This window comes from Yersinia sp. 2553 StPb PI (genome assembly GCF_052217105.1).
Classification (GTDB): domain Bacteria; phylum Pseudomonadota; class Gammaproteobacteria; order Enterobacterales; family Enterobacteriaceae; genus Yersinia; species Yersinia enterocolitica_E.
In genome coordinates this window covers 57,672-113,801 of sequence record NZ_JAZGPX010000002.1, presented here as the reverse complement: position 1 = coordinate 113,801, position 56,130 = coordinate 57,672, and the positions used below count along the sequence as shown (strand labels likewise).

Genomic DNA, 56,130 nt, shown 5'->3' with positions numbered 1-56,130 from the left:
TTCGATAGCAGTTCAGGGCTACAATAAAAATAAGGCACAGACGGTGCCTTATTTTTTTGCCTGTTCGGCGCGTTGTCGGCGTAACTCTTTAGGGTCTGCGCTCAGAGGGCGATAAATCTCAACACGATCACCCGTGGAAAGCTTATCTCCCAGCTTTACCGGGCGGCTGTAAACACCCACTTTATTTTTTGTCAGATCAATATCTGATCGTAACTCAAGTAAACCTGATGCTTTGATAGCATCCTCAACAGTACTGCCAGCCTCAAGTGAAACAGTCCGCAAATATTGGCGTTCAGGCAAGGCATAAACCACCTCAACGCGAATCTCAGACACTGTATACCTCTTTAGCACGTTGAGTGAACGCCTGCACCATATTGCCAGCTAATTCCTTGAATATTTTACCAAAAGCCAACTCAATCAGCTTATTGGTAAATTCAAAATCCAGGTGCAGTTCAACTTTACAAGCATCTGCACTTAATGGGGTAAAATGCCATCCGCCCATTAATTTCCGAAATGGCCCATCTACCAATTGCATATTAATGCTCTGGTTATCAGTCAATGTATTGCGTGTAGTAAACGTTTTACTGATACCAGCCTTGGCGACATCAACTGCGGCCGTCATTTCATTTTCAGTAACATCAAGCACCCGGCTGCCGGTGCAACCAGGCAAAAATTCTGGATAAGAGCGAACATCATTAACCAGTTGATACATCTGTTCTACGCTAAACGGAACCAACGCAGAGCGGCTAATCTGTGGCATAACATTTCCTGTGAGACATAAAACGCGCTGATAATACCATTTATCTACCGCCAGACAAAAAATCTGCTAGGCATTCTACGCAACAAATGAGACAAAATGCACAGGCATCCTGCGGGAAAGGATTTCATTCGCCTCCGCATACAGTATAATGATCAATACTATGACAAAGAAAAAAGCATACAAACCCGGTTCCGCAACCATTGCGCAAAATAAACGAGCCCGCCATGAATACTTCATTGAAGAAGAGTTCGAAGCGGGTCTTGCGCTGCAAGGTTGGGAAGTAAAATCTCTGCGTGCTGGCAAAGCCAACATTAGTGATAGCTACGTAACCTTTAGAAATGGCGAAGCCTTCTTGTTTGGCGCCACCATTACGCCGTTGAACGTTGCGTCGACTCATGTTGTCTGCGAGCCAATGCGTACCCGTAAACTGCTGCTAAACAAACGCGAGCTGGATTCGCTGCTCGGTAAAGTTAATCGCGACGGTTTTACCGTAGTTGCCCTTTCCGTATATTGGAAAAATGCTTGGGTTAAAGTTAAAATCGGTGTCGCAAAAGGTAAGAAAGATCACGATAAACGTGATGACATCAAAGATCGTGAATGGCAGGTCGATAAAGCCAGAATAATGAAACACGCTAACCGTTAAGTCTCTGGCTTATCAGCGTATAGTTCTGGTATACTATAGAAGTTCTTTGGGGCTGATTCTGGATTCGACGGGATTCGCGAAACCCAAGGTGCATGCCGAGGTGCGGAGGCCTCGTAAAAAACCGCAAAAAAAATAATTGCAAACGACTCGCAATACGAATCTGCTGCTTTAGCAGCTTAATCAGCCTAAGAAACTGAAGGTTCCCTCTCTCCCTAGCCTCCGCTCTTAGGACGGGGATCAAGAGAGGTCAAACCCAAAAGAGCTCGTGTGGAAACCTTGCCTGGGGTTGAAGCATTAAAACTAATCAGGATAGTTTGTTAGTGGCGTGTCCGTCCGCAGCTAACCGGCGAATGTAATGACTGGACTAAGCATGTAGTGCCGACGGCGTAGTAATTTCGGACGGGGGTTCAAATCCCCCCAGCTCCACCAAATAATGATCCGGGTATTACCAGATAAGTCCGGAGAAGTACGGAAAGCCCGCATCCCACCTAGGTTTGCGGGCTTTTTTGTGTCTGTGGTAGTCCGAGGATATCCGTCTGAAACCGGAGTCTATTGGTATACGAATTGGTATACGGTAAGATGTATACCAATAAACGTATACCAATTACAGGGAAGAACCTTACATGGCGCGGACTACACGCCCCCTCACCCACACCGAAGTACAAAAAGCGAAAGCCATTGATAAAGACCTTACCCTCCATGATGGTGATGGTTTATTTTTGCTAGTCAAAACCACCGGCAAGAAAATTTGGCGTTTCCGCTATCAGCTTCCTAACAGCAGCAAACGCACTATGATCAGCCTCGGCGCTTACCCTGCTCTATCCCTTGCAGATGCCAGAGAGATACGCGCAGAGAAACTAGCGATGTTAGTCCGAGGGACAGATCCCCAAGCAAGGGCTGGTGAAGAGGCTGAAAAGCTCCAGATAGCGGAGGAAAGTATTTTTGTGAATGTCGCCCGCAAATGGTTCGAGTTGAAAGAAAGCCACGTTAGCGCAGCCCATGCGAAAGATATTTGGCGTTCTATTGAAAAAGACATCTTACCCAGCATCGAAAATATTCCCGTCCAAGAACTCAAAGCACGCACCCTGATTCAAGTATTAGAGCCAATCAAAGCGCGTGGGGCATTAGAGACGGTTAGGCGATTGGTGCAACGTATAAACGAGATAATGATTTATGCGGTCAATGTAGGTTTGATTGATGCCAATCCAGCATCAGGTATTGGTAATGCGTTTGAAAAACCTAAAAAGCAGCATATGCCCACCATAAGGCCAGAAGAATTACCCAAGCTAATGCGTACTATAGCCATGAGCAATCTATCGATACCAACTCGTTGCTTACTTGAATGGCAATTATTGACGCTGATACGTCCCGCGGAGGCATCAGCGACGGCATGGTCGGAGATTGATGCAGATAAAAGGGAGTGGTGTATCCCTGCCGAACGCATGAAAGCAAAGCGAGATCATATAGTTCCTCTTTCAGATCAGGCATTATATATTTTAGAAATAATGCATCCGATAAGTGGAAGCCGAAAGCATGTATTTCCAAGTCGTAATGACCCCTGTAAACCAATGAATAGCCAAACTGCAAATGCCGCACTTAAACGAATAGGTTATGGTGGAAAACTAGTCGCACATGGGTTACGTTCAATAGCCAGTACTGCAATGAATGAATCTGGATTCAATGCTGATGTAATTGAAGCGGCGTTAGCTCATACGGATAAAAATGAAGTACGAAAAGCATACAACCGCTCCACCTACCTTGAACAACGAATAGAACTCATGACATGGTGGGGAATGCTTGTAAAGGAAACTCAAATTAGCAATAAACCCTAGCTTAAGGATGTAAAATGAAAACGATGGCTGATTGTGAGAATTCATTAAGAGATATTATTTCAATTTTCAATAATGATGAAAAAAAAAGAAATGAAGCTCAAACCAGACACCATATCATCAATAAAATGATCAAAGACGTTTTTGCTTGGCCGGACGAACATGTTGAAGTTGAAGAGTACGAGCAAAAAACTTTTAGCGATTATGAACTAGGCACCCCTAGGCAAGTAATAATTGAAGCTAAGAGAGAGGGACGAACATTTGAGATTCCTGCAGGTATATCTATTAAAAATATAATTGATATACCATCACTGCTCAAGTCAAATACTGATTTAAGTGAAGCTATTCGTCAAGTGCAACATTATTGCTCATCTAGAGGAACTCCGATTGCTATAGCTACTAATGGACATCAATATGTTTCGTTCATAGCTAGCAATCAAAATGGTAGTTCTCCCTTAGAAGGTAAAGCACTTATTTTCGATAGCCTAGATAATATGCTTGAAAACTTCAATTTAGCGTGGAATATGCTCTCATATTATGGGGTAAAAGAGCAGCGTTTGATGAAGTATTTGTCTTCTGACATTAGCGGTATACCAAACAAATTATCTTCTTATCTTTCTTTATACCCGCGAGTAAGGTACCCGAGCGAGTTACAAACATCTCTTCGTCAAATATCGGAATTGATTATTCAAGATACTCTTGAAAGTAATGATATAGAAGAGCTTTTTTATAAACGTTGCTATTGCGAAAGTGGCGCTCTTTCAAAATATGCTCTGCTAAGTAAAGATATGTTACAAGCTCGCTATGCTGCTTTATTTAGTGAAAGGGAATCGTCACCTAAAATCACCTCAGTAAAACCAGAGAAAAAAGAGCAAAGTTTAGAACCAAGTATTTTTGCAGAAGCCCTTTCAAAAAGACCAATAGTTTTAATTGGTGATGTAGGTGTTGGCAAAACTTCTTTTGTCAAAAACTTAATCTACTCGAGTGCCTTTAAAGAATTCAATGAGGCAATTTATATTTATATTGATCTTGGTTCTAAAGCTACATTAGCAAATAACTTACAAAAATTCATCATCAATGAAATAGAGGTTCAGCTGTTAGAAAAATATAAAACAGATGTCTCTGAAATTAAATTCGTAAGAGGTGTTTACTCAAAAGAAATCCAACGATTCTCTTCAGGTATATGGGGCAGTTTACGCGAATCAAATAGAGAAAAATATGAGGATAAACAATTAGACATGCTCGCTAGTAAAATTGATAACAAAGATGAGCATTTGAAAAATTCAATTACGCATCTTTCTAAACAAACTAAAAGACAAGTCATTATTTGTATTGATAATGCTGACCAGCGTGACTTTGAAACACAACAAATAGCATTTGTAATATCGCAGGAGTTAGCAAAAGATTGGAACTCTCTTGTTTTCATTTCTGTGCGGCCTCAAACATTTTTCAAATCTAAATCTTCAGGGGCATTAACTGCTTACCCTCACAAAGTTTTCACTATTTCACCGCCTAGAATGGATCAGGTTATTGAAAAAAGATTACAATTTGCTCTTGAAATGTCAGAAGGTAAAATCCCGTTAGAAAATGCAGAGTTTGTAAGAATAAATATAAACAATCTTTCCTTGTTTATAAAAGTACTACTCGAATCACTTCGTAGAAATAAATCGTTAGGAGAGTTCATAGAGAATATAACTGGAGGAAATGTAAGGCAGGCTCTGAGTTTTATAACTGGTTTTATTGGGAGTCCTAATGTTGAGGCAGAAAAAATAATCAGTACATATGAGAGAGAGGGTAGATATGCAATACCTGTTCACGAATTTTCAAAACAAGCACTTTTAGGCGATTTCTCTCACTTTGATCCTAATACATCGCTTGCGATGAATATTTTTGATGTATCGATGGCTGATGAATCAGAGCATTTTCTTGTTCCTATAATTTTAGCTCTTTTATCCGAGAGGATTGATATTCATGATCGTGATGGGTTCTGTGAAACACAAAAAATAGTTAATGAAATGCAAATATTAGGTTTCATCCCTTCACAGACAGAAAATGCATTGAGAAAATCCACTAATAAAAAACTCATTGAGACCTCTCAAAGATTTACATTCGAAGAGGACGAGACAGGCTTAATTGGTGAAATGCCAGAAAAATTTAGAGCAACCTCAATTGGACAATATCATCTCAAGCGCTGGATCAGCGACTTTGCTTACTTAGATGCAATGCTGTTTGACACTCCGATATTCAATCCTGAAATTATTAACGGAATGCGATCATCATGTGAGTCTTTTAATATTGAAGATAGATTTCGTCGAGCAACTGCATTTAAAGAATATTTATTGAGTGCTTGGCAAAAACTTGTTAATAAGCCTAGCTATTTCGATATAAGTGAATTGCTCAAAATGGGTGACTCTTCATTTGAAAATGTTAAAAGAGTTATTAATAAATATCAGTAGTAAACATGCTTGCGCGCAATGGTCCCCCGCCTACGCGCTCTGACTTTATCATGCACTTTTCATGCATGACATAGAGAGCCTACAAGCCCTTGTAGCGCGGTGTTTCAGCTGTTTTAATGCTGGGGTGTTGCATGCAAATTCATGCACTATATGCATGCAGTGCTCATTTTGGCAGGCTAGCCAGAAAAAAAGCCCTTAGACGGCAAGGGCGAAGTGACGAGAGCGGGAGAAAACCCCCCGCCTTGAGAGGTTACAGACGGGGTGAGACTATTAATGAATTCGTGCGTTAGAACCGTAACGATTTAATACTTTTCGCTCTGGTAGAATAACTTCGGGTATTATTTCAGGCTCTTTAATCGGAGGGCGGGTAATTATTTTATCCACGCTCTCAATCGATTTAAAGGTACAAGAACATTCTATATTCTGACACTGATAATAGGCTTCTTTGGTCTGCTCAGATAAATAGCGACTGGCGCGAGTATGAGATGCATGTTTACACACAGGACAACGCATCATAATTATTGCTCCCCGGCTGGGTTTAGTTTTTTGCGTTTTTCTTTTATTTCATTGAATAACCGCCCACGCTTTATTGGGCTATTGTTCAGAGTAGAGTCCACATAACCCGGTTGTGGTTGTTGTAGTGTGAGTTCGGCTAATATCGATTCTTTCTCCATATCAAACGAATAAAGCCCCGCTAATGAAAGAAGAGTCGCTGTCAGTGTACCCAGTGCCTTCGCCGGTGATGAGTCAGTGTAGAGTTCGTTCGCAGTTACCATTATTTTCGCTGCCCGGATGAGTTCTGGTGACATGGTTTTCATTGCAGCAGACATTTCCATCCTCGCATATTCCATCAACGCTACTCTATGTGTGTCTTTATAAGGTCTTGCAGAAGCACATAATTGCAGTGACGTGTAATCTTTATCCAACTCCAGCTCTTCAATCAGATGCCCGAATTCCTGCGCCAGCTCCCGCTGTGAAATCCGGCGGATATGTTCGGTTTGCAGCTCATCCGTCATTTCACCGCGCAGGCTGCGAAACAATTTTCTCCAAGTGCCGTCAGCCTGTTGGCTCTGGCTTTCGGCGTCGCGCTGCTTTTGCTGGCTGCGGGCAATGGATGCAATAATTTCTTCGTAGGTTTCTTCATTCTTCAGGTGTTGCGCTTTCGCCGCTTTAAAACTTTCAAGGGCGGGTGTTACTGGGTGTGGGGTTGTTTGGCTCATTTAGTTATAACTCCGTCTCAGTCAAGGTGGAGTCATTTTGCAAGCTCTCACACAACGTCTCAATCAATGCTCGTTGTACCATTTCCCATACAACACTCTCCCCATGGGCAAGCTAAAAAGGCCATAAAAATTATAGTTCTATAAAAACTGTTCACTACTCTTCACTTTAGGAAAAAAGTATTAATAATCAATAAATAAAAGGGTGAACAGTTCACTTAAAACTATTCACCAAGTGTTCACTACTGTTCACTGGGTTAAAAAGAGCTTTTTCTCTGGCTAGCTAAAAAACCATTCAGACAGAATGATAATTAACCAATCACTTATACTGTTTTTGCATTAAAATTAATTTTATATTCCAACTACTCCAATGAAATGAGAGTGAAAAATAAGCGAAATAGTAATAGAGGCAAACAAAGGCAAATAAAGGCAAAAGAAGGCAAATGCGGCGAGTTTCTAGGATGAGTTCGGTTTGGTGAGTTTGCTGAACCACACAACAACGGCTTGTTGCATCAGGTAAAAATATTCTCACAATAGGGGGCTACCCAACTGAATCCCAGCAAACCCGGCGGTATATGGCCGGACAACAACAAGGTAGCTTTACATGCTTGCAATGACACAACAGGCTTTATCCAATACGCCACCACCCATGACAACACACTACCCGCGTGACCGCTTTATGCGTCTGCCGGAAGTGATTAACACCACCGCATTATCCCGCTCAACCATTTATGAGCTGATTAGCCGTGACCACTTCCCCGCACAGATTTCCCTCGGCGGTAAGAACGTCGCATGGCTGGCCTCTGAGATTGAGGGCTGGATGGCAGAGCGTATTGCTAACCGTCAGGGGGTATCAGCATGATCACCCTAAAAATCGGCGAGCAATTCTTCACTCTGAATGATGGAGACGTGCAATACATCGCTGAGGCGTTCCAGATTGCGCAGCAACAACCCGGCCTTGCTTTACCCAAGTACCGCAGCCAGTTAAACGGCGTGGTGCAAGTGATGTCGGGCAATGCGGCAGGCACGCCAGCACAGGCCAATTTCTATTCCCGTGCTCCCGCACAGCCCAAGCCTGATATTCAGACTGATTGTTAAACCAATGACCCTCATCCCGCCAAAAGGGCTTTTCTCTGGCTTGCATTTTTTGCAGGCCTTGCGTTATAGTCGCCGTGCTGTCGCAAAATCGGCAGCCGGGCGTAGGAACCCGTGTTTAACAAAGGCGACACAACACGCGCCAGGCGTGTTTTTTTATGTCGTGGCCTCGGCCTACCAGTTTTTTGCGCAGTGGTTTCTACACCGCTGTCGCTATCAAGCAATGGTGGCTCAGGCGGGGCAGCCTTCGGGCTGGCCGGTTTCCTTTGTTGCCGGTATTCCTACCCCCGTCTGGGCTACCACCCATGAGTGTAGGAACTCCAGTGGTAGCTGTAACCAGCTAACAAAGGAGGCCATGATTATGGCTACGACCCTATCGTCACAATACCCGCAATTTATCTATCTGTTTGCTGCCGTTCGCCGTACTGAATTAACGGCGCGTCCCTGCATGTTGCGTACTACCGCCAGCAGTGAGAAGAATGCCCGCCTGCGTTTAACCCGTGACTACATCCTGTCGTTTGCTGGCCGTCTGCCACTGGGGGAGGTCGCATGAATACCCTTGCCGCCCGTTATGACTGTGATACGCAGTACAGCATCCCTCACGCTGATTTCTTACGCCTCCAGCATGCACACAATGTCGGTGTGACGTTCCTCGATATGCTGGAAACGCAAAGCAGCCTGTTGCACGGCATTACCCCACCGTCGCCTGAATCGTTCGCCTCAATGGTGGCGTTACTGACTGACCAGCTCGGACAGGTGATGAACACCTGCGAATCACAAATCTTATCCCGCATGGAGGCACCTATCGCATGAATACCCTCAATCAATCCTGTTTGCCCGTTGAAGTCCGTACCGCTGTTTATCGCCGTGCGTTGGCCCACGCTTATCTTGATGTCTGTTTGTCTCACGGGGTACGCCTTGGTTACTCGCTGGATGAATTACAAATGACCATTGCGATGGATATTGAGGGCTATTATGTGCGCCGGCACGGGCCAGAAGCCGGCATGGATATGGCCTGTACCATGCTCAGTGACATGGTTCAGCCGGATATTTTGCTGGCTCCGCCGCGCCTGACAGTATTAGGGCAAAAAATGATGGATGAACTGTGCCAAGCGCAGATAACCACAACCCGCAAGACCACCCTGCACTGAGGAGAAACAGAGAATGACAACATTAAACGTTTCAAAAACCTCACGTGCAGCCACCGGCCAGTGGCCGGTATTGCTCCCGGCGCTCGGTATTCATATCACCGCCGGAGGGCGAGCGCAGCCCTGCCCGATGTGTGGTGGTAAAGACCGTTTCCGCTTTGATAACCTGCAAGGGCGTGGCACATGGTTTTGTAACCAGTGCGGCGGCGGCGATGGCCTGAATCTGGTTGAAAAGGCGCTGGCGGTCACTACCAAGGAAGCCGCCTGCAAAGTGGCCGAGGTGTTAGGAGAACCATCGAACCCGCTATTACCGGCACACAATGCCGAACAGGAAACGCAGGAGAAAGCACAAGCCCGGCAGCGGGCCGCAGAACGGGCTAAACAACTGCTGACAGCAGCGAGACTACAGACCGGGAACGCCTATCTGACCGCCAAAGGCTGGCCGGAGTTGGAGACGCTGACATTACACGATAAACCGTTGTGTGTTGGGGGGATTGCATATCAGCCCGGCGACCTCCTATTCCCCCTGACCGACAGTAGCGGTGAGGTGGTTAACGTTCAGTTGATTAACGCCAACGGTGACAAGCGCACGCTGGCCGGAGGGCAGGTGAAAGCGGCCTGTCATTTTTTGGCCGGACAGGATAACACCGTTATCTGGCTGACCGAGGGCTATGCTACCGGGCTAACGGTGCATCACCTGACCGGGGAAAGTGTTTGTGTTGCGCTCAGTGCGAACAATCTGCCTGCGCTGGCGCAACAGTTGCGTACCCACTACCCGGATGCACTGCTATTGCTGGCCGCTGATAATGACGAGAACGGCACCGGCCAGACCCGCGCAACAGAGGCCGCCCAATTGAGCGGCGGTAAGCTGGCGTTGCCGCCGGTGGTGGGTGACTGGAACGACGTTTATCAACAGCAAGGTAAACTGGCTACTCTGACCCAGTTACAGGCATTCAATCAGCCGCAACAGCCCAGCCCGTTTGATACGCTCAGTGACGCCGACCTGAAAGCCATGAGCGCCAGTGAAAAGGCCGAACTATTAGCCGAGCACTATCAGCACTTATTGGCCGTGCCACAGGTGGGTGAAGACCTGTGCCGCTATGAGCAAGGAGCATGGCAGGTGTTGCCGTATCGTGTACTGAGTCGGGAGATTGCCGCTTTGTTCCAGAAAATCCGCGCCCCATTCTCAGCGTCAGGGATTAATAGCGTACTCGATACGCTCAAGCTGATGGTGCCACAAATGGGAACACCCGCCCGGCACTTGATAGGTTTTCGTAACGGGGTATTTGATACCACTACCGGCCAGTTCAGCGCACACCAGAAAACGCACTGGTTGCGTACCGTGAACAGTGTGGATTACACCCCGCCCAAAGCCGGGGAAAATCTGTCCGACCATGCCCCGCACTTTTGGCGCTGGTTAACACGGGCCGCCGGGCAACAGCATGAGAAACAGGAGCGTATTCTCGCGGCGCTTTATATGGTGTTGGCGAACCGCTATGACTGGCAACTGTTCCTTGAAGTGACTGGGCCGGGCGGCAGTGGCAAAAGCGTGATGGCCTCGATCGCCAGCTTGCTGGCCGGTAAAGACAATACCACCTCGGCCACCATCGATACGCTGGAGTCGTCGCGGGAACGTGCCTCTGTGGTGGGATTCTCTCTGATTATTCTGCCAGACCAAGAGCGCTGGAGCGGTGACGGTGCCGGCATTAAAGCCATCACTGGCGGTGATGCCGTTGCCATAGACCCGAAATACCGTGATGCCTATTCCACTCATATCCCAGCGGTGATTCTGGCCGTCAATAACAACCCGATGCAGTTCAGTGACCGCAGCGGCGGCGTATCCCGTCGCCGGGTTATTCTGCCGTTCCCGGAAGTCATCCCGGCTAACGAGCGTGACCCGCAGTTGTTGACGAAAATTACCGGTGAACTGGCAGTGATCGTACGCCACCTGATGCAGCGTTTTACCGTTCCCAATGATGCCCGCGCGTTGCTTGAAGCACAGCAGAACTCGGATGAAGCGCTGGAGATCAAACGCGGTGCTGACCCGCTGGTCGATTTTTGTGGTTATCTGCTGGCGGTTAATACCCCCAATGGCCTGTATATGGGGAATGCCAATATAATCCCGGCTAATCCGCGTAAATACCTGTATCACGCTTACCTATCATTTATGGAGGCGCGCGGCCACCAACGGCCAATGAGCCTGACTGCATTCGGGCGCGCTGTACCACAGACTCTGAGTGAATATGAAATAGCCTTGTTGAAGCGTAAGACCAATCAGGGGATGCAAACCAATCTGATATTAAGTGAAGACTGCGAGGCCGACTGGTTGCCTAAATGTGAAGCACATTGAATAAACAGCATCACGATCGTTTCTACCGATCAATATGGCGTTATTGATCTGCCTAACCCATTGGACGCTATCAGTTACGACACTTATAGTTGCGTTGTACAAACCTCATACATCCAACACCGGGGAGCAATGTATCAGTGTGTACTCGGGCCTGCTTGCAGGCCTTTCTTTTATCCCCAATTCGTCTCGCCCATCTTGGCACCTCAACAATAATCACACCGGCCTAGGCCGGTGTTTTTGTATTCAATGGCGACTGTTCACAGCAAGTGACTAGTTAGGCTAAACTCGTCACTTACTCATCACCACTTAATCTATTGTATTTAAATGATTAAATTCAAAAGTGAACAGTGTGAACAGTTTTTCTATAAATCTTTTTTTCGCAAACAGGCATGTAAAAGACCAATATCAAATCGCATTTCTTATTTGCTCGGAAATGACTCACAAAACCCATGACTTCAAGTAATTGGTATACGTTTAGGTATACGAAACAAAGTTGAATTTAATTTTTATTAATAAAAACAATATATTGATTAATATATTCAGCGTCCCCCAGCCCACTTTTGATAGGACAGTGACCGGACAGTATCATATAAACCAGTGACTTATGATAAATGACCGGATGAAGCACTGACCTAGTTTGGACCAAAAGGATACGTAAAAAATACGCGGCTCCTTTGAAGATTAAAAAGCCTCTGCTAACCCAGAGGTTTTTTTTCGCCTATAGATCGCCGTCATGGGGTGTCGGGGGTCGGAGGTTCAAATCCTCTCATGCCGACTAAATATCCCAAAGAAAACCAATCCGTTAGGGTTGGTTTTTTGTTTGTGGGATTTGGCAATGGTAAATTAATGGTAAGAGAATGGTAAAACTCCGTCTATATTTGGTCGCTATGGCTCAATATGTCTATTCAGTGTTGAGCCCCATTCACTACTTACCACCTTCATCTCACAACCGGTAATTCAGCCCACCCGGGATAGCATCTCACGTTTCATCTGCCATGCTTTCTGTATGCCTTGTCCGGCAAACCACACCTTTCCTTTGTCTGACCTATTAATATCGTCTAGCGCAGCCATCAGCACTGCACTGTTAATTTCTGGCTGATTATCATCAAATAATCCTAATTGAGCGATGCCCTGGCTGTAGAAATTACCTAGCATTACCCCGCTATTTTGATAACGATAGCATTTCCTATATTGCTGATAATATGGAATCAGGCTGGTTCTGCTGTAAACCGATAACCGGTAGTATCACTACTGAAAAAACTAAATTTTATGCCATTAAAAATGGTTGAGCTTGGTTCATTATCTTTTGTGCTGCTCTTATTCATTGCCATCAGTTTCATCATTATTATTCCTGGCTCACCCGTTTTCATCGTATTTTCTCCCAGCGTGGCGGAGAAAGCCGAAACAACCACAGCGCCAATATCTATACCAGACTTAGCAGTCCCATCGCCGCTTGTTATCAGGGTTATCTCTGATAATTTTTGACTGGGTTTGTCGATCGTTCCCACAATAACCAAATGATCATTAAAGGCATAATTGAACGTATTCTTAACTCCATTTTTTTTAAAATTAATTTTTAGTCTAAGCGAACTATTAGATGTTTCTAAGTTGGCATTCATTCTTTTTTCAAAAATGTCCGGGCTAATACCCAACGTCTTTATGCTTTCATTATTATCAGGATTGCGAGGTTCCTCTATAAGCACTTGAGGCGCGATTGATTTCGTCTTTTCTTCATGCTTATCAATTGTTTTTTCTGGTATAGTCGTTGTGACGGATGAGCGAGAGTTGGCTGATGTCAATATTGTCTCTTCCGGTATCGGGATTACCACAATAATCAAAAAAGTAAAAGCAACAACTGCACCAACAATAACCCCACTTGTTTTACTCATCAAGTCTCGATGCCCTTTATGAATGAAATATTTAGCTAAAAATTTAGCAACAATCACCCAGATTACTAGTGTTGCTATTAGTATTAATAGTTCTTTCATTTAGACTCCATTCGCTATTATTTGGCTTTAATCTGTTTACCACTCTGAATATTTAAGGTGGGTTTAATATTGAATTAACTCAGAATTAAAGTCTGTTTTGCTGTGATATACCATTCCATAACAGCAGAGATCTACCATAGATCTCCGTCCCAGTCATTGAATTATCGTTATTTGAGCTTGTGCTGATATTGCCTATCCGGTTCCTGCAGACAAACGACTTGCTGTCATTGAAAGCTTTGCCGGTGTGTCGTGGAACATCCCGCAGCCATAAGTTGTATGATCCGGTATAGTCTAAGTCCCGCCAGAATGTTAGCTTTCTACAGAAAGTACCGATACTTCGATCCACTAGATAAATATTTCAAATGAAAAGCCACCGGCTTATAAGGCCAGTGGCTTAAACTCGTAGGTGGTTAAAATCTCTGATGAGTATCCTTCTTTGGATACTTAATCGAATACGCCATTTATTACTGATGCAACAATCGCTGTACTTAATGTAATAAGTACTAAGTCATTGCCAACTATACGCCACTCATATCCTGGGTAAGCAGGTAGCTGCCCCAGTAAAGATGCAGGAACTGCTTTCTTAGCGATGCCTGGTGGAAGCGGCTTACCCCGTGCCAGATTTTTAGCGATACCGGGAGGTAATGACTGATAACCAGTCAATCCGTAATTAACAGCTAATGGGCGCACACGGTCATAGGTTAGATTTACTGAAACTAAATTATCACTACCATTTTTGGCTTTACTCCCCTTATTAGCGGGTCCATTGCCCCCACTATTACCGTGGTTTCCGCCACTGTTTCCGTGTCCACCGCCATTCCCATTACCGGGATTAGCTATGGAAGGGGCTGAAGATAACGATAGAGAAGCAATCAGCGCTAATGCGATCACAGACAAACGGTGCTTAAACATTTTCTATTACCTTTGCTAGTCGCTATATATAAATTAAATCTAGTTAATCCTATCTATATAAGCCATATAGAATGGTCTTATTTCATACAATGAAGCGGTAGCTGTTAAATACTAAACCTAAGAACACCACCATTAGCAATGGTAACTAATCAACATCGCGCCATATTTTTATCCCCCACCTTTTGGTGAGACAATTATTCAGGCATGAGGAATATCCTCATAATTTCCATATTGAACTTTATTTGCTATAGGAGTTAACTGAACGTACATATTGAGATAGAGGACCCTGTTATGCTCATTTATGGTGTTTTTGGTCGCCGCTTGGGTGTTAAAAGTGTTGCCAATGAATGGCAGCTATTCCGAGTAGATTGCAATGAGGGGAAATCATCTCGAATATATGACGTCATTATTCCTTCATTTTTGACTGAGGAGGAAATAGCTGCGTGGTTAGCTGATATCTACCATGAAGCCGCGAGTGAAAAACACCCCGATGTAAAAAGGATAAAATGAGTCGCTACAAGGGATGTTGGACAGAAATAATTGCCGCAGCGGAACAAATACCACCAGCCAAGCTAGCCTTAACTTTTGCGGTCATTTATACCTCGGCCTCGATTTTTTTTAATGCTTTACCAATTACCTCAACAGTCGCTGGGCGTTTATCCCCGCATCACTTTCCTACATGAGGATACGTTTAGGAATGCGACACGGATCTTAACTCAATTTTCATCAAAAAATACAATATATTCAAACGCCCAAAAACATAATAACGAACTCTCTTTATTAGTTAAAAAGCCTCAAAAGCGAGGCCTGAAAAGTGATTGCTAATACTGTTAGTTTATTAAAATTTAATGAATCAAATATAGATATCTATATTGCCATCTTGTGCTTTTATCTGGTCTACGTTCTCAATAGCACTACTTTTCCCATCATGCTTTTGCTGCGCTTGTTGTGCCTGACGACGTAACAACTCAGCCAGTTGCTGCTGTAACATCGTTAATTGAGCTTGAATACTTTTTCGCTGATCTTCTGACATATCAATGCCATCTTTGAGTTTTTGCGTAACCTCAGCGATTTTTGCTATTACATTCTTTATCTGAGATGCCAAATCATTTCCTGCACTTGCAGTATTCTTGCTGCCATTTCCCGTCGTTGCTGCTATTGGTAAACTCGCATTTATACCCATCGGACATATCCTTATCACTCGCTAAGTCAGTATAATGATTATCGGCAAAGGGCGACTTTATGTTAATAATTTCAGCAATCCAAATATGACCCCAATCTATAGCCACGCTGCTCAATGGCTTGCTTTAATGCCGGCGACGTCAGCACGTCCAACTCGGTCAAGCGTGGATAACAATAGCCGCTGGTCATGAGGATGTTATCAACAAACGCCGGATGGCACATAATCTCAAGTGAGTTAATTGCTTTTTGACTGGCATTTTCCAACAACCGCAAAAATGTCTGCTCAGATAAAGCCTCACCATAAAAACCGGCATCGAACCACTCACTGCTTCGCGGGTTATTAAGCACAATCTCATGCCGCTGTACTTCATTGCGATCAATACGCAGTGGAAGAGATTTCTCGTGGGCAAAAGCAACAACCAGCGGATAAATTTGCGGCAACATATGTATATGATGATGGCTGTCGATGTGAGTGGGTGCACGGCCGAAGACAGCAACAAACTTATCAAACTGAGCCGCCAACTCCCGAGCTATCTCGCCAGGATTCAGCTCACCCGCTTCGGCGCGTTGCCACAACCATTTGCCCAGAGCACCGCTGGCATCAACTAATGATGGCATTGACGTTAACGGCCGCCCGTAAGTGAGAACAAAATGCATCCCCACAGCCAACGTTGGATTTTGCTTACTCAGTTCCGCTGCATGATAGATATCCGCACAATTCATCATCGCTGTAGTCGATGAGACAACACCATGCCGGAATGCTTCAATGATTCCGTAATTTTGACCTTTGCATAGACCAAAATCATCAGCATTAACAATAAGTAACTTTTCCATTGAGGGTACCTTGTCAGGCCATTCCAGTAGCAGCTATCTGGCCGGAAGCTAATCGGATAACCCCTCTCTGACGCAGTTGAATTTTTTGCGATAGTTCCCCGGCGTAAAAGAGGTGAGTTTTTTGAAGTTTTTAATAAATAACGTGGTATCGCTGTAACCTGCTTCAAAAGCAATGTCAGAGACCAGATAATTTGTCATTTCAAGTTGAGTTTTAGCAAAGTTAACTCTGATTTCATTGATAATCTGCATCGGCGTTTTTTGGTAATAACGCCGGGTAGCGCGGGTCAAATACTCTTGGGTTTTGCCAGACAGTTCGATCATATTCACCAGCGCTTTTTCACCAAACATCGACTTATCATGCATTTTGTCGATACTGGTCTTCAGCCACAGTGGAATATCGTCGTTAGTGTCACTTTCTTTATGATGGCTGATGCGGTTAGTAACATAAAAAGTCAGCAGTTCTACCAGTTCAGTAAGCTCATCGTCCCTAAAGTGTGGCGCAGAAATTGCCGATTCAATATAAGAGAGAAAATCACCCTTTAGGCGATAAGCCTGAGAGGCCACAATAGGCCGCGATAATAGATGAGAATAGTGCTCTTCAAAGAAGGTTTTACTTATTCCCACATTCAGAATACGGGTAGCACCAAACTCATAGAAACTTTTATGATGGGACCCCATCGGAATAAAAACAAAATCGCCGCGCTCTAAAAAGACTCGCTTACCGTTTATTTCCTGATAACACATACCGGTTAATATCAACGTATATTCATAATAATCATGCTGATGTAAGCCGGTGGCACTTTCCGTTTTGTTATAAATAAACAGATGGAATTCTTTTCCGTTAAAAAAGTCTTTTTGACGTACTAACCTGACTTCCATCTTATTTACCTTCACCCTCGTTCAAAATAGCCAATGTGTTAGACAAAGTTCACTGTAACTTTCGATGCAATTCGATCAACTCATCAATTAACTCTCTGGCTAACATTGCCGTCATCAAATGATCCTGAGCATGTACCAGCACCAATGTTACTTTGGTTTTCCCCTCACCTTGATCAGCTTCAATCAACCTGGTCTGAACTAAATGTGCTTCATTCAGCGCCAGACGAGATTGCACCATCAGCTCATCCGCTTGGGAAAAGTCACCCGCCTTGGCTTGTTTCAGAGCCTTGTAGGCCAAACTTCTGGCTTGCCCGGCGTTGATAATCAGCCCCATAACCACATCTTCCATCTCATCGGTAGGCTGCACCTCACCCACGATTTTATCTAAATCAAACATGCTATTGTTACTCCGTAAATTAAAGCCATTAATTAAAACCATTCTGCCTGGCGACATCAGCAAACCAGTAGCCACTTTGTTTCAATACTCGCGTCTGGTCGGCAATATTCAACCGAACTAAACCATAGCGGTTTTTGTATGCATTGAGCCAAGACCAGCAATCAATAAAGGTCCACAGATGATACCCTTTACAGTTACTGCCCTCTTGTAATGCTTGATGTAGCCACTTCAAATGTGCACGGATAAATTCGATGCGATACTGGTCATCAACCCTACCTGATGGCGTGATAAACTGCTCTTCGCCCTCAACACCCATGCCATTCTCAGAGATATAACACGCAATATTGTTATAATTCTCTCTTAGATTTTTCAGGATGTCATACAGCCCTTTTTCGTAGATTTCCCAACCACGATGCGGGTTGATTTTGCGCCCTTGCATCGCATAAAAACTGAACAAATCCTCCAGCGTTTTCACCAGCCCTCGAGGGGTTGGGATATCTTTCGCCTGAACCCGTCTTGGCTGATAATAGTTAACCCCTAACAGATCAACGACGCCCGCCGCAATGCACTGGCAATCACCGTTTTCAATTTGTGGCAATAAGTCGTGCTCTCGCAGCAACGTAATCAGTTCATCAGGGTAAACCCCCTTGGTGACGGGATCGAGGAAGCTACGGTTAAGCAATAAATCGGCATGATTAGCTGCAATCAGGTCTGGCGCACTGTCGGAGCGAGGATAGGTCGGGGTGAGGTTCAAAATGATACCAATTTCCCCCCCCTGCTTTAGCTCTCGGTAGTTTTGCACCGCGTTGGCATGGGCCAATACGCTGTGATAAGCAACAGTCACCGCACGTTTAAAGTCAACCACACCAGGGTAATGCAGGTCGTTCAGGTAGCCGGCTTCAACAGGCACAATCGGCTCATTAAAAGTAAACCAATGCTTTACCCGATCACCAAACAACATAAAGCAGCTTTTAGCATAGCGGCCATAGGCTTCCACAACCGCACGATTTTCCCAACCGCCTTTCTCTTGCATGCATAACGGCATATCAAAATGATAGAGATTGATGAAAGGGGTAATGCCATTCGCCAGTAGGCTATCGATCACCGCGTTATAAAACGTGACAGCTTTGGGGTTAAGCTCACCGTCACCCTTTGGTATCAGCCGCGACCATGAAATCGATGTCCTGAACGTGTTATGGCCCAGTTGCTTTAATAGCAAAATATCTTGCTGATAGTTATCGTAAAAGGTGGAGGTGTTTTCAGGACCAATCTGACCATGAAAACGTTCCGGTGCAATTTCGTACCAATAATCGAAGATGTTCTTGCTCTTGCCATCCCGCAGTGACGCCCCTTCGGATTGGGCTGCGGAGGTGGCACTGCCCCACCAAAAATCATCGGGAAATTGATATTTCATACCGGCCTCCAGCCTTATACGATAAACAGATTTAACGCTTAGAATTTCAAGCTATCAGCAATCTCTTCTTCACTTTCAACCTGACGATCTATCTCGCTCTGCGCCTTATTGGCAATTATTACGAATGGCAAATACATCAATGTCGCGATACCTAAGTTGAATAAACTTAATAACATCGCGGCAATGCTGCCGTTGGTATTGAAGAAGGCACCTAAGCCGACCGGCATGGTCCACGGCGCAATATTGGTGATTGGCGGAATAAGGCCGGTGTAATACGCCACTGAAGTGATAATTGCTAATACCGGTTGAACCAAGATGAACGGAATAAAGAACAGCGGGTTCATTATGACCGGCAAACCAAATAGGATAGGTTCATTAATCTGGAAAATACTAGCCGGTGCACCCAATTTTGCTACCTGACGATAGTCTTCACGGCGAGAAGCAATAAAGATGGCAATAACCAGTCCAAGTGTTGCGCCAGTGCCTCCCAAGAAGATATAGGAGTCAACAAACGGCTTAGCCCACATATGGAATTCTTTACCGGCAGCCAGCGCCGCAGCAACAGAACCATACTGGGTATAGGTTGCGACGTTCTCCAATGCAAATGGCATCATAATGCCACTTTCCAGTGCAGATAAGGCCATCGCACCGTGTATCCCGAAGAACCACAACAGTGAGGAGCACATGACATACACCCATCCCACAACACTGCCCATTTTCGACAACGGTGCTGAAATGGTGTCCATAATGATCTGGTGGAAGTTGGTGCCATGCAATCCAAGGGCATAAGCAATCACGCCCATGATGGAAAGAATGATAAACCCGGGAATTAATGCAGAGAAAGAACGGGAAACTGATGTCGGCACACTGTCTGGCAGGCGGATAACCCAGTTACGTCGCACGATAAAGGTAAAGAGCTCTGCAACCACCAAACCGATGATGATACCGGAGATAATATTCGCCCCTCCCAACCAATTAGCCCCGACGGCATAGGCCTCGCCAACACTGTATGGCGTCACGGTCATAAAGGCAGCAATTGCCAGCAGGGCCGCAGCCAGAGGATCGACCCTTTTCTCTTCAGCCAACGCCATACTGATAAAAAATGGTGTCATTAACGACATGATACCGAGAGTACCGTTATAAACGTTGCCGCCTATCGCTTTAAAACCATTGAGCATGGTAATGGTATCGGCATCTAACCGTACGCCCATTGAGAAAAAGAACGACCCTTCGCCAAAACTTAAGAAAACGTTGTTGATCAGTACAAACATGGCACCCGTCAGGGTTAACGGCATCAGCCGAATAAACCCATTCTTGATAGCATTAATATGTTGCTGTCTGCCTATTTTAATAGCAAAAGGCAAGATGACCCTTTCCAGAGAATTAATAAATGCGCTCACAGTGCACCCCTTATTGTTTTGCTTTTTTTATTGCGGCTACGGCAGCTTTTAATACCCCCAGACCGTCGACTTTGCCGTATAGGAGCGCGTCGATCACTTCAACGGGTTTATTGGGGAACATTTTTGCAACTTCAGGCAACATGTAAGCGATTTGTGGTCCTAACAAGATGACATCCGCTTGGGCACCATGTTCTGCGGCCAGGGCCTCGGGGTAAGCATTGATAATCACTGGCACCTCATACTTCTCTGCTTGTACTTTCATTTTGGAAACCAGTAGCGAGGTAGACATACCGGCTGAGCAAAATAGATAAATTTTTTTCTTTTCCATACCCAACACCTTTTGATGTTCAAAAGACACACGTTAACTGTATGCCAGTGCAATGGTGAATTCCCTTTATCTGTACTTTATCGTGCCCCTTGCCCAGCCCCATTGTTTCTGGTTGTCGGCAGTATATGGCGTTGATAGTTAAGACAGTAATTCAACTAGTCATATAATCGTCTCTAATTGACTTTTCACATTGATGCTCTTCACATTTCTAAGCAAATGCAATGTGATGTTTATCGCAAAATTATGATTCTTTTTCTAGGCGAATTAAGTTTAATGTAGTTATATATCATTAAGTTAATGATTATTCACTCATCAATTATGGATTTCTCGTACTCGCAATAGCCATGAGTGGCTGGCAGCATCATTAATTAGGACACCTTATCGGTTTGCAGAATTGTCTGAACTTAGCCTTTGCCACTTTTTCGTCTGCTCAGCTTGTGAGCTTTTTTTGTGAAACGAAATCAGAATGCACTCCTCAGCATGGCACTGGCTACAGTAATGTAGTCGCTGATTTTACTGGTGTTATTCGCTGACTTGCCCTTAATACTCTAAAGTTAACAGTTGTTGGCATTTTAAAGGAGCAACTGATGACAATATTGGGAAATAGAACACTGGGCTATAGCTTGAGTGGCCTGTTATTTAGCGTATTTGTTTCGATGACCGCCCTTGCCGCTCCGGCGGTGACCGTAACGGAATTACAGGATGGATTGGATCATCCATGGTCACTGGCATTTCTGCCTGATAATGGGGGAATATTAATCACTGAGCGTTCTGGGCAATTACGTTTATGGCAAGCAGGGAAGCCACTATCAGAACCTTTAAAGGGGGTACCAGAAGTCTATGCCAAGGGGCAAGGTGGTCTGCTAGAAGTGGCATTATCACCGACATTCTCTCAAGATCGCCGTATATACCTAAGTTTTGCTGAAGTGGGAAAAGAGGGTAAAGCGGGCACCGCCGTGGGTTATGGCCATCTTAATCCTCAGGGGACAGCCATTGAAAACTTCAAGGTATTCTTCCGCCAGCAACCCAAATTATCTACCGGCAACCATTTTGGTGGCAAATTAGCCTTTGATAAACAAGGCCATATCTTTATTACTCTGGGCGAAAACAATCAGCGCCCTACGGCTCAAGACTTAAGCCTACATCAAGGTAAAATCGTACGTCTGACACTTGATGGTAAGGTAGTAAAAGATAATCCATTTGCCAATAAGTCTCCGGCAAAGCCAGAGATCTGGTCCTATGGCCATCGCAATCCACAGGGTCTGGCGCTTAACCCATGGACTGAAGTAATGTGGGCTAATGAGCATGGTCCTAAAGGCGGCGATGAAATCAATATCCCGCAGGCCGGGAAAAACTACGGCTGGCCATTAGCCACTCATGGTGTTAACTACTCAGGTTTAGCCATTCCAGAGGCGAAAGGTACCCATGTCGAGGGTACCGAGCAACCGGCATATTACTGGGAGAAATCACCCGGTATCAGCGGCATGGCTTTCTATGACGCAGCCCGCTTCCCCACCTGGCAACATTCACTATTTATCGGGGCATTGGCACAGAAAGAGTTGATTCGCTTGCAGTTGGATGGTGACAAAGTGATCGCAGAGGAGCGTTTACTGGGTGATCGCGGTGAGCGTATCCGCGATGTCCGGGTCGGGCCAGATGGTTATGTCTATCTGCTAACTGATGAGAGTGACGGCAAACTACTGAAGCTAGGGCTGGCGGCGGACTCATCACCCAAAGCAAAATAAGGGTTTTGCCCCTAAAAAAGCCGGAGAACATCTCCGGCTTCTCACGTTATCACCGGTTAGCGGTCCGAAGAGGCCTGCCATAAATTAAGCTGACCCTCGGCCACATGCTGATCAATCTCACGTAACTCTTCAGCGCTGAAACTCAGGTTAGTCAGGGCTGCACAGTTTTCCTCCAACTGCTCTGGGCGGCTGGCACCGATCAATACCGAGGTCACACGATTATCTTTCAATAACCAGCTCAATGCCATTTGTGCCAATGATTGCCCACGTTGTTGAGCTAATGCATTCAGTGCCTTGATACTGCGCAGATTGGCGGCTGATAACATATTTTCCTTCAACGAGCCGCCCGCTTCTTTTTTCATTCGAGAATCATCGGGAATGCCATTGAGGTATTTCCCCGTCAACAGCCCTTGAGCCAATGGGGTAAAAGCAATACAACCCACTCCCTGTTGCTCCAGCGTATCTAACAAATGAGTCTGCTCAACCCAACGATTCAAAATATTGTAGGAAGGTTGATGAATAAGCAGCGGAACCTTCCATTGCTGCAATAGCTCGACCATTGTGGCGGTACGCTCAGAAGAATATGAAGAAATCCCCACATAGAGTGCCTTGCCACTTTGTACCGCCTGAGCCAGTGCCGAGGCGGTTTCTTCCATTGGCGTATTTTCATCTACACGGTGCGAATAGAAGATATCAACATAGTCCAGCCCCATGCGCTGTAAGCTTTGATCCAGGCTGGCAAGCAGATATTTGCGCGAGCTGCCCGCACCATACGGGCCAGGCCACATGTTATAACCTGCTTTGGTCGAGATTATCAGCTCATCACGGTAAGGCTTAAAATCGTCGTGCAGCAATTTACCAAAATTTTGCTCGGCAGAGCCAGGAGGTGGGCCATAGTTGTTGGCCAAATCAAAATGAGTAATCCCTAGGTCAAAGGCTTTGCGCAATAATGTACGTTGCGATTCTAATGTATTGTTAAAACTGAAGTTATGCCACAGCCCAAGCGATAACGCCGGAAGCTGTAAGCCACTTTTTCCACAAAAACGATATTGCATTTGGTTATATCGGGAAGGGTCTGCTTGGTAGGGCATGATGGCTCCTGTCTCTGCTTATCGGATTTCTGAAACGGCATTTCTATTTTAACGCTATCCTTTGTCCCTGCAAGTGATACCCCCCACGCAATCGGTATAAAGTGCTATCGTTGGCAGCAATAGCAATATAGTTTCACTAGGGAACAATACAGAAGATGAACTATATTAACTTCCGGTTATCTTCTTCACCGATCTTCATTTTATTTATATTAGTTCCGCGGATTAAACTCGAATAAAACATAATACTTAAGGCCGATAACTCGCCATATTCGAACGATCACGTAGTTTATTTATACTACAATTATTCTTATTCTGACGAATTACCATTGAGGGGTTTGTTATGACTGCAATCGATGTAATGTGGGTTGGATTTGGTGGCGGTATCGGATCACTTTTACGTTGGTGGATAGGGCTGAGGGTTGGCAAAATATATCAAGGTAATTTTCCCCTAGGTACTTTTTTGATTAATATTTCTGGTGCCTTTGTTATTGGATATTTGAGTATTCTCTTTAGTGTTGACTGGCGTGATCGCTATGGCGACTTAATCAATGCAGCGGTACTAACCGGTATTCTTGGCGGTTATACCACCTTTAGTAGCATGCAATTGGATGCAGCAAAACTGGCCACTGCTCGTGGTAGAGCAATGGCTGCTGGATATTTAATTATTTCTGTCATCGTCGGTCTGGCAGCAGCGGCATTGGGTGCCTGGTTGGCTTATTAATCAGAGGGAAATGTTATGCTAAATCTTATTATTTTAGTCTTTGTTGGTGGTGCTTTTGGTGCCATGTGTCGCGAGTTTATTATGTTATCCGTGCCGCGACTGGCCGACGGCTTCCCAATGGATATTTTTGTCGCCAACATTATTGCAGCATTTTTATTAGGGCTGACTACCTCTTTATTTAAAAAAGATAAAATTAACCAATATGTGCATTTGATGGTCGCAACCGGGATCATGGGCGGTCTTTCAACCTTTTCCAGTTTTGTCTTTGGTGCGGTCGAAATGATGAGGAACCCTACAGGAATTTTAGTCTCAATCTGTTATTTGGTCGCCAGCCTGATCATAGGCTTCATCGCTGTTGAATTAGGTTTGATGATTGGCCCTAAAGAAAAACCAAAAGACCCACATGTAGCTACCCAATAAAATACTCTCCAACAATAAAACACCCTCAATGCTGAGGGTGTTTTTGTGTACTACTGCAGATTAAGCTCGCCAGATCAATCTAACTTCTGACAGTTACCAAAGAACATCTCCGTAATAAGATCGTTATTAATGGTATCGCCATTCAGAGTCCTAACCAGTAGTTCACTGCCAAGCAACGGCAATGAGAACACCATATCAGGATTTACCCGTTTAACTTTTTTCATATTCTGGCTTTCATTCACTAATGCCAGCGTCTTGGTGGACTCACCCGCAATTTCTTTGGCAGCTAAAATGGTAAAGGTATTATCAGCATCACTGTTACATAAGGCGATAATATATTTTGCTTTAGCCGCACCTGCCAGTTGCAATGTCGCAACCGATGATGGGTCGCCCTCGATAATATCTGCATCGGAAGGAAATTCATGCTGGCTACCGACGGCGCAAACCACAGTAACCTCATCACCCCGGTCACGTAGACCATTATAGACATTCAGTGCCAGGGAGTTGGTACCGACAATAATAAAATGATTTTTACGTTCCACGTGAGAAATCCTACCTTTAACTATACGTTTGATATTATTACTGATCATCGGTCCGGCAATAGAAGAAATTGAAGCAGCAAAGACCGTTATACCGGAAATAATCACCGTAAGAGTAAACATCCGTGCCAGCGTAGAGTGAGGAATAATATCCCCGAATCCCACTGTCGACATACAAACGATCGCAAAATAGAAAGCCGTAGGTAAATCGGTAACGGCCGGAGCAAACTCATCCCCCATATAGAGCGTACCGAGCATGCTATAGACGATCAATGATGCAATACTGACGACCGCAAAGAAGGTACCGCTGCCGAGGCTGTGATAATCAAAATCGCGCCAATAAAAAAGCAAGGCAACAATAATCACAAGAGAATAAGTCGTCAGCGTATTATGATCTTTAAGAATAAAGAGATTGATAGCAACGATAGTAAACAGCAATAACACGGTGAAAAACCATGCAATGCGGGTTCTCATCGAAAGTGCGATTGCCATCAATATCAATACCAGACCGATCATAAATCGAGGAATTTCAAATAATTCAAGAAAACTTAATGCCTCCTTCCATGTACTGAAATTGTTTACAGCATCGGTTGAATGAGATATCGCCCGCAACAGCACTGGGCTTAAGACCAGATATCCATTTATTGCCACCAGAATAGCGAGGCAAAGTGGTATCGAAACTTTAGACTTAATTTCCTGTAATATTTTCATCAATAGAGTGACTAAAATTGTTATAGGTGAATTAAGTATAGATAAAAAATGAGAAAAATCATGGTTAAGTAGAATTATTTTTGATGAAAATCAAATAATAGTTGTATTTAATCGTGGGTTATTTGCCCTCATTTGTAGCTGCCTAATATTCACGGAGTGTAATTAAAATAAAGTAGTAAAATAACATTCATTACCATTCCTAGATAGATTACATCTATAATATATAAAGCCCACTTTACACATTGTAAAGTTATCCATACTGGATGACCAATTATATAATACGTTTAATTAATGGCGTTAATGCCATTAATATATAATAATACAGCAGCACTCAGGAATAGAACATTATCCTGAGTCGCCATAGCTGAGTGATATACATCACCCTTAGTTTAACTTTGTAAATATTCAATGATATTTGACAAATAAATAAGGAAATAAGCATGTCCTTCAAATCACTTCGTAATATTGCATTGACTGGTTTACTGCTTTCCGCTGCCGCAACAACCTTTGCAGCAACATCTACAACCACTAAAGCAACGGGCACGACCCCGAGTGATATGACCTGCAAAGAATTCCTCGATCTGAATCCTAAGTCATTTACTCCGGTTGTGTATTGGGTATTGAATGATGATACTCAATATAAGAAAGGCGATTATGTTGATCTGCAAGAAACTGATACTGTCGTGACACCGAAGGTAGTTGAAGTATGTAAGAAAGCACCTGAAAGTAAACTTTCTGAAATTAAACAGGATATTGTAGGTTTCGCTAAGAAACATATGTAACTTGTAGGTGCGCAACGTTAAACACAGAGTCGCGAAGTAAATAAGGCGCTAATTAACTTTAAATGTTTAATTAGCGCCTTATTTTTGTGATAAATGTAAAGTTAACGACTAACACTCAACTTATCATAACCTCGCACATAATAATTAACAGCCGAAATTATCCAGCATAATATAAACATGCCTATTATCCAGTAACCAATCTCGCCTAAATTCTCACTAATATTATTAATCGGCGTCCAGACTCCTCCGGTTAAATTCATTTTGTCTGCAATCAATCCTAACGCTTCAATCCCACCGATAAAGAAAGCAATAATAACCGACGCTGCCGTAATGGTAATATTATAATACAATTTTCGCACCGGTTTAGAGAAGGCCCAACCATAGGCACCAATCATGACAAAATTATCGAGTGAGTCGATCAATGCCATACCCGCTGCAAATAAAATTGGGAATACCATAATGGACCACAAGTTCATGCCATGAGTAGCACTGGCGGCAGAAATCCCTAACACCCCCACCTCGGTCGCCGTATCAAAACCCAAGCCAAATAAAAACCCCACCGGATACATGTGCCAACTTTTATTGACCATATTAAATACGCGTCTGAAAACTCTGGCCAGCAGCCCCCCATTGTTGACGACTAAAAGATCCAGTTCTTCTTCTTGATAAACATGGCCCGCTTTGACTTGTTTAAATTTTTTATACACTGAAAGCAAGATAGTTAAATTGAGAAAAGCGAATAGTAATAAAAATACCGATGACACCAGCGTACCAATCAACCCACCGGTTTCATGAAACCACGCCATATCATCTTTAAATGCCATAGCCGTCGCGGCAATAGCCAGCGAGGCTAATATCACAATAGTAGAGTGGCCGAGCGAGAAAAAAGTCCCGACAGCAATCGGCGTTTTACCTTGTTGCATAAGCTTGCGAGTAACATTATCGATAGCCGCAATATGATCCGCGTCAACAGCATGGCGCAGGCCAAAACTGTATGCCAGAAAAGCCATCCCCATCAGTACCGCATTATCATTAAATTCGGTAAAAGCCCAAACCCAAGCTAACCCATTAACTACCAGCAAACCGATAAGCAGATAGATGGCGTGGCGTTTGGTTTGCTGATTACCAAACGCCACTCTTTTTTCTGTCACTGTCGTCATGTTCGCACTCCAGATTATTTTCAGCCGTATAGCGATCAAATGTTCAGAGCAAAACGTCCAGAGCGGAATAGTTATTGTCGATGTGCTGGCATCACATCTTTATTCGGAACCAAGAACAGCCATGAAGCTAAAACAAACGGCATGGTCAGTGTTGGAATACCAATCGGTAACAATAAGGTATTCAGCGCCCCCTGAACCAACACGGTAAATATAACCCCCACAATGGTGTAAGCCAGCACACGCCAACTGGGTTTATTAAAGGTCGAGCCCAGAGCTATCGCGGTCAATACCGCACTGAAAGCATAAAGCCCGGCGTTAATATCATGGGGATTAGCATCTAGAAAAGCGGCGGTGAGGATGGCTAATATCGCACCACAAATGGCAAAAATAGCCGCCCACAAAGATTCCACCGCCAATCCGATAACAAATAGAATCCCTCCGACCAGGCTACTGAATAAGAATACCTGAGAAATACCGTTAAACATGCTGACAAAAGTATTGCCGCCACCAAAGATGCTCCCGGATTCCAATATAAATTGATGTGGCAAAGCCGGTGTGGGTAATGCGCTACTGTGCAAACCGCTAAAGGCGTAACTTGCCAGCAGAATCATCCAAGTGGTGAACACGAAGGGTGCCGTTAATGCCGCGACTTTCCAGGTTTTTAAAATATCGGCAATACACACGGTGGCGATTACCGACACGATACTGCCTAGCACAATGCAAGCCCATACCACCGGAGTTGCCATTAAAAATGTCGGGAGAGCCGCGCCAACCAAGCACCCATTATAGCCATACAACCCCGCACGCCATGATTTACGGTCACGCATGGTTAAACCGGTAAGGGTGGCAACCACCGTACCTAACACACAGCCATAGGCAACAGCCGGGTTACCTTCACCATAAGCACCGACAAATATGGCAATAAAAAAGAATAGCCCGGTGAGTGGATTATTCTGGAACATTACCTGAGCACAGCCACGCAGAGTTGTATCAATAAATTCAATAAAAACATTCGAAGCGGCCAGTTGTGTCCAGCCAGATTGGTTATCTGTTTTTGCATTCATTATCTTTACCCTTCTTACTTGAAGCTGCAGCGGTGTTAGCTGCTCTCACGCACCCGAATCACTTACTGATGTAAGCTCATCGGGATTCATTCGTTTGCTGCCTTGCTGCTCTCGTTACTCGCCCATCCTTGGGCCTCGCCTCCATAATGTTGATTACCCAGCCTGAGTATTAGCGCCACAAAAACTGCGCCGGCAGCGTGATACCAAGAATCTCCTCACGAGCTATCTTCCAGAACTGGCGAATCTCCGCCTTCACTCCGCCGCTGTCGATACCCAGTGCTTTAAACACTAAACCACAGTCATTAGGTAAGCGTGTTGCCCCACTGGCGATACCGGCTTTAATGTCAAAATGGGCCGCCACCCGAGCCAGAATGCGGTCATGATGCTCTTTCGGGGTTAATAAAATCACGTTGCCGAAAGCATCAAATGTTTGCATCACACCAACAGCATCAAGACTCTCTGACTTCGGCTCCAGAACATATTTCTCAACAAATAGCTCTTTTCCTGCCAAATCATGGGCCGCCACTTTCGACGAATACACATCAAAGCCGAACCGTTCTTCGGCATGATGGTATTTACGCCCTGACATCAGTATTTCTGAATAAATTGCGCTTGCCGTCGGATGAATATTAATAGTGGTATCAGTAATAAAACGTGAATTACGATGTGGGATCAGCGGGTCCGGCATAAACTCCAGATAGCCTCCCTCTTCCACGGTGAAATTCTGTATCTGCGAGGCATAGTTCGCATTCATCATATGAACTTTGGTGGCCGACTGTGTGGTAACATGCGCGCAAGCTCCAGCCTCCACATGTATATCAGTTGCCAGCCGGTCCCCTTGTAAAATACACCCCGAGGTCGAAATCATGGTGACGCAAGGTAATTCAGGCATTTCTTCATCCCAGTACAGTGCTTTTTGTACCATCGACGGCACCCGTCTTTCCATTTCGGCCAAAATACTGCGATGCTCACGTTTGGCAAATCTCAGTTTGAGATAACCACTTTTCCCTACGGCCCCGCTACGCATCTGCACCGGTTCATCCTGATATCTCGCTAATTCCGGCGCGTTAACACCTAATGCGTGAGCGCGAACCCGTGAAGGTGTCTCCACGATATTCTGGCTCTGCGATGTCATGCATTTGCTCCTTCAGGCTGTACGTGAGTAAACAGAAAATCACGCATAATCATATCCACCAGCTCTTCAATCCCCTGACCGGTTTTACAGTTAGTCAAAATATAAGGGCGCGTACCACGCACCACTTTGGTATCACTTTCCATCACATCCAAACTAGCGCCGACATAGGGGGCAAGATCAATCTTATTGATGACCAGAATGTCTGCCTGAACCAGTCCAGGGCCATTTTTGCGCGGAATTTTTTCCCCTTCAGCCACATCGATAACATAGATATAGAAGTCAGCCAGTGCCGGGCTGAAAGTCAGTGTCAGGTTGTCACCACCACTTTCAATCATAATCAGGTCACTGTCCGGGAAACGCTCTTCCATCTCTTCTACTGCGGCAATATTCATGCTTGGGTCTTCACGCACCGCGGTATGCGGGCAGGCACCAGTTTCAACCCCAAGGATTTTCTCTTCATCCAAAATGCCTTTCAGGGTACGTTTCACCTGCTTGGCATCTTCTGTTGTCACAATGTCATTAGTAATAATCAGTGGCTTAATCCCCCGTTTAATCAGAATCGGGGTGATCACTTCGATGATGGCGGTTTTACCTGAACCTACCGGGCCACCAATACCAATGCGGGTAATCTTTTTGCGTTTATCGGTTGAATGGCTATTCACGGGGTAATCCTCTTAATTTTGATCTGGCTTTAGCTCTGCACTCGGTTAATACAAAACCAAGCACTCAGAATACAATTTATTAATCAGTTAGTTACTAAATAATCTGACGTGTGCTTTCACATGCACCGCCGCCAATACATCCACAATCGGCACATAAGAAGACATCTGGTCAATATCACCTATCTCGGCAATATCACAGAACGTCTCAATGTCATGGTTCAACTCAAACAAGATGCGCTGGGTGTCGAAATGGGTCACGCGCATCAAACGCATAGCCGCACTTAATATCGTCATCGCTACACCGTATTGATGCATAACCACCACTTCCCGCTGCCTTATCCCTTGTGCAGCCATAACTACCGCCTGAGTCACCGGATAGGTGCCTGCGGTATTGCCACTTTTTATCTGCCCCAGCCACCAACTGATCAGCGGGTGCTCCACCACATGGATAGACATCTCCGCCAATTTTTTCCCCATTCGGGTTGCCATCAAGCGGCTTTCTTCATTTAACTTACGATTATTTACTGCCCAGTCAGCACGGATGATGCCATCACTATCATCCGCCATTACGGCCCGATGGGCCGCGACAACCCCCATACCATCACAGCTCGCTGCCTGCTTTAACGCCGTCAGGACAAAGCCTTTTAATGTGGGCACGTCATGAACCACGCCGGTTTGAATGGCTGATTCCACACCATTGGAAAACGTAAAGGCCCCGACCGGCAGTACGGAATCACCAAATTGCATGATACGAATCAGATCTGATGCATTCATTGCGGTGCCTCCCTGCCTCAATCAGTGTTTATGGTCGCTATCATGATCACCATGACTGTGATCGTGGTCGTGGCTATGGCTATGACCTTCACCATGAGAGTGAATACTGTGAATATGTAAGCCAGAACCATGGGGTTCATCCAGAGGGCTGGCAACATGAACATGGGTATCAGTGTCTTCAGCGCCACCAAACAACAGCCGTGCTTCAGAGTTGGTCAGCAATGGCAGAATCTCTGCCCCTTTAACAAAACGGAAAGGTAAGTGCTGGAAGCCATGTGTTCGCATGACCGAGTCCATCATGGTGGTAGCAACCGTTAGAGGTACGTACACCTCATTATTTTTAGTCACCGCTTTCCAATGCTGATTACCCAATGCGTGGCCCAGTTCGAAGCAGGTTTTAATCAACTCATCCGCTGAACGGTTTTTCAGTTCACTCAAATCAATCACCATCACATCGCGCAAATGGATCTGCACCACTACTGCTACGTTGCTTTCTTCATCCCATGTCAGCACATCACCATCAGCAAGTACCACGTTCCTGTCGAGAGAAATACCGAGATCCAACCCCTGCATGGTGGATTTACGGCAGCGGCTTTTTTGCGCTTCCCGTTGATCCAAAACCAACAGATCAACAGTGGCATTTTTAAGTTTCGCCTGCCAAACCGGATCCTTTTTCACATTGCCAAGAATGTGCTCTATCAAAATCATGTTGTTGACTCCTTGCCTGTGTCAGATTGCCCACAGTAATGAAATCCTTTTCTGTATCATTCATCCAAACGCGCCCCCTCCTTGGCACTAAATAATACTTACTGTGGGCAAGCTGAATTCTGAAGTAACGGATTAGCGTCCAAACTTCCTATTAACCAAAGAAATAGCGCTGGTTCATTGATGCTGTTTCGATAGGTTCACAGGTGGCATGTACGCCATCCACTTTCACCGCAAAGGTTTCAGGGTCCACTTCAATATTGGGGGTTTGATCATTACGCACCAGATCATGTTTAGAGATGGTACGGCAGTTTTTAACCGCCATAACCTGACGTTCCAGCCCAGCTTTCTCTTTCACGCCATCGTCGAGAGCGGCTTGGGAAACAAAGGTGACGCAAGTGTCTTGCAGGGTTTTGCCCATCGCACCAAACATTGGGCGATAGAATACCGGTTGTGGCGTTGGTAATGATGCGTTCGGGTCACCCATCGCCGCCCAGTTGATCATGCCACCTTTGATAACCATTTTAGGTTTAGCTCCGAAGAAGCGCGGATCCCACAGTACCAGGTCGGCCATTTTACCTACTTCGACTGAGCCGATAACATGGCTAACACCCTGTGCAATTGCGGGGTTAATAGTGATTTTTGCCACATAACGTAGTACACGGAAGTTATCGTTATTCGGTGCATCTTCTGGTAATTTCCCGCGTGATGCTTTCATCGCGTTAGCGGTTTGCATTACACGTAGCCAGTTTTCCCCGACGCGCCCCATGGCTTGCGAGTCACTAGAGAACATGGAGATAACACCCATATCGTGCAGAACGTTTTCTGCTGCGATGGTTTCCGGACGCACACGGCTTTCAGCAAATGAGACGTCAGCTGGCACATTTGGATTGAGGTTATGACATACCATGATCATGTCGAACAACTCAGCCTGACTGTTGACACCGTATGGTAGAGTTGGGTTGGTTGAGCTTGGCAACACGTTAGGTTGGCTGGCGACGCGGATAATATCGGGTGCATGCCCCCCACCCGCACCTTCAGTATGGAAGGTGTGAATAGTGCGGCCTTCGAATGCATCAATGGTATCTTCCACATAGCCACATTCGTTCAAACTGTCGGTATGTACCGAAACCTGAATATCCATCTCATCTGCCATGCGCAATGAGTGGCGCAGGGCATTGGCGGTCGCACCCCAGTCTTCATGGACTTTATAGCCAACCACACCAGCAATGGCTTGTTCCAGCAGTGGACCACGTCCGTAGGAGTTACCTTTACCCAGAATACCCACGTTGACAGGCAGACCTTCGATAGAACGTAACATCTGGCGAATATTCCATGGCCCCGGCGTCACAGTTGTCCCGTTGGTACCATCGGTTGGGCCAATCCCGCCACCAAAGAAGGTTGCCACACCGTTGGACAGTGCATGATAAGCCTGCTGTGGGGAGATTAAATGAATATGACTATCAATACCGGCAGCGGTCAGAATCAAATGCTCACCTGAAATGGCATCAGTACTGACACCGACCACCATTCCTGGTGTCACCCCATCCATCACACCTGGGTTACCACTTTTACCGATACCGGCAATTTTGCCATCGCGAATACCGACGTCAGCCTTAATTACCCCTAAACGAGCATCAACAATTGTGACGTTGGTTATCACTAAATCCAGCACACCATTATCGCGGGTCAGATGGTTATTCGCCCCCATCCCGTCACGCAATGACTTGCCACCACCGTAAACGGACTCTTCACCATATCCACGCAGGTCTTTTTCGATTTCGATAAACAGATTGGTGTCACCCAAACGGATTTTATCGCCAGTCGTTGGGCCAAATAGACCCGCGTATTCTTGCCGAGAAATTTGAGGCATCTGTCGCTCCTTTCTTTTTCCGGTACGTGTAACTATAGAGTTGATTACACATATATAGCTGATTACACGTATGTGAATTTCTATATTATAAAGGTGTCATTTAGACGATTTGAAACCACGCTCAGCCGCACGACGGATAGCCTCTAGCTTATCTGGGCGTTCGCTATTAGGCACCACGCCTTCACCGGTCCAACCATCCACCAGATTGTTAAAGCCATACAGTGTTTGCTTGCCACCGAAAGGGATCAGCGGAACTTCGGTTTCATCACCGGGTTCAAAACGAATTGCGGTGGTTGAGGAGATATTGAGTCTCTTGCCATAAGCCGCAGCACGGTCGAACTCCAGTGCACGGTTAACTTCGAAGAAGTGGAAATGCGACCCCACTTGAATGGGTCGGTCACCGGTATTGCGAACTTTAACTTTGGTTACTGGCTTATTTTCATTAAAGGTGATCGGTGTATCAGCTAAAATACAGCCCCCGAGAGGGGTATTCTGTTCTGCATTATCTTTAGTGCTTTTCTTTGCGCTCATGCTTTAATCCTCTGCAATAATCAGTTCAGGTTTTACTCGCATGCTGCCATCGGTGTTATTTAATAGGATCGTGCACCGTGACCAACCGGCTACCGTCAGTAAAAATTGCCTCAACCTGAACATTCGGAATCAGATCAGCTACCCCGTCCATCACATCATCTTTAGTGAGAACTTTGCTGGCTTCTTTCATGACATCTTCTACCGATTTGCCATCTCTGGCCCCTTCCATTGCAGTCACGGTGATGATAGAAACGGCTTCGGGATAATTGAGTTTCAAGCCACGCGCTTTGCGTTTGAACGCCACATCAGACAGCGTGTAGATCATGAGTTTTTCAACTTCTCTTGGGGTGAGCTGCATAAGCCCTCCTGTATGGTGTTAAGAAAGTGAAAGTGAGAAAAACAACCTACTAGCTCTATAACTGCTAGCCCTCTAATTTGCCTTGTCAGTAAAGGGTTATCCCTTGTTATTACTGATAAAATAGGCTTTTGATGCCAGTTAATTAGTATATTTCAGAATTTAAGCGCATCCTCCTGCATATCTTGTTAGATTCTTCATTTGAGTTCTGATTTTGCGTTTTAACCACCCTCAATATGCTGCCCGACATTTGCGCTGCAACTTAAAATATCGAAAGAACGACTGCCGCCCGTTATACAGCAAGATATTACAATCGTGTATAAAGGTGTTATCCCGCTGGATTGATTTGTATGATGAATTTTTGATGGGTATTTTTTACCGCTTTTAGTTATGCCAATCAATAGGTGAATGGCATCCGCTAATATTTTTTTACTAAAACAGAAAAGGATTACTGCATTTATCCACAGTAAACAACAAACGGATGAATCGATTAAACGTTTGCTTCCCATAGCTAACCAATCCCTTATTCAGCGCTCAGTTTCGGTATGTTCTTTTTGTAGCATAGATAATTATAAATCAATATGTTGCTATAAAAAAAACACCTCTAACCAATATAGACCAAAAACTGGAAAATTCATCATTAATTACCAACTTGATAAAAAACACTGTAGCGATGAGGGTAGGGTAATTAAATGTAATTGAAAATCAATTAGTTAGGTGTAAAATGATGCGGGTTTATATTCATCACAAATAAAGAACACCAGAACTCCCACCAAGAATAGATGTTAAGTCGGCATGCTGAGACAGAAACAAAATCACACAAACCCTAAGGGGTGTTAGCCTGATAAGAATACGTTAAAATACTAATCACTGTGTATAGAATATCCACCTACTTCAAGTTAATATTGAACGCTATCTCAATTTATTTATGTAAAGTTATCTTACCGTGATGTTAATTATCATCTCCACTGTATAACCCCGCGTTTTTATCATTATTTAAACAGAACATGATCCTAATCAATAATTCTATTTTCACTTGGAAATAAAACATCTCATACATTGAGTGACTATCACTCTAGATAATTATTTAATCGATTACATTTTAATTTACCGTTATTAACTCATCCTGTTTTTATCAATGCCAAACCAATTTGAGGCTTAACCACTGGTTTTTGATAAAGAGGGATTTTACTTTCACGCTCTGGTATCCATATACGTGAACACACCTTTTCCAATAAGGATTTATTGTGGCTGAAAACAATGAGCCCCAATGGGCGGTGTGCCGCTTCGTCTAATAAAACGCGCCAAATTTGTGCCTGAACATGTGCATCCAGTTGTGCCGTTACTTCATCGGCAATCAAGTATCGGGTGCGCGGATCCAGTGCCCGCAATAGTGCGATACGCGCCAACTCGCCCCCCGACAATTCATCAGGCCGGCGCTTCAACCAATCAGGATTAACGGCCATCCGCTCAAGCCAATGTGCTGCGGGTCGCCAGGCATCATGCAAGCTCTCCCCCGTAGTCCGGTAAGGATTGAAACTTTGTTCTGGATGCTGTGGCACTAACTGAATAGGACAATAACCTTTTTTTGCCAGTGGCGCGCCACCGAGCAAAATCTGGCCGGAAGTGGCTGACTGCCATTGTGCTAATACCCGGCCAAGGGTCGTTTTACCAAAACCACTGGGAGCCGAAATACCTAAGCGCTCTCCGGCTGTTAGAGAAAATGAGATGCTATCCCACAACAGTTTGCCACCTTGAACCACCGTCAGATTATCGACACTAAACATATTCGCCCACCTCCGACAAGGCTATGTGCTGACTGACAAATTGTTGCTCCGGTAGCGCCGCCCATAGTGACTGTAGCCAGGGGCTACCACCGTTATTCTTCAATTCTTCAGCACTCAGCGTCTCATGTAGCTTACCCTGATGTAACACCGCAATCTTATCGGCAAAACGTGCCGCCAATGCCAGATCATGAGTTACCCATAAAATGCCCCGCCCTTGTTGGCAAAAAGCCCGCAGGTGAGTCAGTAACTGGCAGGCATGCTCATCATCGAGCCACGAGGTCACTTCATCAGCCAAAATATAGCGGGCATTGGTCAGGGTGGCACAACTGGTCAGCACCCGTTTTGCCATGCCGCCAGAGAGTTGGCGAGGGAAGTCATGCACCAACCCTGGCGCAAGATTGTAGGTTTGCAGTTGCATTGCCACATCTTCTAGCCGCAGTTTTACACCACTAAGCTGCGCGGCGCGGGTCATTTGTGAGCCGACTTTAATTAATGGATTTAGCGCACTGACCCCTTGAGGGACGTAACATAACGTTTTTCCGCGCCGTTCAATTTTGTCTTGGGCGCACAACACCTCACCATCAAGGATAATCTCGCCATGACAACGCATATTGTCTGGCAATAAACCCAATGCACTTTGTAACAACAGACTTTTGCCTTCACCGCTACCGCCAACTAACGCCACCAGTTCCCCCGGATTCACCTCCAAAGAAATATTACTCAGCAGAGGATGCCAGGTTTTTCGCCCCAGCCAGCGGTAATGAGCAACATCAATAGCAAATTTTGCAAATTTCAACATCAGGTTATCCTCACCCAGAGTTGTTGCAGCGACCGGGCAAACTGGTCAAATACTAATACCAATCCCACCAAAATCAGGCCAGGGAAAAAAGCCAGCCACCATGCCCCACTGCTCAGGTAACGCAGTGCATCCGCTAATAAGATCCCCAACGACGGCTCATGAGGTGACAGCCCAAACCCAAGAAAACTGAGCGCTGCGCTGTGTAACACCGCATGGGGAAACATCAACAGTGTGCCAACAATCCATTGTGGCAGTAATAACGGTAGCAGATGATGACGCCAACGGTAAAAATTACTGTTACCCAACCGATGAGACAACATCACATAATCAGTCTCGCGAATACGTAAGATTTCTGCGCGTAAAATCAGGGCAAGCTTTGGCCAATGGGTGAGGGCTACCGCCAGAATAACGCCTTGTTTCCCGCCCCCCAAAGTGAAGCAGATCAGCACCAATAACAGCAAGTGGGGCAATGCCAACATACTGTCAATTAATCCGCGAATGATATAATCCAGCGTTTTATTGATAGCACACAAACTGGCAGTGAGCATCGCCAGCAGCCCACTGGCAAAAGCAGCAATCAGGCCAATTTGTAAACTGGTTGTCATGCCCTGAAAACAGCGCAACCACAAGTCGCGCCCCAGACTATCAGTACCAAACCAATAAGCCGGTGATGGCGGCTGGCGGCGCGCCATCAGATCCATCGGAACTTCAATGGGATAAATAACCCAGCCATAAACAATTAAAATGAGTAATAGCGCCAATGAAACGAACAGCCGAAACAACGCCCGGTTTGGGTTATAAGTCATAATTGCCGCGCAGCTCCCCTATTTAAGCGGTGTAACAGTGCGTTGGCAACGCTGTTACCGCAAAAGACCAATATGGCGCAAAACATGACGATCCCCATCAGTAACGGAATATCGCCGTGAAGCCCGGCATCAATAGTGGCTTGCCCTAAGCCGGGATAGGCAAAAACTTTCTCCGCTAATAGCGAGCCACCCAGTAATTCCCCCACAGAGGCAAATTGCAGACAAAGCGCTGGCGTAATGGCATGGCGTAAAATATGGAAGTGAACCAATGACCAGCCCTTATCTCCCTGAGCACGTGCATAGCGGATAAACTCGCTATTCATCACCTCAGCAACCCTGGCGCGGGTATGCAACGCAATATTGCCAACCCCCAATAATCCCAAGGCCAGCATCGGCAGAATGAGATGACGCAGTTTGTCGCTCCAACTGGCTGTTTCAGCATTGCTTCCAGGTGCCCATGCACAGCAAATCGGCGCCCAATTCAGCTTCACCGCAAATAATGACAGCAACAATAAACCAATCCAGAAAGTGGGTAGCGAAGCTAATAAATATGACAGGGTTGAGATCAAACGATCAGGCCAGCGATTAAGATAACGCCCCGCAGTCAGCCCCAGCAGTAGCCCAACAATGCCGGAGAATAGCCATGCCGAAAGCAGTAACGCAAACGAGGTGGCAAAACGTTCACCAATGACCTGTGAGACCGGCGCGTTATACAGCATGGAGTAACCCAAATCACCTTGCAAAACCTGAGTAAACCAATGCAGAAAACGCTGCCACAAAGGCAGATCCAACCCCCACCGCGCCGCAATCAGCGGATATTGTTCCGGTGGAACATGCAGCAGCTCACTGCCAATATAGGCGCGTATTGGGTCTACCGGGGAAAAACTCAGCAGCGTAAAAGTGCCTACTGCGGTGATTAGCAGCAGGCAAATTAAACGCAGAGTAAATAGCGAGACCCCCTTCATTACTGACAGGTCCATTTCCAGCTATCCAGGCTATTAAGCAGTGACCAGGAACCATGGATTTCCGGTGCCCCCTTACCTAAATCAACGCAATCATTAGCCAGGTAAGTATGCTGAATATTCAATAACCACGCCCACGCCGCATCACCGCGAATACCGGCACCGGTCGTTCCATCCCAATCAACCTGTTGCCAAAATGGCACTGCTTGTTCCCAGGTTGGCGCATCCAGTGCCTGTTGCAGATGTTTATCAACTACCGGATTCTGGTAGTAGCCTGGATTATAATATTCAACACCGGCAGCTTTACTGCTGTAGTGATGGTACAGCTCCATGGGATCAAGGCTACCCCAGCCAAACAACGTGGGGTTAGCATGCATATTACGTTCAACGGTTTCCCAGCTACCGGATTTCAAATCAACATCAACACCAATAGGTTTCAGCATCGAACGCAGCGCCTGGGCTAAATCGCGGCGCGTAGTATCACCGCTGGTATACCAAAGCGTGATTTTGGCCGGCACCCCACTTTTTTCTCGAATACCCTCACTGTTCAGCGCCCAACCGGCCTGTTCTAATATCTGTTTGGCTTTTTCGCTATCACCATCTTTAATGGCCGAATCTGGGTTATTCCATGGCAGCCCCTGTACACCTGTATAGGCAGGAATAGCATGACCCTCCATAATTTGGTCGGCCAGGAGTTGGCGGTTAATGGCATAGTTAATGGCACGGCGGATAGCAACATTAGCCGTTACATCATTACCAATCGGATAACCCTGAGCATCTTTCTTACCCGCCGGAGTGGTCGGGAACACGATGCCACGGTTTTCTACACTTGGCCGCACCCATAACTTCATGTTATTGACCGGACCTGCCGCCATCGATGGTGGAATGCGGACGACCCCTAACTGCCCACTTTGCGCCGCGGCAAAGGCACTGTCTTCATCAAGAAAAACAAAAATCAGTTTATCGAAATCATTCTTATTACCGGCATAATGAGGATTGGCTTCCACGATCATTTGCTGACCAGGTTGGAAGCTCACCAAACGGTACGGGCCAGCACCAATAGGGTTTTGTGCATAGGTTTTGGCATTATATTTATCAGCAGAAACGATCCCCAGCGATCCCAACACATTTACAAAAGTACTTTGTGGCGCTTTCAATTGGATTCGAATATTGAGGGGATCGATTTCTTCGGCGCGGAGGAAATTACCCATATCGACTTTACCGCCACTGGCAGCAGCATTGTTATAGGTAAACACCACATCTTTGGCCGTCAGAGGAGATCCATCAGAGAATTTGAGGCCCGGCTTGAGCGTCAGAGTCCAGGTTTTACCGTCGTTGCTGGTTTTATACTGGCTCAGCAGAAAATTATTCCAGCTAAGATCTTCATTTTGTTTTAGCAACGGGCTATGCAATAGCAGATAACTGCCATGACTCCAGCCTAGCATTGGGTCAAAGCCTTCGGTGGGTTCATCACCGATAGCCAGTTGCAGTGTATGTGTTGCGGCACTAACGGGAACAGAAAAAACACTGAGTAGGGCGGCTGTGAGTAAGGTAGTTCGGAGCCATAGACGTTTAGACATGAATCATCCTTTGATAAATTAGCCAGTGAATATAGGGCATTGCCTGTCAGGCAAAGATTCAACAAATAATTAAGCGTAGCACTAAACATTAATATGGGTAATAGATGTCTTTTTTAGTATTAAAGACCAATTTCACAACTTTAGTTAGAACTTAACAGCATTCAACTAACAAAAATCAGGTTTAGATGAGGTAAATCAAAAAAAAACAAGACAGATCTAAAATTGATTATAAATAAAATTGATCTACATCTATAAAAACGACAAAGATAGTAAATGAAATAGTCGATATATTCCTTATAATATCGCCTTGCAACAAGATTCGCCGATTAGTACCCACAAACCAAGAGATATAGCCTATTAATTCATGGCCGCGTTATTTTCAATCAAGAAGATTAATTATCGAGCCATTGGTGCAATTTTTATTTTTCCGTCAAGCATCGGAACACTGCGAGGATATTAAGATAAGTTCCAATCGGGAATTATTACCCATTGAGGGAAATCTATCATAATAATGAGAGAAAGAGAGTGATTGAGTAGACATTCTTTCGCACCAGAATAATTTTTCTGACACAGATTATCCCTCACAGCCCTTTACACGCCCACCCACCTTGAAGGTAAAATACTTGAATATCTGGGTATACATATCGATGGACATATCACAGACCTTGTCACGATCAACATCGGGTGTAGCTGGATTTTCGGACACCTGTAAATCATTTCATGCACGAAGCCGCTCTGTCGCCAGTTCGGATTAATATACTGGTAATAAATAATGCTCCCAATCCCAATTAGAATAATACCCGCAGAATAGCACCCATATTATTACATTTATTTCTGTTACGTAATGCCGTTGCGATATCTGACAAAACCACACCGATACCTGGATATCATAACCTCCATCTAATTCACCGCTAAATCCTTTATGCGATAAATATTAAAGTAATGAAACTATACTACTTACACGTATATTAAAATTCACAATATGCAGTAGCTATTCTAGCGAACACACAAATTTACAGTGAATACTTAACCATTAGGCTGGTAGGTCATCTCGTAAAAATAAGCGCTAAACGGCAACTCATACAAAACTTGAGTACTCTCCAAAAGCGAAGGGAGGATTTTTGGCTCGCAGCGTGAATAGTCTTCTGTAGGATATTGGCGCTGACAGTATCCCCGAGGGCTATCGATAAAATCCATCTTAGGAATGCGTTTAAGCACTAAAACTTTCCCTTCACTGTTCCCCATTTGAGGTTCAATAAAAAAGAAGCTGAGCTGAGATATGAGCGCCGTAATGCTAATAGCCACTACGACTATCCACAGATAAATAGAACGCATACAGAATTCCTGCAATGAGTAAACACGATTACTCTATCAGCTAACCTATAATGAACGCCAAGAATAATAGCAGTGGTTGTCCATCGCAGGAGAAAAAGCACTTTTATATTCAAATATTGCAGCCACAGCTCACTGGATCCCTGGGTTTATCTATGTCCGTGATTTTCGTGTGCAGCGGTAACCCCTCATCACGCCAGCCGGTGACACCTCCTATCATCTCTTTAACCGCATAGCCAAGTTTGCTCAAATTAACGGCGGCGCGGTGAACACCGTTGCAGTGGGGACCAGCACAGTAAATCACAAATAATGTCTCTGGCGGATAGAGTGAAAGCAAAGTGGTATCCATTAATCGATGAGGAATATTGATAGCTCCCGGTAGGTGTAGCGTGGCAAACGCCGCCTCACTACGCACATCTACCAACACAAAATCTACATTACCTTGCTGCTGGCTGGTATAGACATCTGAGCAATCAGTTTCAAATGCTAAACGCTGGGAAAAGTACTGTAATGCGCGTTCTGCACAAGCCGCTGGGATCTGACTGACTAAACTGCTCATATGATTTCTCCATTCAATATTATGAAGCATCACTTTATGAAATGGCATTAGCCGATTACAGTGGCAGAAATGACAATAAACCACTGAGATACGCCAATGAATATTTCAACTGCATCAATATCTGCCAACAGACCAACGGAGGAGCCGGGATTAGTGGTGACGCTGGCTTACGACGGATTGTGCCTATTTGAGTTTGGTATTGCGCAGGAAATATTTGGTTTAGCTCGCCCTGAATTTGATTTTCCCTGGTACCGGCACCAAGTGGTCGGTGTAGAACAACACATCACTACGGCCAATGGCAGCCTACATATTCAAGTTGATACCGATTTGTCCCTACTGGAACAGGCTAAAACCATTGTGATACCCGGTTGGCGCAGCCCTGACGCCCTCCCTCCAACAGCACTTACCGAGGCTTTGCAGCAAGCAGTTGCACGTGGTGCACGCATTATATCCATCTGTTCTGGCGTTTTTGTACTGGCGGCTGCGGGGTTATTACAGGGGAAAAGCGCCACAACTCACTGGCGCTATACCGATTATCTGGCACAACACTATCCTGACATTCATGTCGATGCCAATGTCTTGTATGTAGATGAGGGGCAAATTATCACCTCTGCGGGTAGCAGTGCCGGTATTGATGCCTGCTTACATCTGATTACCCGTGATTTTGGGGCTAAAATCGCCAATCAGGTAGCACAGCGGTTAGTCATGGCTCCCCAGCGACGGGGCGGGCAACAGCAATTTATTCCGCTGCCGCTTGCCAAAGAAACGCATCGGGATATGGCAAAAATGATGCAGCAAGTGCGCGGGCAACTGGCCCAAAATTGGAGTGTCAGCCAAATGGCCGCCGAATTGGCGCTCAGTGACAGGACATTTTTACGGCATTTTTCTGCCGCCACGGGCCAATCACCCAAAATATGGTTACAGCACGAGAGAATGCACAAAGCGAAAGAATTACTAGAAAGGGATCAGATGAGTATTGCGAGGATTGCCGAATATTGCGGATTTCAGACCATTGAAGGTTTTAGAAATGCATTTCGCCAAAAAGTAGGGATCACACCTGCGGTGTATCGGCGGCAATTTAAATATAACTAAGGGGGATATTCCAGAGTAATGAATCAATATCGACGATTTTAGAAAACTAAAAACCCCGCCGTGGCGAGGTTTTTAGGTTGTTGGTTAATCTTATTTTAGAGATAAGAATAATATTATTGAGGATATTATTGTCTGCTCCGGCTTAGGCCATCATCGCTATCGCAACTTTCCAACAATACTTTTTACCAACAATACGTTTACCAAAAAAAATCTGACCTGAGCCAGATTTAATTACAGCTAAACGTGATAGATAGCAGTGTAAATTACAGTGCTACTACGTTTACAGCTGAAGGGCCTTTCTGGCCTTGCTCGATGCTGAACTCTACGTTCTGGCCTTCATCAAGAGTTTTGTAATCAGTGCCCTGGATTGCAGAGAAATGTACGAATACATCTTTGCTACCGTCAGCAGGAGAAATAAAACCAAAACCTTTACCAGCGTCAAACCATTTTACTAAACCAGTCATTTTATTAGACATAGAGATATTTCCTTCATTATTTGTGCCAAAACGTGGCAATTGTGGTCTGCTGATCAAGAGTTACTTATGGGGGCACTAAAGAAGGAAATTCGTCGGAGAAGTGATGTCTAAAAAATATCGCTTTAACTAGGAACTGCTTTACTTAAATGGCTTACATAAATAGGTCTGTGCTACAAACCGATGAAGCTATTAACGCATGCTGAGATATTAATAGCAAGGCTTATTTATTTTAAGTATTAAATGAATGATAAAAACAAATCGTGCATAAATTATGATATACCCTAAATAATTCAAGTTGCAGGAAGGCAGCAACGAAATGAACCCACGGAGTTGAAATAACTCAATGACCTGGGTGAGTGATGGCAGCCAACGCACATGCAGTTTGAAGTATGACGGGTATAAAACCAACTGTCATACATCGTCCGGTGGCATCCTGTGCCGGGATAGAAAGACAGATTCTAGCGGGTGAGGTTATGCTCAGACTTCGTTATAATGCCAATGAAAATCGGAAGCCGTCATAAAGGAAAAGCAATGACAATGCGTGAGCTTGAAGTACAGTTTCTTAATGCAATGAGTGAGTTGCAGTCAACTTTTGAGAAGCAGCATCAGACATGGCAGGCAAGCTACAATGCATTGCAACATGAACTGGAGCAGTCAAAAGCACGGGAAACAGCATTGCGTGCTAAAAATGATATGTTGCTTAGAAAGCTTAATACTGCCAACACCTTGCCAGAACAACATTCATTAGTTAGGCAGATTAAAGTGTTAGGTGCACATCTTGATGCTCTGGCGAAAGATGCTGCCGCTTTCAATCATCATCTGAATAATCAGCAACAAAATAGCGATAATTTCAGTGGCGATAACCCTTAAACACTTCGTTGACTTTATCTACTCAGGCGATTTAACAGCCAGATAATTTTACGTTGTCAATTACACCTTTTATGGCGCAAAGAAACATTCAATGACGTGGATAATTATTGCTGTTTTGATCGTAGTTTTTATTGTCGGCTACCGTGTGTTGACATCAGATACCCGCAAAGCGGTGGATACACTGGCCAATTTACTGAAGATAAAACCGATTTACATTGAATCCATGTTGCAAGAGATGGGGCAACGTCAGACACAAATGTTTATCCGCTCCACCAGCAATGGCTATGCCGAGGATGTGAGAAAGGCAGCTTATCTGGTCTTTATTTACCAAACCTTTATCAAAGACTCTTCCGATGAAAATGTGATGCAATGGCGCAATACGCTGATTCGCTCACATATATCCCCAATGCTAACGGCCGAACATACCGAAGCGGCTTTGTTCTATTTCGCAGAACTGGATTTAGATGCCTTTGAATTGGCGCAATTCCGCCGACAATATAATATGCAGTTTAATCAGGAAGCTGACGCCGTATTGCATTGATTCTGGCGCTACGGCGCGGTGACATTTATTGCGCCAAGTCGAGCTAGTTTTACGGGTACATACTGTTTAGATAACGCAATAACATTTCTCTTGAGCTAAAACCGTGGGCAATACCGTAGCGGTCATCAGCTTCACCGGCCAGATAGAGCGGAAACTCCACATACTTATCACTGATACGAATAGTTGCCGTGGGTGTGGCAAACAACAAGCTTTTATCTTTATGCGCTGGGTGAATAACCAATGCTGTCCTGCCCATTCGGGCTTCACGGTTAACATAAACGTAATGCTCCGCTTTACGATAACCGTAAGCCTGATCAACCGTATAATCCCGATCAAAACCGGCATTCTCCAGGACCTTAGCCACTTCATCTGGCCGTAAATACATTTATTTCCCCTCTTTTTGACTACTATTGAGCGACCTTACCGTAATAAATAAGGGAAACCACGTATTTATTGGCTCAAAACGACTATTTCGGAATAGTCTACACGCCATGTTCATCTCATCAGCGTTGTTTCTACTCGACTGGCGCGTTAATAATCCGTTGCTGGCGTGGTAGCGTCGCACGCCAAAACCACCACAAAAAGAGGCTGACTGAGTTACGGATAATAAAATCTTATTCCGCCCCCAGTGAGGGCTTGTTTTCACGCCATTGCGATGGGGTAATGCCCTTAACTCGCATAAACTCGCGATTAAAATTTGATTTAGTCTGGAACCCCGCCTCTAGCATAATATCGATCACTAGCAGCTCCGTACGCATCAATAGCATCGCGGCATGATCGACCCGCAACTGATTAACGTATTGCGAAACATTTTGCCCCGTTTGCTGATTAATGGCCTGCGACACTTTGCGCGGGGCAACACCAACTTTGCGCGCCAACGTTGATAAGTTGAGTTGACTCTCCAGATACAGATTATTTTTCTTTAAGGTCAATAAGATGACAGAGAAAAGCGCCTCCAGCGATTCAGCTAATGGCTTATCATCCATTACCGCCAACTCAGCCGACACCGCAGCAATCGGCTCTTCACGATGTGCGCTGGTCGCTAGGGTGTAGCACATTGCCAACGTAATCAAAAGGTTGCTCAAGCTGGCTATTAACCCAGCCTGATTTCCGGCAAAAAATGCATAGTCAGCACTGATAATGATATCGCCCACCCCCGACCCAATCAGCAAGATAGCCATCAGAAGCCATAACCGGTAGCTAAGCCAAATTCTTTCCACAGAGATCTGTTGCAAACGATCCTCACCAGGGCGCAAGTAAACCAGCACCGCAAGGCCATAAGACAAATAACTGATAATGACCATTGCATCGAGCCACTGCGGCGCGATCCAGACACAAATTGCCGTACCGATAGGGCCTAAAGCATGTATCCCAAGCTGGCGAATACCCGCCCTCCTCTCCCCGGTTGTACTGAGGAGTGCTAAATAAGTCAGCGGGGGGATAGTCATAGCGACGATAGGTTGTAAGCCATTAAACAGGGCAAGATGATAGCCATAGCGCAAGCCAATCAACCCGCTTTGTAATGCACAAACCAGCAATAGCAGCAGTAAGAATCCTCTCTGCTTACCGGATTTAATCAAATGATAAAACAAACCAATACATAAAATTGATAACAGAAAAGAGACGGGGATCAGTGGCATAACCCTTGCCTTAACAAGTGGATATCGTGAATAACGGTTTTGTAGTGTAGACAGCCAGATAAGCGAAAACAAGCAGGTTCAGGGACTGGATCATGATCGAGGTCGCGGCTAAATGCTCTTCCCTCTAAGGTGACAAATAACTCAATCAGTCAGGATATTAAATCATGAAAAATGCTGTGCTGTGCTTCTGTTTTTTGCTGTTTTTCCCGATGGTCAGTTATGGCTGGCAAACAGCGGTTACTCACATTTCATTCAATGACACTCAACGCCAGCGCCAACTTGATAGCTTAATTTATTATCCAACGGCGAAACAGGGAACAACGTCCCTACTGGGTGATAGTGCCGTCTTCAACGGTATCTCGGTTTTACCTGATGCCCCCCTTGCCACAGGCCAATTTCCATTGATTGTCCTCAGCCACGGCAGTGGTGGCAACAATACCAGTATGGCGTGGTTGGCAGATAAGTTGGTGCAGCAAGGTATGGTGGTAGTCGCAGCCAATCACCCAGGCAGTACCACTGGTAATTCTATTCCGGCCAAATCGGCACAGCTATGGTTACAAACTGAAGATATCTCTTTTATTATTAGCGCATTACTGTCTGATTCGCGCTGGAAGTCGGTACTGGATAATCAGCCTATTGGAGTAATTGGCCATTCGAAAGGGGGTTATAGTGCTATTGCGGCATTGGGTGCAACGCTTTCATTTCCACGTTTCATTGCCAGCTGCCAACAGCAGCCCGAACAAGCCAACTGCCAGTTTTATACCCGTGCGGACGTAAAATTAAAGGCACTTCCAGTGCGGAAATTTGAAGGGAATTATGCCGATAAACGTTTACGTTTTGCGGTCGCTTTGGACCCCGGCATGGTGCCCTTTTATCAAAACAGTAGCCTGTTTCATTTAACAGCCCCACTGCTTCTGATTAATGCTCACTATTTTATCTCACCGAATATGGCACTAAATCTGGGCGGGAGCGAGTGGATAAAGCAGCTTAATCCGCCGGGTATAACCACAAGAACCTTAGCCCACAGCGGACATTTCGATTTTCTGCCAACCTGTAAACCGGCAGCCCGCGCAGTTCTGGCAGAGGAAGGCGAAGACTTTATCTGTGCGACGTCAGTGACGGAAAGAGAAAAGTTACATCAACAAACGGTTCAACAGATCGTTGCGTTCCTTCATCAACAACATATTTTGCGCTGATATTGCAACACTATTAGGGTGACGCACATGCCATCCAGACTCTGCGAGACTAAATAAAGGTGTCGGTAAGAAACAGCACACAGGCAAGTGATACACCACATAGGGTCATCACACTGAAAATCAGCTCGAACAGATAACGATTGATCATGATGGTTAGCCTATAAAAAAAGACACCCGGCGTTAACCGGGTGTCTGGAATTGGCTAGACTGTGCGGTACTTAGTAGCCCGCATTCCGGCATAATTATGCTGCTGGCGCTGTTGCTGATTTTTTAACAGCTTTATGGTGTTTTTTAGCGGCTTGGGCTTTCTGAGCTGGCTGAGCTGGCGCTTTTTTCACGTGTTTTTTAGCGGCCTGTGCTTTTTGAGCAGGTGCTTTTTTCACATGTTTTTTAGCAGACTGTGCTTTTTGTTCTGTGGTTTGTTTGGTTGCTTTATGTTTTTTATGGTGAGTTGCTTTAGCTGGTGCTGCATTTTCTGCGGCAGGCGCAGCAGTAGTGCTGGTTGCAGCTGGTGCTGCTGTAGCGGCCGCAGTAGTTTCAGCAGCGAAAGCAACAGAAGACAGACCCATGGTTGCAGCAACGATCAGCGCTAATACTTTTTTCATTTTAAAATCCTCAGAGTTTGTTTCGCTAAGCCCCCGGTGGGGCCGTTGAAAGAATCATAGAGGAATCAATTTTTCCTTTCCGTGAGTCATTGGTTTCGCTAAGTAACCAAATGTACAAAGTAATAGTGATTATTATTTACGCCATACATTATGAATCACGCTATTTAAAAGCAGCCCTGTTCGGGAGGCATGGTGGTTAATTCTCCCCTCACCTTCGGATTAGTCCTGAAGCGCATGTCACAGCGACGTGATGGACTATGCTTAATGTTCATCAGGCAAAACGGAGAGTCAAATGTTCAAGAAATCAGAAAAAATTGAAAGAGATCTCAATCAGGACGTGACCCTTCTGGCAGATACTCTTGACGATGTATTGCGTTCATCAGGTGAGAAAACCAAAGAGGAACTGACCAAAGTGCGCCACAATGCCGAAGGTGTATTACGTGATGCGCGAGCGCGTTTCAACGGTTCGACCAGCCTAAAACAGCATGCCCGAGATGTTGCAGGTAACGCAGATGACTACATCCGCGACAAACCATGGCAAGGTGTCGGTATTGGTGCTGCGGTCGGTATCGTTCTGGGTGTGCTGTTAGCACGCCGTTAAAAATAATCTGATAGCTGATAAATCGCCGGTATTTTATCCCCCTCATTGCTGTGTCTACTTATAGGGATGACGATATCTGGCAGTTTGGTTAATCGGTGGCCCCAGTGATAATAGATGCACTGCGGGCCAATTCATTTACTCGGTAAATGGTGGTTATTAAGCAGACATAGAAGTAATAACTTTGGCCAATAGGGTCACCAGCCGATCAGTTTCTGCCACAGAAGTGAGATTAGTAAATCCCATCAACAATCCATTTCTACCGGTTACCTGGCTCGTTTCCGCCAACGCCCAATCTGATAGCGCCTGAACCGCTAACCCTTGCTGCCGCGCCCGTATTGCTACGGCATAATCAGCAAAACCCTTATCCAATCGCGCCAGTAATTGTATCCCTCCAGCTTGCTGTTCAACCTCAACAACGCCTGCCAACTGACGCCTCAGACTTGTCGATAGCATCTCACGCCGTTCGGCATATAAATGACGCATACGTTTCAGATGGCGATAAAAATGCCCCTGATTGATAAACTCCGCCACACTGGCCTGTATCAGTGGTGGGCTGGTACAAATGCGTAACTGGCATCGCTGATTAAATAGTGCCATCCGTTCTGCTGGAACGACCAGATAAGCCAGCCTCAGTGCCGGAAACATCACTTTGCTGAAGGTACCGGCATAGAGCACCCGCCCCTGCCGGTCCAACGTTTTCAACGGTGGCAGTGGCCGCCCTTGATACCTGAACTCACTGTCATAGTCATCTTCAATAATCCATGCATGCTGCTGATCGGCCCAATCCAACAGGGCAATACGTCGTGCCAGACTGAGCGCCACCCCTAACGGGCTTTGATGGGCTGGGGTGACGATGGCAAAACGTGCCTGGGGGCAGTCGTTAATTGCCGCACCGACATCCATTCCGTCCTGATCAACTGCGACCGGATGCGGAATAAGCCCAGCTTCGCGAATCAGTTGCCGTGTCACAGGATAGCCGGGGTCCTCCAACCAGCCACGATCGCCCGGTTGCAGTAAGGTACTGATCACCAGATCCAGCAATGACTGATAGCCTGAGCAAATAAAAACTTGTTCAGGCTGGCAACTCACCCCGCGTGATAACTGTAAATAATGTGCTATTGCTTCGCGCAATAACGCAAGCCCGGTAGCGGGGGGATGTCCAAGGGATGATGCGGTGAGATTATGTAACTGTTTGGCCATGATTCGCCCCCATTGCGCTCGGGGGAAAGCGTCCAGCGCCGGTAATCCTAGCTCGAAGGGCCGCGCCACCGGACTAACCGTTGAGACTTTATTCACCACAACAGGCTGCGCACTCTGAGTTAATGGCAGCAAAGGGGTATCACGTAACTGAGCGGAAACGTAAGTCCCACTCTGCCCACGACTTTGCAAATACCCCTCGGCAATTAATTGACCATAGGCATTTTCCACCGTACCTCGTGCTACCCCCACTTCACTGGCTAGCACCCGAATCGAGGGTAACCGCGAGTCAGGCAGCAATGCTCCTTGCACGATGGCATCTTTAATACGCTGATAAAGCTGACGGTAGACCGGCTCGTTTTGTTGGCTATCCAGGCTCAGAAGATGTGAAAAAGACCTCATCATGACCCACTAAAATAAGTAATTTATGGCTCTATAGTATAGGTCATCACAGCGCTAGAGTAGCGCCATACTCTACGGTACCTCACAGGAACATATCATGGTTGAACAACGTCTTTATTTTTCCGAACTTTCACCTACAACCTATAAAGCACTGGTTAATGCGTCTCTCTCGTTAGATAAGAGTTCATTACCTAAGGCATTGATAGAAATGATTTTTATGCGGGTATCACAAATCAACGGCTGCGCATTCTGCTTGAATATGCACGGTAAATTCTTGCGTGAGAACGGTTTTGATAATGCCAAAATGGATGTGATAGCTGGCTGGCGACTCAGTAATGCATTTACTGAAGCAGAAAGAGCAGCATTAGACTGGGCAGAAGCGGTGACTTACATCACCACCAGTGGCACACCTGATAATATCTTCGACGCCTTAAAAGTACATTTTACCGATGCTGAAATTTCCGATTTAACTTTTGCTATCAGTATCATGAATGCCTTTAACCGCTTAGCCGTCAGCCTGCGCCAGTAAATCATCTTGCCCGCAACAACTCCGCAATAGAAATATTTTTATCCTCCTTATTATTACTAAATCTACCGCCAGCCCCGTGCTGGCGGCCCTGTCGCTGAACAATGCATAAATTCTCAATAAATAACTACATGTAGTGTGGTTGAATTAAATAAACACTAGATATAGTATTTGTTTTATCACCTACGGAAATGAAACCGCAGTTGATTATCAGAGGCAGGTCGTCGCGGCACCTTAACAACCTGACTAATCCGCCTTTCCTCATTACAAAAGGTAAATGCGAATCATGAGTATTATTATTTACAGTAAACCTGATTGTGTCCAGTGCAATGCCACTTACCGAGCATTCGACAAACAAGGAATATCCTATCAAACAATTGATTTAACAGCAGATTTGCAAGCATTAAATCATGTGAAATCTCTTGGTTATCAGCAGGTGCCAGTGATTATTGCCGGCAATGAACATTGGTCCGGCTTCCGCCCTGACAAAATTAACGCACTGGTTCAGGCCGTCAGTGCCTGATGGGGGGACAAGATGAATCCGCTGGTCTATTTTTCCAGCTCTTCGGAGAACACTCACCGTTTTGTCGAAAAGTTAGCACTCCCGGCAATACGCATCCCCATTGCCGGTGCGCGAGGGAAACTACAACTTGAGCAACCCTATATTTTATTAGTACCCAGCTATGGCGGCGGCAGCACGATAGGAGCAGTACCGATACAGGTTATTCGATTTCTAAATGATCCACACAACCGTTCATTGATCCGCGGCGTTATTGCGGCGGGTAACACTAATTTTGGCGACGCCTATTGCCTGGCAGGGAAAATCATCTCCCAAAAATGTCAGGTTCCTTATCTGTATCGCTTTGAACTACTGGGTACAGCAGAAGATGTGGCTAACGTGCGCAAGGGAGTAACTGAATTTTGGCAACGACAGAACTGAATATCACTGATCCATCCAGTAGCGAGCTTGACTATCACTCACTGAATGCGATGCTAAACCTCTATGATGCTGATGGACGTATCCAGTTTGATAAAGACCGGTTGGCGGCACGTCAATATTTCTTGCAACACGTCAATCAAAACACCGTGTTCTTCCACAATTTGCAAGAAAAACTCGATTATCTGGTCGAAGAAGGATATTACGAGAAAGAGGTGCTGGCTCAGTACGATTTCAGCTTTATCAAAAGCTTATTCCAGCAGGCCTATAGCAAAAAATTTCGTTTTCCCACTTTCCTTGGCGCCTTTAAATATTACACCAGCTATACCCTGAAAACCTTTGATGGCAAACGTTATCTGGAACGCTACGAAGACCGTGTTTGCATGGTGGCGCTGACACTGGCAGCAGGTGACCCGACACTGGCGCAAGAACTGGTAGAAGAGATAATCTCTGGTCGATTCCAACCGGCCACCCCGACATTCCTCAATTGTGGTAAAAAACAGCGTGGTGAGCTTGTCTCCTGCTTCTTGTTACGCATTGAAGATAATATGGAATCAATTGGCCGCTCCATTAACTCAGCGCTGCAATTGTCCAAGCGTGGCGGCGGGGTCGCTTTCCTGCTAAGTAATATTCGTGAAGTCGGTGCGCCAATCAAACGGATTGAAAACCAATCCTCCGGCGTCATCCCTATCATGAAAATGCTGGAAGATGCCTTTTCTTATGCTAACCAGTTGGGCGCACGGCAAGGTGCGGGGGCAGTATATCTCCATGCCCATCATCCCGATATTTTACGTTTTCTGGATACCAAACGCGAAAACGCCGATGAAAAAGTTCGTATAAAAACCCTCTCATTAGGTGTGGTTATCCCGGATATTACCTTTGAGTTGGCGAAGAATAACGAAGAAATGTACCTGTTCTCTCCTTACGATGTAGAACAGGTTTACGGTTTACCGATGTCAGAAATCAGCATCAGCGAAAAATACCGCGAGATGGTCAATGACAAGCGCATCCATAAAAGCAAAATCAAGGCACGCGAGTTCTTCCAGATTCTAGCCGAGATCCAGTTTGAATCCGGCTATCCCTACATGATGTTTGAGGACACAGTTAATCGCGCCAATCCGATTAAAGGTCGAATCAATATGAGTAACCTGTGCTCAGAAATTTTGCAGGTTAATTCACCAACCGAATACAATGACGATCTTAGCTATCGCCATATCGGTAAAGATATCTCTTGTAACCTTGGTTCGATGAATATCGCGCATACCATGGATTCACCAGACTTTGGCAAATCGATTGAAACCGCTATTCGTGGGCTGACTGCCGTCTCCGATATGAGCAATATCCGCTCAGTACCTTCTATCGAGAAAGGTAATCAAGAATCCCATGCCATTGGCTTGGGGCAGATGAATCTGCACGGTTATCTGGCCCGCGAGCGTATTTTCTACGGCTCTGAAGAGGCGCTCGATTTTACTAATATCTACTTTTATAGCGTGGTATATCACGCCATCCGCGCCTCGAACCAACTGGCAATAGAACGAGGCCACCACTTTAAAGGCTTTGATGAGTCAGATTATGCCTCGGGTACTTATTTCACAAAATATATCGAGCAGAGCTGGCTGCCTAAAACCGCCAAAGTACAGGCACTATTTGCTCAGGCAGCTATTGTACTGCCCGACCAGCAAGATTGGGCCGCGTTACGCCAATCAGTGATGGAACACGGTATTTATAACCAGAACTTGCAGGCGGTGCCGCCTACCGGTTCTATTTCCTATATCAATCACTCGACATCGAGCATTCACCCGATTGTCTCACCGATTGAGATTCGTAAAGAAGGCAAGATTGGCCGAGTCTATTATCCCGCACCTTATATGACTAACGATAACCTTGAATATTATCAGGATGCTTATCAGATAGGGCCGGAGAAAATTATCGATACCTACGCTGAGGCAACACAGCATGTCGATCAAGGGCTATCACTGACCCTGTTCTTCCGTGATACCGCCAGTACCCGCCATATTAATAAAGCGCAAATTTATGCCTGGAAGAAAGGGATTAAGACCATTTATTACATCCGGCTGCGTCAGATGGCGCTTGAAGGCACTGAAGTCGAAGGTTGTGTTTCTTGCTCGCTGTAATTCGCGGCACTGAATGAATAAAAATGGTTGATAAGGAAAATGATATGAACGCAGTAAAACCGATAACACACGTCAGTGCCATTAACTGGAATAAGATTGAAGACGATAAAGACCTAGAAGTATGGAACCGCCTGACAGCTAATTTCTGGTTGCCGGAAAAAGTCCCACTATCAAATGACATTCCCTCTTGGGCAACGCTGACACCTAATGAACAACAGCTTACGATTCGGGTTTTTACCGGCCTGACACTGCTGGATACTATTCAGAATACATTGGGTGCGCCGGCACTGATTAAAGATGCCATTACCCCTCATGAGGAAGCGGTATTCTCAAATATCAGCTTTATGGAGGCGGTCCATGCTCGCTCTTATAGCTCTATTTTTTCTACTCTTTGCATGACATCTGATGTGGACGATGCCTATCGCTGGAGTGAAGAGAATGACCCACTACAAAATAAAGCCAATATTATCTTACAGCACTATCATAATGATGACCCACTGAAGAAAAAGATAGCCAGTGTATTTCTGGAATCATTTTTATTCTATTCCGGTTTCTATTTACCGATGTATTGGTCCAGCCGGGCAAAATTAACCAACACTGCCGATCTTATTCGATTAATCATCCGTGACGAGGCAGTACATGGTTATTATATCGGCTACAAATTTCAGAAAGGGTTGGAGAAAGTCGACAATAGTCGCCGCCAGGAAATAAAGAACTTTGCCTTCGATCTGCTGCAAGACTTATATGACAATGAGGTGCGTTACACCGAGGATCTGTATGATAAGGTTGGCTGGACCGAAGATGTCAAAAAGTTCCTTCATTATAATGCTAATAAAGCATTAATGAATTTAGGTTATGAAGCCTTATTCCCTACCAGTCAGGCAGCAGTCAGTCCGGCCATTCTGGCGGCATTATCACCAAATGCAGACGAGAATCACGATTTCTTCTCCGGTTCTGGCTCCTCTTATGTGATTGGTAAGGCAGTCA

Annotated in this window: 61 protein-coding genes, 1 other RNA gene and 1 pseudogene (1 of these 63 cut by a window edge); 25 read left to right on the top strand and 38 right to left on the bottom strand. The window is 45.2% G+C overall.

From position 1 onward, the window contains the following. Positions 1-48: 48 nt before the first annotated feature. Both V2A84_RS01630 and V2A84_RS01625 read right to left on the bottom strand, forming a co-directional pair. Positions 49-333: an RnfH family protein gene (locus tag V2A84_RS01630; RefSeq protein WP_083163106.1), complete on the bottom strand. Its 285-nt coding sequence runs from the start codon at positions 331-333 to the stop codon at positions 49-51. Continuing rightward, the gene (locus V2A84_RS01625; RefSeq protein ID WP_005188672.1) at positions 326-760 is read right to left on the bottom strand and encodes a type II toxin-antitoxin system RatA family toxin; all 435 of its coding nucleotides are present in this window, start codon (positions 758-760) and stop codon (positions 326-328) included. The genes V2A84_RS01630 and V2A84_RS01625 overlap by 8 nt, the downstream gene beginning before the upstream one ends. A gap of 160 nt (positions 761-920) precedes the next feature. On the opposite strand from V2A84_RS01625, the gene smpB reads away from it, so the two are divergent. The 4 genes from smpB to V2A84_RS01605 all read left to right on the top strand — a co-directional run bounded on the left by smpB (position 921) and on the right by V2A84_RS01605 (position 5,688). Beyond that, positions 921-1,403, top strand: coding sequence for an SsrA-binding protein SmpB (smpB, locus tag V2A84_RS01620; protein WP_049608454.1), 483 nt, complete (start codon positions 921-923; stop codon positions 1,401-1,403). 48 nt (positions 1,404-1,451) lie between these two features. Beyond that, positions 1,452-1,832: a transfer-messenger RNA gene (gene ssrA / locus V2A84_RS01615) on the top strand. 194 nt (positions 1,833-2,026) lie between these two features. Next, positions 2,027-3,235, top strand: coding sequence for an integrase domain-containing protein (locus V2A84_RS01610; RefSeq protein ID WP_442848521.1), 1,209 nt, complete (start codon positions 2,027-2,029; stop codon positions 3,233-3,235). A gap of 14 nt (positions 3,236-3,249) precedes the next feature. Further along, positions 3,250-5,688: a hypothetical protein gene (locus V2A84_RS01605; RefSeq protein ID WP_442848520.1), complete on the top strand. Its 2,439-nt coding sequence runs from the start codon at positions 3,250-3,252 to the stop codon at positions 5,686-5,688. A 270-nt stretch (positions 5,689-5,958) separates the two neighbouring features. On the opposite strand, the gene V2A84_RS01600 is transcribed toward V2A84_RS01605, so the two are convergent. Both V2A84_RS01600 and V2A84_RS01595 read right to left on the bottom strand, forming a co-directional pair. Then, a complete protein-coding gene (locus V2A84_RS01600; protein ID WP_042817718.1) occupies positions 5,959-6,204 on the bottom strand; it encodes an ogr/Delta-like zinc finger family protein in 246 nt (81 codons plus the stop codon). Positions 6,205-6,206: 2 nt separating this feature from the next. Beyond that, a complete protein-coding gene (locus tag V2A84_RS01595) occupies positions 6,207-6,908 on the bottom strand; it encodes an aldehyde dehydrogenase (protein WP_442848519.1) in 702 nt (233 codons plus the stop codon). Positions 6,909-7,509: 601 nt separating this feature from the next. On the opposite strand from V2A84_RS01595, the gene V2A84_RS01590 reads away from it, so the two are divergent. The 6 genes from V2A84_RS01590 to V2A84_RS01565 are packed head-to-tail and all read left to right on the top strand — an operon-like array spanning position 7,510 to position 11,498. Beyond that, a complete protein-coding gene (locus V2A84_RS01590; RefSeq protein ID WP_087768826.1) occupies positions 7,510-7,767 on the top strand; it encodes a helix-turn-helix transcriptional regulator in 258 nt (85 codons plus the stop codon). Further along, positions 7,764-8,003, top strand: coding sequence for a hypothetical protein (locus tag V2A84_RS01585; protein ID WP_206286059.1), 240 nt, complete (start codon positions 7,764-7,766; stop codon positions 8,001-8,003). The genes V2A84_RS01590 and V2A84_RS01585 overlap by 4 nt, the downstream gene beginning before the upstream one ends. A gap of 4 nt (positions 8,004-8,007) precedes the next feature. Beyond that, a complete protein-coding gene (locus V2A84_RS01580) occupies positions 8,008-8,553 on the top strand; it encodes a host cell division inhibitor Icd-like protein (RefSeq protein ID WP_046694369.1) in 546 nt (181 codons plus the stop codon). Next, complete coding sequence (locus V2A84_RS01575) at positions 8,550-8,813, top strand: hypothetical protein (RefSeq protein ID WP_005172893.1); 264 nt, start codon at positions 8,550-8,552, stop codon at positions 8,811-8,813. The genes V2A84_RS01580 and V2A84_RS01575 overlap by 4 nt, the downstream gene beginning before the upstream one ends. Then, on the top strand, positions 8,810-9,151 hold the full coding sequence (locus V2A84_RS01570; protein ID WP_046051905.1) for a DUF5375 family protein: 342 nt from the start codon (positions 8,810-8,812) through the stop codon (positions 9,149-9,151). Before V2A84_RS01575 ends, V2A84_RS01570 begins: the two co-directional genes overlap by 4 nt. 13 nt (positions 9,152-9,164) lie before the next feature. Next, on the top strand, positions 9,165-11,498 hold the full coding sequence (locus tag V2A84_RS01565) for a primase-helicase zinc-binding domain-containing protein (protein ID WP_442848518.1): 2,334 nt from the start codon (positions 9,165-9,167) through the stop codon (positions 11,496-11,498). 957 nt (positions 11,499-12,455) lie between these two features. On the opposite strand, the pseudogene V2A84_RS01560 reads toward V2A84_RS01565, so the two are convergent. From V2A84_RS01560 to V2A84_RS01550, 3 genes and pseudogenes are all read right to left on the bottom strand, one after another. Next, positions 12,456-12,689: pseudogene (locus tag V2A84_RS01560) on the bottom strand (DUF4113 domain-containing protein); the annotation flags it as partial. 17 nt (positions 12,690-12,706) lie between these two features. Then, a complete protein-coding gene (locus V2A84_RS01555; protein ID WP_372569496.1) occupies positions 12,707-13,486 on the bottom strand; it encodes a hypothetical protein in 780 nt (259 codons plus the stop codon). Between the two features lie 444 nt (positions 13,487-13,930). Beyond that, positions 13,931-14,398 carry an anti-virulence regulator CigR family protein gene (locus V2A84_RS01550; protein ID WP_083163091.1) on the bottom strand — a complete coding sequence of 156 codons (468 nt, stop codon included), beginning with the start codon at positions 14,396-14,398 and terminating at the stop codon, positions 13,931-13,933. A gap of 291 nt (positions 14,399-14,689) precedes the next feature. On the opposite strand from V2A84_RS01550, the gene V2A84_RS01545 reads away from it, so the two are divergent. After that, positions 14,690-14,908 (top strand): DUF7661 family protein, encoded by a 219-nt coding sequence (locus tag V2A84_RS01545; RefSeq protein ID WP_083163090.1) that lies wholly within the window; start codon positions 14,690-14,692, stop codon positions 14,906-14,908. A gap of 343 nt (positions 14,909-15,251) precedes the next feature. Here the strand turns inward: V2A84_RS01545 and V2A84_RS01540 are convergent, their stop codons facing one another. From V2A84_RS01540 to V2A84_RS01510, 7 genes are all read right to left on the bottom strand, one after another. Next, positions 15,252-15,581: a FlxA-like family protein gene (locus V2A84_RS01540; RefSeq protein ID WP_083163089.1), complete on the bottom strand. Its 330-nt coding sequence runs from the start codon at positions 15,579-15,581 to the stop codon at positions 15,252-15,254. Positions 15,582-15,652: 71 nt separating this feature from the next. Further along, entirely contained in the window at positions 15,653-16,414 is a 762-nt protein-coding gene (gene chbG, locus V2A84_RS01535; protein ID WP_083163088.1) for a chitin disaccharide deacetylase, read from the bottom strand. 48 nt (positions 16,415-16,462) lie between these two features. Continuing rightward, positions 16,463-17,293: a transcriptional regulator ChbR gene (gene chbR / locus V2A84_RS01530; protein WP_083163087.1), complete on the bottom strand. Its 831-nt coding sequence runs from the start codon at positions 17,291-17,293 to the stop codon at positions 16,463-16,465. Between the two features lie 49 nt (positions 17,294-17,342). Beyond that, entirely contained in the window at positions 17,343-17,690 is a 348-nt protein-coding gene (gene chbA / locus V2A84_RS01525) for a PTS N,N'-diacetylchitobiose transporter subunit IIA (protein ID WP_083163086.1), read from the bottom strand. A gap of 28 nt (positions 17,691-17,718) precedes the next feature. Then, positions 17,719-19,104, bottom strand: a complete 1,386-nt coding sequence (locus V2A84_RS01520) for a glycoside hydrolase family 1 protein (RefSeq protein ID WP_083163084.1) — start codon at positions 19,102-19,104, stop codon at positions 17,719-17,721. A gap of 38 nt (positions 19,105-19,142) precedes the next feature. After that, on the bottom strand, positions 19,143-20,504 hold the full coding sequence (chbC, locus tag V2A84_RS01515) for a PTS N,N'-diacetylchitobiose transporter subunit IIC (protein ID WP_083163081.1): 1,362 nt from the start codon (positions 20,502-20,504) through the stop codon (positions 19,143-19,145). 10 nt (positions 20,505-20,514) lie between these two features. Continuing rightward, positions 20,515-20,832, bottom strand: a complete 318-nt coding sequence (locus tag V2A84_RS01510; RefSeq protein WP_005276021.1) for a PTS sugar transporter subunit IIB — start codon at positions 20,830-20,832, stop codon at positions 20,515-20,517. A gap of 587 nt (positions 20,833-21,419) precedes the next feature. Between V2A84_RS01510 and V2A84_RS01505 the strand changes: the two genes are divergently transcribed. Continuing rightward, positions 21,420-22,577 carry a PQQ-dependent sugar dehydrogenase gene (locus V2A84_RS01505; RefSeq protein WP_083163079.1) on the top strand — a complete coding sequence of 386 codons (1,158 nt, stop codon included), beginning with the start codon at positions 21,420-21,422 and terminating at the stop codon, positions 22,575-22,577. A 56-nt stretch (positions 22,578-22,633) separates the two neighbouring features. Here the strand turns inward: V2A84_RS01505 and mgrA are convergent, their stop codons facing one another. After that, entirely contained in the window at positions 22,634-23,668 is a 1,035-nt protein-coding gene (gene mgrA, locus V2A84_RS01500) for an L-glyceraldehyde 3-phosphate reductase (RefSeq protein ID WP_083163077.1), read from the bottom strand. Positions 23,669-24,008: 340 nt separating this feature from the next. Here mgrA and V2A84_RS01495 point away from each other — a divergent pair, with 340 nt between their 5' ends. Together V2A84_RS01495 and crcB are read left to right on the top strand one after the other, a co-directional pair. Next, a complete protein-coding gene (locus V2A84_RS01495; protein WP_372559711.1) occupies positions 24,009-24,389 on the top strand; it encodes a fluoride efflux transporter FluC in 381 nt (126 codons plus the stop codon). A gap of 15 nt (positions 24,390-24,404) precedes the next feature. Then, positions 24,405-24,809: a fluoride efflux transporter CrcB gene (crcB, locus tag V2A84_RS01490; protein ID WP_442848517.1), complete on the top strand. Its 405-nt coding sequence runs from the start codon at positions 24,405-24,407 to the stop codon at positions 24,807-24,809. Positions 24,810-24,883: 74 nt separating this feature from the next. Here the strand turns inward: crcB and kch are convergent, their stop codons facing one another. After that, positions 24,884-26,059: a voltage-gated potassium channel protein gene (gene kch / locus V2A84_RS01485; RefSeq protein WP_083163071.1), complete on the bottom strand. Its 1,176-nt coding sequence runs from the start codon at positions 26,057-26,059 to the stop codon at positions 24,884-24,886. Positions 26,060-26,499: 440 nt separating this feature from the next. Here kch and hdeB point away from each other — a divergent pair, with 440 nt between their 5' ends. Then, positions 26,500-26,841, top strand: coding sequence for an acid-activated periplasmic chaperone HdeB (hdeB, locus tag V2A84_RS01480; protein WP_083163069.1), 342 nt, complete (start codon positions 26,500-26,502; stop codon positions 26,839-26,841). 101 nt (positions 26,842-26,942) lie between these two features. Here hdeB and V2A84_RS01475 read toward each other — a convergent pair whose 3' ends face one another. From V2A84_RS01475 to V2A84_RS01395, 17 genes are all read right to left on the bottom strand, one after another. Continuing rightward, positions 26,943-28,001 (bottom strand): HoxN/HupN/NixA family nickel/cobalt transporter, encoded by a 1,059-nt coding sequence (locus V2A84_RS01475; protein ID WP_083163067.1) that lies wholly within the window; start codon positions 27,999-28,001, stop codon positions 26,943-26,945. 71 nt (positions 28,002-28,072) lie between these two features. Then, positions 28,073-29,065, bottom strand: a complete 993-nt coding sequence (yut, locus tag V2A84_RS01470; protein ID WP_083163065.1) for an urea transporter — start codon at positions 29,063-29,065, stop codon at positions 28,073-28,075. Positions 29,066-29,234: 169 nt separating this feature from the next. Then, positions 29,235-30,200, bottom strand: a complete 966-nt coding sequence (locus tag V2A84_RS01465; RefSeq protein WP_083163063.1) for an urease accessory protein UreD — start codon at positions 30,198-30,200, stop codon at positions 29,235-29,237. Continuing rightward, entirely contained in the window at positions 30,197-30,862 is a 666-nt protein-coding gene (gene ureG / locus V2A84_RS01460; RefSeq protein ID WP_005188826.1) for an urease accessory protein UreG, read from the bottom strand. Before ureG ends, V2A84_RS01465 begins: the two co-directional genes overlap by 4 nt. A gap of 87 nt (positions 30,863-30,949) precedes the next feature. Then, complete coding sequence (locus tag V2A84_RS01455) at positions 30,950-31,636, bottom strand: urease accessory protein UreF (protein ID WP_083163061.1); 687 nt, start codon at positions 31,634-31,636, stop codon at positions 30,950-30,952. A gap of 21 nt (positions 31,637-31,657) precedes the next feature. Continuing rightward, positions 31,658-32,344: an urease accessory protein UreE gene (gene ureE / locus V2A84_RS01450; protein ID WP_083163059.1), complete on the bottom strand. Its 687-nt coding sequence runs from the start codon at positions 32,342-32,344 to the stop codon at positions 31,658-31,660. Between the two features lie 151 nt (positions 32,345-32,495). After that, positions 32,496-34,214, bottom strand: coding sequence for an urease subunit alpha (locus V2A84_RS01445; protein WP_083163057.1), 1,719 nt, complete (start codon positions 34,212-34,214; stop codon positions 32,496-32,498). 96 nt (positions 34,215-34,310) lie between these two features. After that, positions 34,311-34,745: an urease subunit beta gene (locus tag V2A84_RS01440; RefSeq protein WP_083163055.1), complete on the bottom strand. Its 435-nt coding sequence runs from the start codon at positions 34,743-34,745 to the stop codon at positions 34,311-34,313. 55 nt (positions 34,746-34,800) lie between these two features. Continuing rightward, a complete protein-coding gene (locus V2A84_RS01435) occupies positions 34,801-35,103 on the bottom strand; it encodes an urease subunit gamma (protein ID WP_002215288.1) in 303 nt (100 codons plus the stop codon). 218 nt (positions 35,104-35,321) lie between these two features. After that, a complete protein-coding gene (locus V2A84_RS01430) occupies positions 35,322-35,609 on the bottom strand; it encodes a hypothetical protein (RefSeq protein WP_227746584.1) in 288 nt (95 codons plus the stop codon). Positions 35,610-36,221: 612 nt separating this feature from the next. Next, entirely contained in the window at positions 36,222-36,887 is a 666-nt protein-coding gene (locus tag V2A84_RS01425; RefSeq protein ID WP_083163053.1) for an ATP-binding cassette domain-containing protein, read from the bottom strand. Continuing rightward, entirely contained in the window at positions 36,880-37,686 is an 807-nt protein-coding gene (locus tag V2A84_RS01420) for an ATP-binding cassette domain-containing protein (protein ID WP_083163051.1), read from the bottom strand. Before V2A84_RS01420 ends, V2A84_RS01425 begins: the two co-directional genes overlap by 8 nt. Next, positions 37,686-38,492: an ABC transporter permease gene (locus tag V2A84_RS01415; RefSeq protein WP_372559718.1), complete on the bottom strand. Its 807-nt coding sequence runs from the start codon at positions 38,490-38,492 to the stop codon at positions 37,686-37,688. Before V2A84_RS01415 ends, V2A84_RS01420 begins: the two co-directional genes overlap by 1 nt. Continuing rightward, positions 38,489-39,457 carry an ABC transporter permease gene (locus V2A84_RS01410; RefSeq protein ID WP_083163047.1) on the bottom strand — a complete coding sequence of 323 codons (969 nt, stop codon included), beginning with the start codon at positions 39,455-39,457 and terminating at the stop codon, positions 38,489-38,491. Before V2A84_RS01410 ends, V2A84_RS01415 begins: the two co-directional genes overlap by 4 nt. After that, positions 39,457-41,034, bottom strand: a complete 1,578-nt coding sequence (locus V2A84_RS01405) for an ABC transporter substrate-binding protein (protein ID WP_083163045.1) — start codon at positions 41,032-41,034, stop codon at positions 39,457-39,459. Before V2A84_RS01405 ends, V2A84_RS01410 begins: the two co-directional genes overlap by 1 nt. A 1,026-nt stretch (positions 41,035-42,060) precedes the next feature. Beyond that, positions 42,061-42,369: a DNA-directed RNA polymerase subunit beta gene (locus V2A84_RS01400; RefSeq protein ID WP_083163043.1), complete on the bottom strand. Its 309-nt coding sequence runs from the start codon at positions 42,367-42,369 to the stop codon at positions 42,061-42,063. Positions 42,370-42,478: 109 nt separating this feature from the next. Further along, entirely contained in the window at positions 42,479-42,925 is a 447-nt protein-coding gene (locus V2A84_RS01395) for a rhodanese-like domain-containing protein (RefSeq protein WP_083163041.1), read from the bottom strand. A 96-nt stretch (positions 42,926-43,021) separates the two neighbouring features. Between V2A84_RS01395 and ftrA the strand changes: the two genes are divergently transcribed. Continuing rightward, positions 43,022-44,017 carry a transcriptional regulator FtrA gene (gene ftrA / locus V2A84_RS01390; protein ID WP_372569513.1) on the top strand — a complete coding sequence of 332 codons (996 nt, stop codon included), beginning with the start codon at positions 43,022-43,024 and terminating at the stop codon, positions 44,015-44,017. A gap of 263 nt (positions 44,018-44,280) precedes the next feature. Here the strand turns inward: ftrA and cspE are convergent, their stop codons facing one another. Further along, positions 44,281-44,493, bottom strand: a complete 213-nt coding sequence (gene cspE, locus V2A84_RS01385) for a transcription antiterminator/RNA stability regulator CspE (protein WP_005275958.1) — start codon at positions 44,491-44,493, stop codon at positions 44,281-44,283. 531 nt (positions 44,494-45,024) lie between these two features. Here cspE and V2A84_RS01380 point away from each other — a divergent pair. Together V2A84_RS01380 and V2A84_RS01375 are read left to right on the top strand one after the other, a co-directional pair. Beyond that, entirely contained in the window at positions 45,025-45,363 is a 339-nt protein-coding gene (locus V2A84_RS01380; RefSeq protein WP_083163037.1) for an MbeD/MobD family mobilization/exclusion protein, read from the top strand. Between the two features lie 91 nt (positions 45,364-45,454). After that, positions 45,455-45,904, top strand: a complete 450-nt coding sequence (locus V2A84_RS01375) for a DUF1198 domain-containing protein (RefSeq protein WP_083163035.1) — start codon at positions 45,455-45,457, stop codon at positions 45,902-45,904. Between the two features lie 49 nt (positions 45,905-45,953). On the opposite strand, the gene V2A84_RS01370 is transcribed toward V2A84_RS01375, so the two are convergent. Together V2A84_RS01370 and V2A84_RS01365 are read right to left on the bottom strand one after the other, a co-directional pair. Next, on the bottom strand, positions 45,954-46,289 hold the full coding sequence (locus tag V2A84_RS01370) for a DUF2002 family protein (protein WP_083163033.1): 336 nt from the start codon (positions 46,287-46,289) through the stop codon (positions 45,954-45,956). 229 nt (positions 46,290-46,518) lie between these two features. Further along, entirely contained in the window at positions 46,519-47,544 is a 1,026-nt protein-coding gene (locus V2A84_RS01365; protein WP_083163031.1) for a helix-turn-helix domain-containing protein, read from the bottom strand. A 164-nt stretch (positions 47,545-47,708) separates the two neighbouring features. Between V2A84_RS01365 and V2A84_RS01360 the strand changes: the two genes are divergently transcribed. Beyond that, a complete protein-coding gene (locus V2A84_RS01360) occupies positions 47,709-48,740 on the top strand; it encodes a hypothetical protein (protein WP_227746583.1) in 1,032 nt (343 codons plus the stop codon). Positions 48,741-48,982: 242 nt separating this feature from the next. On the opposite strand, the gene asr is transcribed toward V2A84_RS01360, so the two are convergent. Beyond that, positions 48,983-49,345, bottom strand: coding sequence for an acid resistance repetitive basic protein Asr (gene asr, locus V2A84_RS01355; protein WP_083163029.1), 363 nt, complete (start codon positions 49,343-49,345; stop codon positions 48,983-48,985). A gap of 292 nt (positions 49,346-49,637) precedes the next feature. On the opposite strand from asr, the gene V2A84_RS01350 reads away from it, so the two are divergent. Then, the gene (locus V2A84_RS01350; protein WP_083163027.1) at positions 49,638-49,946 is read left to right on the top strand and encodes a DUF883 family protein; all 309 of its coding nucleotides are present in this window, start codon (positions 49,638-49,640) and stop codon (positions 49,944-49,946) included. Between the two features lie 156 nt (positions 49,947-50,102). Here the strand turns inward: V2A84_RS01350 and pdxR are convergent, their stop codons facing one another. After that, complete coding sequence (pdxR, locus tag V2A84_RS01345; RefSeq protein WP_083163025.1) at positions 50,103-51,548, bottom strand: MocR-like pyridoxine biosynthesis transcription factor PdxR; 1,446 nt, start codon at positions 51,546-51,548, stop codon at positions 50,103-50,105. A gap of 94 nt (positions 51,549-51,642) precedes the next feature. Between pdxR and V2A84_RS01340 the strand changes: the two genes are divergently transcribed. The 5 genes from V2A84_RS01340 to nrdF all read left to right on the top strand — a co-directional run. Beyond that, positions 51,643-52,074: a carboxymuconolactone decarboxylase family protein gene (locus tag V2A84_RS01340; RefSeq protein ID WP_083163023.1), complete on the top strand. Its 432-nt coding sequence runs from the start codon at positions 51,643-51,645 to the stop codon at positions 52,072-52,074. 283 nt (positions 52,075-52,357) lie between these two features. Further along, positions 52,358-52,594 (top strand): glutaredoxin-like protein NrdH, encoded by a 237-nt coding sequence (gene nrdH / locus V2A84_RS01335; protein WP_083163021.1) that lies wholly within the window; start codon positions 52,358-52,360, stop codon positions 52,592-52,594. Positions 52,595-52,606: 12 nt separating this feature from the next. Next, positions 52,607-53,011 carry a class Ib ribonucleoside-diphosphate reductase assembly flavoprotein NrdI gene (gene nrdI, locus V2A84_RS01330; protein ID WP_083163019.1) on the top strand — a complete coding sequence of 135 codons (405 nt, stop codon included), beginning with the start codon at positions 52,607-52,609 and terminating at the stop codon, positions 53,009-53,011. After that, positions 52,993-55,143, top strand: a complete 2,151-nt coding sequence (nrdE, locus tag V2A84_RS01325; RefSeq protein ID WP_442848516.1) for a class 1b ribonucleoside-diphosphate reductase subunit alpha — start codon at positions 52,993-52,995, stop codon at positions 55,141-55,143. The genes nrdI and nrdE overlap by 19 nt, the downstream gene beginning before the upstream one ends. Before the next feature lie 44 nt (positions 55,144-55,187). Beyond that, positions 55,188-56,130: the 5' portion of a class 1b ribonucleoside-diphosphate reductase subunit beta gene (gene nrdF / locus V2A84_RS01320; RefSeq protein ID WP_083164116.1), read on the top strand. 29 nt of this gene lie beyond the right edge of the window; 943 of the gene's 972 nt are visible here — the first part of the coding sequence; the start codon lies at positions 55,188-55,190; its stop codon lies beyond the right edge, outside the window.

What these genes read in the sequence shown, in the direction of transcription:
- V2A84_RS01405 (WP_083163045.1), bottom strand. Translation starts at nt 41,034, where the DNA reads ATGTCTAAACGTCTATGGCTCCGAACTACCTTACTCACAGCCGCCCTA.
- V2A84_RS01455 (WP_083163061.1), bottom strand. Translation starts at nt 31,636, where the DNA reads ATGAATGCATCAGATCTGATTCGTATCATGCAATTTGGTGATTCCGTA.
- V2A84_RS01610 (WP_442848521.1), top strand. Translation starts at nt 2,027, where the DNA reads ATGGCGCGGACTACACGCCCCCTCACCCACACCGAAGTACAAAAAGCG.
- kch (WP_083163071.1), bottom strand. Translation starts at nt 26,059, where the DNA reads ATGAAAATATTACAGGAAATTAAGTCTAAAGTTTCGATACCACTTTGC.
- V2A84_RS01445 (WP_083163057.1), bottom strand. Translation starts at nt 34,214, where the DNA reads ATGCCTCAAATTTCTCGGCAAGAATACGCGGGTCTATTTGGCCCAACG.
- V2A84_RS01565 (WP_442848518.1), top strand. Translation starts at nt 9,165, where the DNA reads ATGACAACATTAAACGTTTCAAAAACCTCACGTGCAGCCACCGGCCAG.
- V2A84_RS01410 (WP_083163047.1), bottom strand. Translation starts at nt 39,457, where the DNA reads ATGAAGGGGGTCTCGCTATTTACTCTGCGTTTAATTTGCCTGCTGCTA.
- V2A84_RS01605 (WP_442848520.1), top strand. Translation starts at nt 3,250, where the DNA reads ATGAAAACGATGGCTGATTGTGAGAATTCATTAAGAGATATTATTTCA.
- V2A84_RS01575 (WP_005172893.1), top strand. Translation starts at nt 8,550, where the DNA reads ATGAATACCCTTGCCGCCCGTTATGACTGTGATACGCAGTACAGCATC.
- V2A84_RS01350 (WP_083163027.1), top strand. Translation starts at nt 49,638, where the DNA reads ATGTTCAAGAAATCAGAAAAAATTGAAAGAGATCTCAATCAGGACGTG.
- V2A84_RS01400 (WP_083163043.1), bottom strand. Translation starts at nt 42,369, where the DNA reads ATGCGTTCTATTTATCTGTGGATAGTCGTAGTGGCTATTAGCATTACG.
- ftrA (WP_372569513.1), top strand. Translation starts at nt 43,022, where the DNA reads ATGAATATTTCAACTGCATCAATATCTGCCAACAGACCAACGGAGGAG.
- V2A84_RS01555 (WP_372569496.1), bottom strand. Translation starts at nt 13,486, where the DNA reads ATGAAAGAACTATTAATACTAATAGCAACACTAGTAATCTGGGTGATT.
- mgrA (WP_083163077.1), bottom strand. Translation starts at nt 23,668, where the DNA reads ATGCCCTACCAAGCAGACCCTTCCCGATATAACCAAATGCAATATCGT.
- V2A84_RS01585 (WP_206286059.1), top strand. Translation starts at nt 7,764, where the DNA reads ATGATCACCCTAAAAATCGGCGAGCAATTCTTCACTCTGAATGATGGA.
- crcB (WP_442848517.1), top strand. Translation starts at nt 24,405, where the DNA reads ATGCTAAATCTTATTATTTTAGTCTTTGTTGGTGGTGCTTTTGGTGCC.
- V2A84_RS01570 (WP_046051905.1), top strand. Translation starts at nt 8,810, where the DNA reads ATGAATACCCTCAATCAATCCTGTTTGCCCGTTGAAGTCCGTACCGCT.
- V2A84_RS01425 (WP_083163053.1), bottom strand. Translation starts at nt 36,887, where the DNA reads ATGTTTAGTGTCGATAATCTGACGGTGGTTCAAGGTGGCAAACTGTTG.
- V2A84_RS01360 (WP_227746583.1), top strand. Translation starts at nt 47,709, where the DNA reads ATGAAAAATGCTGTGCTGTGCTTCTGTTTTTTGCTGTTTTTCCCGATG.
- V2A84_RS01420 (WP_083163051.1), bottom strand. Translation starts at nt 37,686, where the DNA reads ATGTTGAAATTTGCAAAATTTGCTATTGATGTTGCTCATTACCGCTGG.
- cspE (WP_005275958.1), bottom strand. Translation starts at nt 44,493, where the DNA reads ATGTCTAATAAAATGACTGGTTTAGTAAAATGGTTTGACGCTGGTAAA.
- yut (WP_083163065.1), bottom strand. Translation starts at nt 29,065, where the DNA reads ATGAATGCAAAAACAGATAACCAATCTGGCTGGACACAACTGGCCGCT.
- V2A84_RS01465 (WP_083163063.1), bottom strand. Translation starts at nt 30,200, where the DNA reads ATGACATCGCAGAGCCAGAATATCGTGGAGACACCTTCACGGGTTCGC.
- V2A84_RS01505 (WP_083163079.1), top strand. Translation starts at nt 21,420, where the DNA reads ATGACAATATTGGGAAATAGAACACTGGGCTATAGCTTGAGTGGCCTG.
- V2A84_RS01540 (WP_083163089.1), bottom strand. Translation starts at nt 15,581, where the DNA reads ATGGGTATAAATGCGAGTTTACCAATAGCAGCAACGACGGGAAATGGC.
- V2A84_RS01365 (WP_083163031.1), bottom strand. Translation starts at nt 47,544, where the DNA reads ATGCCACTGATCCCCGTCTCTTTTCTGTTATCAATTTTATGTATTGGT.
- V2A84_RS01415 (WP_372559718.1), bottom strand. Translation starts at nt 38,492, where the DNA reads ATGACTTATAACCCAAACCGGGCGTTGTTTCGGCTGTTCGTTTCATTG.
- V2A84_RS01340 (WP_083163023.1), top strand. Translation starts at nt 51,643, where the DNA reads ATGGTTGAACAACGTCTTTATTTTTCCGAACTTTCACCTACAACCTAT.
- asr (WP_083163029.1), bottom strand. Translation starts at nt 49,345, where the DNA reads ATGAAAAAAGTATTAGCGCTGATCGTTGCTGCAACCATGGGTCTGTCT.
- chbR (WP_083163087.1), bottom strand. Translation starts at nt 17,293, where the DNA reads ATGGAAGTCAGGTTAGTACGTCAAAAAGACTTTTTTAACGGAAAAGAA.
- V2A84_RS01380 (WP_083163037.1), top strand. Translation starts at nt 45,025, where the DNA reads ATGACAATGCGTGAGCTTGAAGTACAGTTTCTTAATGCAATGAGTGAG.
- chbG (WP_083163088.1), bottom strand. Translation starts at nt 16,414, where the DNA reads ATGGAAAAGTTACTTATTGTTAATGCTGATGATTTTGGTCTATGCAAA.
- V2A84_RS01590 (WP_087768826.1), top strand. Translation starts at nt 7,510, where the DNA reads ATGCTTGCAATGACACAACAGGCTTTATCCAATACGCCACCACCCATG.
- V2A84_RS01545 (WP_083163090.1), top strand. Translation starts at nt 14,690, where the DNA reads ATGCTCATTTATGGTGTTTTTGGTCGCCGCTTGGGTGTTAAAAGTGTT.
- V2A84_RS01600 (WP_042817718.1), bottom strand. Translation starts at nt 6,204, where the DNA reads ATGATGCGTTGTCCTGTGTGTAAACATGCATCTCATACTCGCGCCAGT.
- smpB (WP_049608454.1), top strand. Translation starts at nt 921, where the DNA reads ATGACAAAGAAAAAAGCATACAAACCCGGTTCCGCAACCATTGCGCAA.
- nrdH (WP_083163021.1), top strand. Translation starts at nt 52,358, where the DNA reads ATGAGTATTATTATTTACAGTAAACCTGATTGTGTCCAGTGCAATGCC.
- V2A84_RS01475 (WP_083163067.1), bottom strand. Translation starts at nt 28,001, where the DNA reads ATGACGACAGTGACAGAAAAAAGAGTGGCGTTTGGTAATCAGCAAACC.
- V2A84_RS01520 (WP_083163084.1), bottom strand. Translation starts at nt 19,104, where the DNA reads ATGAAATATCAATTTCCCGATGATTTTTGGTGGGGCAGTGCCACCTCC.
- pdxR (WP_083163025.1), bottom strand. Translation starts at nt 51,548, where the DNA reads ATGATGAGGTCTTTTTCACATCTTCTGAGCCTGGATAGCCAACAAAAC.
- V2A84_RS01370 (WP_083163033.1), bottom strand. Translation starts at nt 46,289, where the DNA reads ATGTATTTACGGCCAGATGAAGTGGCTAAGGTCCTGGAGAATGCCGGT.
- hdeB (WP_083163069.1), top strand. Translation starts at nt 26,500, where the DNA reads ATGTCCTTCAAATCACTTCGTAATATTGCATTGACTGGTTTACTGCTT.
- V2A84_RS01435 (WP_002215288.1), bottom strand. Translation starts at nt 35,103, where the DNA reads ATGCAGCTCACCCCAAGAGAAGTTGAAAAACTCATGATCTACACGCTG.
- V2A84_RS01595 (WP_442848519.1), bottom strand. Translation starts at nt 6,908, where the DNA reads ATGAGCCAAACAACCCCACACCCAGTAACACCCGCCCTTGAAAGTTTT.
- V2A84_RS01375 (WP_083163035.1), top strand. Translation starts at nt 45,455, where the DNA reads ATGACGTGGATAATTATTGCTGTTTTGATCGTAGTTTTTATTGTCGGC.
- nrdI (WP_083163019.1), top strand. Translation starts at nt 52,607, where the DNA reads ATGAATCCGCTGGTCTATTTTTCCAGCTCTTCGGAGAACACTCACCGT.
- V2A84_RS01550 (WP_083163091.1), bottom strand. Translation starts at nt 14,398, where the DNA reads ATGTTTAAGCACCGTTTGTCTGTGATCGCATTAGCGCTGATTGCTTCT.
- chbA (WP_083163086.1), bottom strand. Translation starts at nt 17,690, where the DNA reads ATGTTTGATTTAGATAAAATCGTGGGTGAGGTGCAGCCTACCGATGAG.
- V2A84_RS01625 (WP_005188672.1), bottom strand. Translation starts at nt 760, where the DNA reads ATGCCACAGATTAGCCGCTCTGCGTTGGTTCCGTTTAGCGTAGAACAG.
- ureE (WP_083163059.1), bottom strand. Translation starts at nt 32,344, where the DNA reads ATGATTTTGATAGAGCACATTCTTGGCAATGTGAAAAAGGATCCGGTT.
- V2A84_RS01510 (WP_005276021.1), bottom strand. Translation starts at nt 20,832, where the DNA reads ATGGAAAAGAAAAAAATTTATCTATTTTGCTCAGCCGGTATGTCTACC.
- V2A84_RS01395 (WP_083163041.1), bottom strand. Translation starts at nt 42,925, where the DNA reads ATGAGCAGTTTAGTCAGTCAGATCCCAGCGGCTTGTGCAGAACGCGCA.
- V2A84_RS01495 (WP_372559711.1), top strand. Translation starts at nt 24,009, where the DNA reads ATGACTGCAATCGATGTAATGTGGGTTGGATTTGGTGGCGGTATCGGA.
- V2A84_RS01440 (WP_083163055.1), bottom strand. Translation starts at nt 34,745, where the DNA reads ATGAGCGCAAAGAAAAGCACTAAAGATAATGCAGAACAGAATACCCCT.
- V2A84_RS01580 (WP_046694369.1), top strand. Translation starts at nt 8,008, where the DNA reads ATGACCCTCATCCCGCCAAAAGGGCTTTTCTCTGGCTTGCATTTTTTG.
- V2A84_RS01430 (WP_227746584.1), bottom strand. Translation starts at nt 35,609, where the DNA reads ATGGGAAGCAAACGTTTAATCGATTCATCCGTTTGTTGTTTACTGTGG.